The sequence below is a fragment of the Aeribacillus sp. FSL K6-8210 genome (assembly GCF_037963925.1).
Lineage (GTDB): Bacteria > Bacillota > Bacilli > Bacillales > Aeribacillaceae > Aeribacillus > Aeribacillus composti.
In genome coordinates, this window is sequence record NZ_CP150172.1 from 3,277,964 (window position 1) to 3,335,634 (window position 57,671).

55 protein-coding genes and 2 pseudogenes (2 of these 57 running past the window's edge) are annotated in these 57,671 nt (G+C 37.7%); 23 read left to right on the forward strand and 34 right to left on the reverse strand.

Going from position 1 to position 57,671, the window contains the following annotated elements; all coding sequences use genetic code 11:
* The 3 genes from NSQ41_RS15945 to NSQ41_RS15955 form a co-directional block, all read left to right on the forward strand.
* On the forward strand, positions 1 to 20 hold the 3' portion of the coding sequence (locus NSQ41_RS15945; protein WP_311066466.1) for a hypothetical protein. It extends 607 nt beyond the left edge of the window; only the last 20 of its 627 coding nucleotides appear in the window; its start codon lies beyond the left edge, outside the window; it ends in the stop codon at positions 18 to 20.
* Positions 21 to 179: 159 nt separating this feature from the next.
* Positions 180 to 1,351 (forward strand): IS3 family transposase gene (locus NSQ41_RS15950; RefSeq protein ID WP_249026639.1). Its coding sequence is split into 2 segments (ribosomal slippage): positions 180 to 438 and positions 438 to 1,351, totalling 1,173 coding nucleotides; the frame shifts between segments, so codons are not numbered across the junction.
* Between the two features lie 119 nt (positions 1,352 to 1,470).
* Positions 1,471 to 1,959, forward strand: coding sequence for a DUF1648 domain-containing protein (locus NSQ41_RS15955; RefSeq protein ID WP_339210326.1), 489 nt, complete (start codon positions 1,471 to 1,473; stop codon positions 1,957 to 1,959).
* Positions 1,960 to 1,990: 31 nt separating this feature from the next.
* On the opposite strand, the gene NSQ41_RS15960 is transcribed toward NSQ41_RS15955, so the two are convergent.
* From NSQ41_RS15960 to NSQ41_RS16005, 10 genes and pseudogenes are all read right to left on the reverse strand, one after another.
* Entirely contained in the window at positions 1,991 to 2,083 is a 93-nt protein-coding gene (locus NSQ41_RS15960; protein ID WP_339195824.1) for a DinB family protein, read from the reverse strand.
* 12 nt (positions 2,084 to 2,095) lie between these two features.
* Positions 2,096 to 2,281, reverse strand: coding sequence for a hypothetical protein (locus tag NSQ41_RS15965; protein WP_339193296.1), 186 nt, complete (start codon positions 2,279 to 2,281; stop codon positions 2,096 to 2,098).
* Between the two features lie 38 nt (positions 2,282 to 2,319).
* A complete protein-coding gene (locus NSQ41_RS15970) occupies positions 2,320 to 2,775 on the reverse strand; it encodes a DUF3237 domain-containing protein (protein WP_339193297.1) in 456 nt (151 codons plus the stop codon).
* Between the two features lie 108 nt (positions 2,776 to 2,883).
* Complete coding sequence (locus NSQ41_RS15975) at positions 2,884 to 4,239, reverse strand: aromatic acid/H+ symport family MFS transporter (RefSeq protein WP_066247353.1); 1,356 nt, start codon at positions 4,237 to 4,239, stop codon at positions 2,884 to 2,886.
* Between the two features lie 459 nt (positions 4,240 to 4,698).
* Entirely contained in the window at positions 4,699 to 6,414 is a 1,716-nt protein-coding gene (locus NSQ41_RS15980; protein WP_066247356.1) for a M56 family metallopeptidase, read from the reverse strand.
* Positions 6,415 to 6,949: 535 nt separating this feature from the next.
* A complete protein-coding gene (locus NSQ41_RS15985; protein WP_044895977.1) occupies positions 6,950 to 7,276 on the reverse strand; it encodes a YnfA family protein in 327 nt (108 codons plus the stop codon).
* A 14-nt stretch (positions 7,277 to 7,290) separates the two neighbouring features.
* Positions 7,291 to 8,121 carry a DUF1835 domain-containing protein gene (locus NSQ41_RS15990; protein WP_327848668.1) on the reverse strand — a complete coding sequence of 277 codons (831 nt, stop codon included), beginning with the start codon at positions 8,119 to 8,121 and terminating at the stop codon, positions 7,291 to 7,293.
* Between the two features lie 29 nt (positions 8,122 to 8,150).
* A pseudogene (locus NSQ41_RS15995) lies at positions 8,151 to 8,668 on the reverse strand (general stress protein).
* Between the two features lie 991 nt (positions 8,669 to 9,659).
* Positions 9,660 to 9,965, reverse strand: a complete 306-nt coding sequence (locus NSQ41_RS16000; protein WP_327856734.1) for a hypothetical protein — start codon at positions 9,963 to 9,965, stop codon at positions 9,660 to 9,662.
* A complete protein-coding gene (locus tag NSQ41_RS16005) occupies positions 9,869 to 10,543 on the reverse strand; it encodes a YegS/Rv2252/BmrU family lipid kinase (protein WP_327856733.1) in 675 nt (224 codons plus the stop codon). Before NSQ41_RS16005 ends, NSQ41_RS16000 begins: the two co-directional genes overlap by 97 nt.
* A 677-nt stretch (positions 10,544 to 11,220) precedes the next feature.
* Between NSQ41_RS16005 and NSQ41_RS16010 the strand changes: the two genes are divergently transcribed.
* A complete protein-coding gene (locus tag NSQ41_RS16010; RefSeq protein WP_339210329.1) occupies positions 11,221 to 11,661 on the forward strand; it encodes a hypothetical protein in 441 nt (146 codons plus the stop codon).
* 868 nt (positions 11,662 to 12,529) lie between these two features.
* A pseudogene (locus NSQ41_RS16015) lies at positions 12,530 to 13,364 on the forward strand (class II aldolase/adducin family protein); the annotation flags it as partial.
* A gap of 242 nt (positions 13,365 to 13,606) precedes the next feature.
* Here NSQ41_RS16015 and NSQ41_RS16020 read toward each other — a convergent pair.
* On the reverse strand, positions 13,607 to 14,659 hold the full coding sequence (locus NSQ41_RS16020) for a 2,3-butanediol dehydrogenase (RefSeq protein WP_094244530.1): 1,053 nt from the start codon (positions 14,657 to 14,659) through the stop codon (positions 13,607 to 13,609).
* Between the two features lie 775 nt (positions 14,660 to 15,434).
* Positions 15,435 to 16,808, reverse strand: coding sequence for an IS1380-like element ISGsp2 family transposase (locus NSQ41_RS16025; protein WP_044899598.1), 1,374 nt, complete (start codon positions 16,806 to 16,808; stop codon positions 15,435 to 15,437).
* A gap of 750 nt (positions 16,809 to 17,558) precedes the next feature.
* Between NSQ41_RS16025 and NSQ41_RS16030 the strand changes: the two genes are divergently transcribed.
* On the forward strand, positions 17,559 to 19,136 hold the full coding sequence (locus NSQ41_RS16030; RefSeq protein WP_339210330.1) for an NADPH-dependent assimilatory sulfite reductase hemoprotein subunit: 1,578 nt from the start codon (positions 17,559 to 17,561) through the stop codon (positions 19,134 to 19,136).
* A 53-nt stretch (positions 19,137 to 19,189) separates the two neighbouring features.
* Here NSQ41_RS16030 and NSQ41_RS16035 read toward each other — a convergent pair whose 3' ends face one another.
* The 3 genes from NSQ41_RS16035 to NSQ41_RS16045 all read right to left on the reverse strand — a co-directional run bounded on the left by NSQ41_RS16035 (position 19,190) and on the right by NSQ41_RS16045 (position 23,371).
* Positions 19,190 to 20,104 (reverse strand): catechol 2,3-dioxygenase, encoded by a 915-nt coding sequence (locus NSQ41_RS16035; protein ID WP_063388369.1) that lies wholly within the window; start codon positions 20,102 to 20,104, stop codon positions 19,190 to 19,192.
* A gap of 692 nt (positions 20,105 to 20,796) precedes the next feature.
* Complete coding sequence (locus tag NSQ41_RS16040) at positions 20,797 to 21,912, reverse strand: IS4 family transposase (protein WP_339210331.1); 1,116 nt, start codon at positions 21,910 to 21,912, stop codon at positions 20,797 to 20,799.
* A gap of 256 nt (positions 21,913 to 22,168) precedes the next feature.
* Positions 22,169 to 23,371, reverse strand: coding sequence for a transposase (locus NSQ41_RS16045; protein ID WP_339192838.1), 1,203 nt, complete (start codon positions 23,369 to 23,371; stop codon positions 22,169 to 22,171).
* A 114-nt stretch (positions 23,372 to 23,485) separates the two neighbouring features.
* Between NSQ41_RS16045 and NSQ41_RS16050 the strand changes: the two genes are divergently transcribed.
* The 4 genes from NSQ41_RS16050 to NSQ41_RS16065 all read left to right on the forward strand — a co-directional run bounded on the left by NSQ41_RS16050 (position 23,486) and on the right by NSQ41_RS16065 (position 25,977).
* Entirely contained in the window at positions 23,486 to 24,298 is an 813-nt protein-coding gene (locus NSQ41_RS16050; RefSeq protein ID WP_339210333.1) for a S8 family serine peptidase, read from the forward strand.
* Complete coding sequence (locus NSQ41_RS16055) at positions 24,249 to 24,509, forward strand: hypothetical protein (RefSeq protein ID WP_063388371.1); 261 nt, start codon at positions 24,249 to 24,251, stop codon at positions 24,507 to 24,509. The genes NSQ41_RS16050 and NSQ41_RS16055 overlap by 50 nt, the downstream gene beginning before the upstream one ends.
* 110 nt (positions 24,510 to 24,619) lie before the next feature.
* Complete coding sequence (locus NSQ41_RS16060) at positions 24,620 to 25,090, forward strand: YrvL family regulatory protein (protein ID WP_339210334.1); 471 nt, start codon at positions 24,620 to 24,622, stop codon at positions 25,088 to 25,090.
* A gap of 332 nt (positions 25,091 to 25,422) precedes the next feature.
* Positions 25,423 to 25,977 (forward strand): hypothetical protein, encoded by a 555-nt coding sequence (locus tag NSQ41_RS16065; protein ID WP_339210336.1) that lies wholly within the window; start codon positions 25,423 to 25,425, stop codon positions 25,975 to 25,977.
* A gap of 160 nt (positions 25,978 to 26,137) precedes the next feature.
* Here the strand turns inward: NSQ41_RS16065 and NSQ41_RS16070 are convergent, their stop codons facing one another.
* Genes NSQ41_RS16070 through NSQ41_RS16085 form a run of 4 tightly spaced genes read right to left on the reverse strand, consistent with a single transcriptional unit; the run spans position 26,138 to position 30,267 of the window.
* Positions 26,138 to 27,493 (reverse strand): LLM class flavin-dependent oxidoreductase, encoded by a 1,356-nt coding sequence (locus NSQ41_RS16070; RefSeq protein WP_339210338.1) that lies wholly within the window; start codon positions 27,491 to 27,493, stop codon positions 26,138 to 26,140.
* Between the two features lie 24 nt (positions 27,494 to 27,517).
* Positions 27,518 to 28,339: an ABC transporter permease gene (locus NSQ41_RS16075; RefSeq protein WP_339210339.1), complete on the reverse strand. Its 822-nt coding sequence runs from the start codon at positions 28,337 to 28,339 to the stop codon at positions 27,518 to 27,520.
* A gap of 26 nt (positions 28,340 to 28,365) precedes the next feature.
* A complete protein-coding gene (locus NSQ41_RS16080; protein ID WP_063388411.1) occupies positions 28,366 to 29,193 on the reverse strand; it encodes an ABC transporter ATP-binding protein in 828 nt (275 codons plus the stop codon).
* Positions 29,194 to 29,232: 39 nt separating this feature from the next.
* Positions 29,233 to 30,267: an ABC transporter substrate-binding protein gene (locus NSQ41_RS16085; protein ID WP_130158721.1), complete on the reverse strand. Its 1,035-nt coding sequence runs from the start codon at positions 30,265 to 30,267 to the stop codon at positions 29,233 to 29,235.
* A 627-nt stretch (positions 30,268 to 30,894) separates the two neighbouring features.
* Here NSQ41_RS16085 and NSQ41_RS16090 point away from each other — a divergent pair.
* Positions 30,895 to 31,797 carry a TauD/TfdA family dioxygenase gene (locus NSQ41_RS16090; protein ID WP_199757346.1) on the forward strand — a complete coding sequence of 301 codons (903 nt, stop codon included), beginning with the start codon at positions 30,895 to 30,897 and terminating at the stop codon, positions 31,795 to 31,797.
* 399 nt (positions 31,798 to 32,196) lie between these two features.
* Here NSQ41_RS16090 and NSQ41_RS16095 read toward each other — a convergent pair whose 3' ends face one another.
* A complete protein-coding gene (locus NSQ41_RS16095) occupies positions 32,197 to 32,517 on the reverse strand; it encodes a MazG-like family protein (protein WP_063388408.1) in 321 nt (106 codons plus the stop codon).
* Between the two features lie 225 nt (positions 32,518 to 32,742).
* Between NSQ41_RS16095 and NSQ41_RS16100 the strand changes: the two genes are divergently transcribed.
* Both NSQ41_RS16100 and NSQ41_RS16105 read left to right on the forward strand, forming a co-directional pair.
* Positions 32,743 to 33,327, forward strand: coding sequence for a TetR/AcrR family transcriptional regulator (locus tag NSQ41_RS16100; RefSeq protein ID WP_144598172.1), 585 nt, complete (start codon positions 32,743 to 32,745; stop codon positions 33,325 to 33,327).
* Entirely contained in the window at positions 33,324 to 33,734 is a 411-nt protein-coding gene (locus NSQ41_RS16105; protein ID WP_144598173.1) for a DUF5367 family protein, read from the forward strand. Before NSQ41_RS16100 ends, NSQ41_RS16105 begins: the two co-directional genes overlap by 4 nt.
* A gap of 849 nt (positions 33,735 to 34,583) precedes the next feature.
* On the opposite strand, the gene NSQ41_RS16110 is transcribed toward NSQ41_RS16105, so the two are convergent.
* The 13 genes from NSQ41_RS16110 to NSQ41_RS16170 form a co-directional block, all read right to left on the reverse strand.
* Positions 34,584 to 35,489 (reverse strand): SDR family NAD(P)-dependent oxidoreductase, encoded by a 906-nt coding sequence (locus NSQ41_RS16110; RefSeq protein WP_339210341.1) that lies wholly within the window; start codon positions 35,487 to 35,489, stop codon positions 34,584 to 34,586.
* Between the two features lie 35 nt (positions 35,490 to 35,524).
* Complete coding sequence (locus tag NSQ41_RS16115) at positions 35,525 to 35,965, reverse strand: MarR family winged helix-turn-helix transcriptional regulator (RefSeq protein ID WP_094244519.1); 441 nt, start codon at positions 35,963 to 35,965, stop codon at positions 35,525 to 35,527.
* A 226-nt stretch (positions 35,966 to 36,191) separates the two neighbouring features.
* Complete coding sequence (locus NSQ41_RS16120) at positions 36,192 to 36,656, reverse strand: GNAT family N-acetyltransferase (RefSeq protein ID WP_339210343.1); 465 nt, start codon at positions 36,654 to 36,656, stop codon at positions 36,192 to 36,194.
* Between the two features lie 665 nt (positions 36,657 to 37,321).
* On the reverse strand, positions 37,322 to 38,035 hold the full coding sequence (locus NSQ41_RS16125) for a FadR/GntR family transcriptional regulator (protein ID WP_339210346.1): 714 nt from the start codon (positions 38,033 to 38,035) through the stop codon (positions 37,322 to 37,324).
* Entirely contained in the window at positions 38,028 to 39,089 is a 1,062-nt protein-coding gene (locus tag NSQ41_RS16130) for an Ldh family oxidoreductase (protein WP_130157224.1), read from the reverse strand. Before NSQ41_RS16130 ends, NSQ41_RS16125 begins: the two co-directional genes overlap by 8 nt.
* Before the next feature lie 14 nt (positions 39,090 to 39,103).
* Positions 39,104 to 40,060 carry a hydroxyacid dehydrogenase gene (locus NSQ41_RS16135; protein ID WP_063388400.1) on the reverse strand — a complete coding sequence of 319 codons (957 nt, stop codon included), beginning with the start codon at positions 40,058 to 40,060 and terminating at the stop codon, positions 39,104 to 39,106.
* A gap of 13 nt (positions 40,061 to 40,073) precedes the next feature.
* Entirely contained in the window at positions 40,074 to 41,228 is a 1,155-nt protein-coding gene (locus tag NSQ41_RS16140) for a UxaA family hydrolase (protein ID WP_066248079.1), read from the reverse strand.
* A complete protein-coding gene (locus NSQ41_RS16145) occupies positions 41,218 to 41,511 on the reverse strand; it encodes a UxaA family hydrolase (RefSeq protein WP_242513790.1) in 294 nt (97 codons plus the stop codon). The genes NSQ41_RS16140 and NSQ41_RS16145 overlap by 11 nt, the downstream gene beginning before the upstream one ends.
* 373 nt (positions 41,512 to 41,884) lie before the next feature.
* Positions 41,885 to 42,979, reverse strand: a complete 1,095-nt coding sequence (locus tag NSQ41_RS16150; protein WP_327848808.1) for a hypothetical protein — start codon at positions 42,977 to 42,979, stop codon at positions 41,885 to 41,887.
* Between the two features lie 20 nt (positions 42,980 to 42,999).
* Complete coding sequence (locus tag NSQ41_RS16155; protein WP_144598179.1) at positions 43,000 to 43,962, reverse strand: ATP-grasp domain-containing protein; 963 nt, start codon at positions 43,960 to 43,962, stop codon at positions 43,000 to 43,002.
* 90 nt (positions 43,963 to 44,052) lie between these two features.
* The gene (locus NSQ41_RS16160) at positions 44,053 to 44,256 is read right to left on the reverse strand and encodes a hypothetical protein (RefSeq protein WP_063388395.1); all 204 of its coding nucleotides are present in this window, start codon (positions 44,254 to 44,256) and stop codon (positions 44,053 to 44,055) included.
* 338 nt (positions 44,257 to 44,594) lie between these two features.
* The gene (locus NSQ41_RS16165; RefSeq protein WP_339211646.1) at positions 44,595 to 44,804 is read right to left on the reverse strand and encodes a LuxR C-terminal-related transcriptional regulator; all 210 of its coding nucleotides are present in this window, start codon (positions 44,802 to 44,804) and stop codon (positions 44,595 to 44,597) included.
* Entirely contained in the window at positions 44,786 to 45,199 is a 414-nt protein-coding gene (locus NSQ41_RS16170) for a response regulator transcription factor (protein WP_339210348.1), read from the reverse strand. The genes NSQ41_RS16165 and NSQ41_RS16170 overlap by 19 nt, the downstream gene beginning before the upstream one ends.
* An 876-nt stretch (positions 45,200 to 46,075) precedes the next feature.
* On the opposite strand from NSQ41_RS16170, the gene NSQ41_RS16175 reads away from it, so the two are divergent.
* From NSQ41_RS16175 to NSQ41_RS16200, 6 genes are all read left to right on the forward strand, one after another.
* On the forward strand, positions 46,076 to 46,756 hold the full coding sequence (locus NSQ41_RS16175) for a YIP1 family protein (RefSeq protein ID WP_339210351.1): 681 nt from the start codon (positions 46,076 to 46,078) through the stop codon (positions 46,754 to 46,756).
* Positions 46,757 to 46,876: 120 nt separating this feature from the next.
* Complete coding sequence (locus NSQ41_RS16180; protein WP_339210353.1) at positions 46,877 to 48,154, forward strand: IS110 family transposase; 1,278 nt, start codon at positions 46,877 to 46,879, stop codon at positions 48,152 to 48,154.
* 390 nt (positions 48,155 to 48,544) lie between these two features.
* A complete protein-coding gene (locus NSQ41_RS16185; RefSeq protein ID WP_063388392.1) occupies positions 48,545 to 48,730 on the forward strand; it encodes a hypothetical protein in 186 nt (61 codons plus the stop codon).
* A gap of 83 nt (positions 48,731 to 48,813) precedes the next feature.
* Positions 48,814 to 49,329 carry a stage II sporulation protein M gene (locus tag NSQ41_RS16190; protein ID WP_066248075.1) on the forward strand — a complete coding sequence of 172 codons (516 nt, stop codon included), beginning with the start codon at positions 48,814 to 48,816 and terminating at the stop codon, positions 49,327 to 49,329.
* Between the two features lie 15 nt (positions 49,330 to 49,344).
* Positions 49,345 to 51,081, forward strand: a complete 1,737-nt coding sequence (locus NSQ41_RS16195; RefSeq protein WP_339210355.1) for a hypothetical protein — start codon at positions 49,345 to 49,347, stop codon at positions 51,079 to 51,081.
* A 13-nt stretch (positions 51,082 to 51,094) separates the two neighbouring features.
* On the forward strand, positions 51,095 to 51,826 hold the full coding sequence (locus NSQ41_RS16200; RefSeq protein ID WP_339210357.1) for an ABC transporter ATP-binding protein: 732 nt from the start codon (positions 51,095 to 51,097) through the stop codon (positions 51,824 to 51,826).
* 588 nt (positions 51,827 to 52,414) lie between these two features.
* Here the strand turns inward: NSQ41_RS16200 and NSQ41_RS16205 are convergent.
* Entirely contained in the window at positions 52,415 to 53,569 is a 1,155-nt protein-coding gene (locus tag NSQ41_RS16205; RefSeq protein WP_066248068.1) for an MFS transporter, read from the reverse strand.
* Between the two features lie 1,067 nt (positions 53,570 to 54,636).
* Here NSQ41_RS16205 and NSQ41_RS16210 point away from each other — a divergent pair.
* The 4 genes in view from NSQ41_RS16210 to NSQ41_RS16225 are tightly spaced (at most 18 nt apart) and all read left to right on the forward strand, a layout consistent with a single transcriptional unit that may run on beyond the window.
* A complete protein-coding gene (locus tag NSQ41_RS16210) occupies positions 54,637 to 56,277 on the forward strand; it encodes an AAA family ATPase (protein ID WP_066248067.1) in 1,641 nt (546 codons plus the stop codon).
* A gap of 18 nt (positions 56,278 to 56,295) precedes the next feature.
* Positions 56,296 to 56,742 (forward strand): hypothetical protein, encoded by a 447-nt coding sequence (locus NSQ41_RS16215; RefSeq protein WP_066248066.1) that lies wholly within the window; start codon positions 56,296 to 56,298, stop codon positions 56,740 to 56,742.
* An 8-nt stretch (positions 56,743 to 56,750) separates the two neighbouring features.
* Entirely contained in the window at positions 56,751 to 56,963 is a 213-nt protein-coding gene (locus tag NSQ41_RS16220; protein ID WP_066248063.1) for a DUF2997 domain-containing protein, read from the forward strand.
* Between the two features lie 3 nt (positions 56,964 to 56,966).
* Positions 56,967 to 57,671, forward strand: the 5' portion of a protein-coding gene (locus tag NSQ41_RS16225; RefSeq protein WP_158640202.1) for a helix-hairpin-helix domain-containing protein. 9 nt of this gene lie beyond the right edge of the window; 705 of the gene's 714 nt are visible here — the first part of the coding sequence; it begins with the start codon at positions 56,967 to 56,969; its stop codon lies beyond the right edge, outside the window.

Here is a 57,671-nt window from a genome sequence, read left to right on the forward strand (position 1 = left end):
CTTGGGATGTAAATGAGTAATAGAATCCTGCAGCTGCGATTAAATGAAACACAACAAACGGTGAATACGTATGAAAACATCGATAATGGAAAAACGGAGTTTGGTGTTAGTCTAAATTATGGACACACAGAATTGAGAAGTTTATAGTTAATATAATAATTCAAGGGAGTGTGGCCATAATGGCAAAGCGATTTGATAAAGAATTTAAAGAAGGAGCAGTAAAATTAGTTTTAGAAGGTGGAAAACAAATTACAGCAACGGCTAGACAACTAGATATTTCACCAAAAACCTTACATAGATGGGTGAGTGATTATAAAAAGGATCCAGTAAATAGTTTTGTTGGGAGTGGCAACTTAAAACCTGAGGATGCAGCTATGCGTGAATTAAATAAGCGTATAAAGGATTTGGAGGAAGAGAACGCAATCTTAAAAAAGGCTATGGGCATCTTCGCCAAAAACCAGAAGTAATATATGACTTCATTGAAAAACACCAACACGAGTTTCGTGTAGCGAAGATGTGCCAAGTATTAGGTGTTGCAAAAAGTGGATATTATGCTTGGAAAAAGCGTGAAAAGAGTCAACAAAAGAAACGAAAAGAAAAGCTAACAGCTAAGATTAAACGTGCACATTTAGAATCAAGAGGCCTATATGGTAGTCCTAAAATTACAAAGGTACTTAACGAACAAGGAACGAAGGTCTCACAAAAGACGGTCAGCCGTATTATGTGTGAGAACAATATTCGCTCAAAAACTATGAAAAAGTATAAAGCAACAACCAATTCGAAGCATAACTTGCCAGTTTATCCGAACTTATTAAATCAACAGTTTGAAGTAGACAAACCAGGTAAAGTGTGGGTTGGGGATATTACGTATATTTGGACTCGTGAAGGATGGCTGTATTTAGCTACGATAATGGACTTGTTTTCAAGGCGGATTATTGGTTGGTATATGAGTAAAAGAATGAACAAAGAGTTAGTAATAACAGCATTAGAACGAGCAATAAGAACTCAACCACCTAAGGAAGGGTTGGTCCATCATTCAGATCGCGGTAGCCAGTATGCATCTAAAGATTATCAAAAGTTATTACGTGAACATCATATCAAGACAAGTATGAGCAGAAAAGGAAATTGTTACGATAACGCTTGCATGGAATCGTTTCATAGCGTAATCAAGAAAGAACTTGTTTTTCTTCAAGACTATCAAACTCGTAAGCAAGCGGAACAAAGCATATTTGAATATATTGTGAGTTTTTATAATGATCAACGGATTCATTCTTCTAATAATTATATGTCTCCTATTGCGTATGAAAAACTCTATTACAGTAGGAATCAAGATATTACAACCTCTAGATAAGATTGCGAGTGAAACTCTCAATCTTATCTAGAGGCCACCAAGCGAAAGCGCGGTAGAGTTCAAAGTGAAAATCTTAATTTTTTGTGTCCATATTATTGACATAATACCAGGTTTTCTCTGTGGAGAAAAAAAAGAAAATTGAAAATGTTCTTTTGACACTTTCAATTATTGGGCTTTCAGCAATGTTCATTTACGTCATTTTCATTTGGGAGCATTTGCCGGATACTATACCACGGCATTTCAATTTCAAAGGCGAACCGGATGGATTCGGCGGAAAAGGCTTCATTCTTGTTCTGCCTTTTACAGGACTAGGAATATTTGTCTTGACAACATTATTGTCCCGCATTCCCGACGCATTTTATTATCAGTACAATGCTACAAAAGAACAAAAAAAGCTTCTTTATAATCAAGGAAGGATTTTCATCCGTTTATTGCAAGCAGAAATAGTTTATTTCTTTTTATTCGGGGTCTGGCGAACCGCTCAAGTCGCACTCGGAAAAGCAGATGGACTTGGAGTCTACCCGCTTTATATTTTCTTAATTGTCATACTAGGGACATCGGTTTATTTTGCCTTCCGCACAAACAAAGTTCTGAAAGAAACCAGATGACATCAGTTCGATGATCATCTGGTTCATTTCATCAACCGCGCATCACATAACGTAGAAGGGCCGTATTCCCCATTTCCCGCACATAGACGAACAGCTGTCCTTTATGGTGGATTTCATGATCCATCGCAGTTTGCAATCATTGCGATCCAGACATTTTCGCTCCAAAAATTTTGGAAAGATCGACTTGGCGATCTAGATCCTCATTCGTCACGGATTCTAGCAGGCTTTTTGTTCTTTCAGTATACATTTCTGCTAGTTTTTTTAAGTCTTTTTCCATCTCTTTCAATTTTTCGCCAAATACATCCAGATTTCCGGTTTTCACTGTTTTTGCAAATCGATAAAAGGCCGATAACATATGAATTAAAGAATTTGATAAAATGCTACTTGTACTTCGGACGGTTTTCTAATTCCTTCTCCTACAAATATCATCTTGTTAAGGAAATCATACTTTTTATTACCTACTTCAAAAACGGGAGATGTTTTAAAATAATACGAGTCTTGTGGAACTTCCTCGCCGCAAATCAACTTATTCATAATTTCTTTCGGTCCGTGCCTATATCCTTTATTAACTACATAAATAGGCACTCCGTCGTCTGTTTCAATTGTATAATGGGCTAACAATTCCGTCAGCCCATCTTTTCGTATTAATTGGTAATCGGCTCCTCCGGAAAGTACTCTTCCCTTTATGTTAGGGCCTTCAAATCTTCCACCAATAATCGGAATAACCCTCCTTATCCCTAATCCAACATCACCAATAATAATCGGCTCTTCTACCTTTATGCTGGCAGTTAACAGATGCTCTATTTTTATTGGCATTTTTCTTTCCCCTTCCAAAGTTGAGCGACTTTATTTTTTACAAATCGCTTTACCGCTAAGAATAATTTCAAATCCCGAAGAAAATATCTCCTCGGGATTTTACAAAAATTATTTTTCGACGGCTACATCTTCATTGATTATCTCAGATTGTTTTTTCTCTTTGTAATAGACTGAATGCTGCTCTTGAATGAACAATACTGCTAAACCGCCAAGCACTGCTGCACTGGCAATAGCTGCAAAATTATATTGCGGCTGTAAATTTAATGAAAGTAAAATCCCGACAAATGTAGGGGCAACTATTCCGCCTAAACGGCCAAATGCCATTGTACTTCCTACAGCTGTTGAACGCATATTAGTAGGATAATATTGAGAAACGAATGCGTTCGCCATATTTTGAACCCCGACGGATGCTGCACCAATAACAGAAATCAGGGCAAAAGCGATGAATGTACTGTTGGCAAAACCGATTAAAGATAGTGCAATGGCTCCACAGAAAAACAATGGAACAAGCACTTTTTTAAAGCCTAGCCGGTCAACTATAGGGCCGAAAACAACTGTTCCGACAATCGCTCCAATTTGCATGACAGCAGTAAATGCAAGGCTTGAGCTTAAATCATAGCCAACTTCCATCATAAGGCGCGGCAGCCATGTATTCATGGAATAAATTAATACAAATGCGCTAAAGCAGGAAATCCAGAACATAACGGTGCTGAATGCACGTTTTTCCTCAAACAAACTGACAATAGGCGATCCCGCTTCTTTCACTTTTTCCTTTTTTTCAAATTCCCCATCGCTGCTAATTCCCGGCTCAATTTTGGCAAGAATTTTTTTAGCTTCTTCTTCCTTTCCTTTTTCCAAAAGAAAGTCGATGGATTCTGGAACACTTTTCAACAAGAAAGGAATGAACAATAAGGGAATTCCGCCTACCCAATATACTGACTCCCATCCAACTGTAGGAAGGAGCTGCCTGCTTGTAAGCGCTGCCAGAATAGCTCCTGCAGAATAACCGCAAAAAATGAATGAAACAATTGCTGTGCGAACCCGTCGCGGTGAATATTCAGTTGCTATTGCAACGACATTAGGCATAACTCCGCCCAGACCAACACCTGCAATGACACGAAAGATCGTAAATAAGACAGGATTTGCTGCAAAACCTGCGAGCAGCGTGAAAAAGCTAAACAAGAACGTAGTCAACAAAATAATATTTTTTCGCCCTATTTTATCCGATAGCAATCCAAACAAAACAGCACCGATTGCTGTTCCGACAACTGTATAGCTGCCAATAGCCCCGGCAGTGACATCCGAAATTCCCCATTCCTTAATAAGCAGCGGGACAGAAGCACCGTAAATGACAACATCAAATCCGTCAAACATAATAACGATAAATAACCAGAAAATCAGCCAAATATGGAATGAATGAATGCGGCTGTTGTCAATTACGTTCATTGGGTTAATCCGTTTCATATTATTATAGACCTCCTCATCAAAAATTTTTTGTATTTCACATTTTAAGTAAGCGTTTGCAATTTATCTGAAACACCTCTCTTTTACTTAATATTTTGAATTATCTTTAAGTTGATTGTAGCATCTCATTATCATAATTGTTATCTACTTATTGTAGAAAAAAACACATTCATTTTCCTAAATTATGTGGTCAAATCTGCAGAAAAAAAGATTGACAAATACTCTTCTATTTCTCACTCTGACTGCTAGCGACCAAATTGGTTTTCGTCTTTCATTACGATTTTCCCGGCATTTGGAAAAGGTAAAGACAAAAAGATTATGATCAACGGATACCCATAAAATACAAAAAGCCGGCACTCAAAATGCCGACTCAATATGAAAATTCGTCACATTTTCTCGTATGGGGGTTATGTTTCTATCGTTTAATTTTTAATAAGCATTTCAAACGATAAAAATGATTCACATGCTTTCCATTTTATTCTTTTTATCAGGAAGCGATTCGTAAAAACGCTCTTTCCACCACTTTCGTATTTTTTTCATGTTCCATTCCGTTCCAGTTTCCTTTAAAGATTGAATACGCCAATACATTGGCGGGTGGATCATAAATTGAAATTCTAGAAATCTGAAAAACCATGAATCCCGCTCGATCGAGGAATTTTTTTCTTCATTACTTAAATTGTAGCGTTGTGCTTTGTATGTCAACTCATCTTGTTTTACAGCTAAAGCAGTTAAACCGTCTGCCATTTGATCATTTCCGTTGTCAAGCCATATAGCCCCTAAATGATCTGCCCGCACTTCCATCCATTGCAAAAGAAGAGACTGGATAAGAGGAAAGAAGAAAATAAGAGCAAAAACAATGTAAAAAAGAAGAGACTCATTTCTTAATAGAAAAGAATGGTATAACCAGTAAATGAACAAAGCAATTACTAAAAGCGCAAGTATACGTATAATTTGACCGATCATGACATCCCGTTTTTTTACATGCACAGCTTCATGAGCAAAAACCGCTTCGATTGCTTCCAACGGAAGCTTTAACGTTTCCGACGTTAATACGATCATTGATCGACCGATGTTTGCCCCAGCTGCAAAACCGTTTAATTCATTCGCCTCTGCTTGAAAAACTTTCACATCAGAAATTCCAGCCCGACTTAGCACTTTGTCTGCAACAGCTAAAACATTTGGATCATCTATCTCTTTCACGTCTAATGCAATTTTTAATAATCGATCAGAAATGTAAAGATTAAATATCCAAAAAACAATGACCGCAATCGTGATCGCCCAAATAGGAACCTTTAGCAGTGATAAGATAACAGTCAATGTCGTGTAGGCGCCGACTCCTTTGACGGAAATGGCAAAGTACATTTTGCCGAGAAGTCTCTTTATATTTTTTTTATGATAAAATGGAAGCACTTCAACTTGTGCAATTTCCGACGGTAGTTCCTTTTCTTCCCGGCTTTCAATGGTCGCAAGCCAAGAAGTGTTTTTAGCATTAAAATAGACAGTTTCGCCTGAAAATACTAGCTTTAATGTATTTCCCATACTTGTCGTGAAATCTTCATTTGTTGAAAACATCGTAAATAATGGGAATAATTTAAGTACATCAACATTTGACTCGAGCTTTGCTTCCGAAAGTTCTGAAAGCGGATATCGTTTCGCTTTGATGTTCGATAATATGTAAATACAATTTGTTTCTTTACTGAAATACACTTCAAGGTTTCGATAAAGAACAGCTTTTTTTAACAATTGACAAATCATTACAGCATTCGTATATAACAAAATGAGAGACCAAACAGAATCGTATGAATTGAAAACAAAATATAAGACAGATAGACCAATGAATGTCATCGCAAATGCCGCATCAACCCAAACCCGACTCGAATGTTTATTGAGTTCAATCTTTTCAATTTCCACTCTGTTTGCTTCATTTTTTATTTTATCGTAACCCGATTCATGGGAAAACGTGATTAAACACATAAGAAAAGAGTATCCAAAGCTAGACATCGCTCTAATTGTAAAACCTAATTCATATGCTATAAATAAATAGACTGCAAGAACAGATAACAGTACGATTTCTATCACCAATAACGGAAAAAAGGATATCCGCTTTTTCAACCAAACATGCAAAAAACCAGCTAACACTCCTCCAAGCATAATCAATACCAACGCCCAGATCATGAGCACACCCCGTTTTTTTTATATTCCTTACATATGTATTAACGTTTTTTTCCTATAAAAGTTTCTAAAAAATTGAATTCCTCGCTTCACCAATTCAACAGCAGGGGCTTCCTAAGATCGCGAGCAATCTTTTTATATACTAAAAAAAATGCAATCGCTTGACATTAAGGAGATTTTCGTCCATTTTTTAAAGACTCGTTGGATTGGCCGGGAATGAGAGCGATCTGTTATTCAAATAAAACAAAAAAATCATTTTGATTGCACCTTCCTGCCACGCTTGTTGCCATTATTCAGAGCCTGTAATATCTCTGAAGTGTAACGGCAAGCTGAAGCCTTTATTAAAAAATCGCACATTATCGGCATCACCGGAAAAAAGTCATTCAGCATAACGCTAAAACTGTCAATTAATTAGGATGCCATACTCCCTATACGGAATTTGTCTTGCTCATGCTCGATATGTTCCGAGAAAGCTTACTCACTCGCACATTATTTAATTGCAGCTATTCTATTAAAAATCCCTATCAGAATGGACAGTCTAATGTCTTGGACCCCAAAGCATGATGGAAACTCCAATTAAACAAATGCCTGCTCCGATCCAATCGTAAATATCAGGAGTTTTTTTATCGACCCACCATCCCCACAAAACAGAAAGAATAATAAACACGCCGCCATAAGCGGCATATACTCTACCGAATGTAGGAAAGTTTTGCAAAGTAGGGATCAGCCCATATAGAACCAAGATCATACTACCAATAACTCCGTACAAGTAGTGTTTTCCTTCACGTATCCATAGCCAGACTAAGTACCCTCCGCCAATTTCAGCTAAACCAGCAAGAATAAATAAAATAATGGCGTAAATCATATTTCACCACTTTCCTATCGCAATTTAACACTATAGAAGGCCATAGCTTCCAGACTGCCTTCCATTTCAAAAGCTCTCTTTTCAATCAGCTTTCTTAGCCGATATTCCAAGAATTCATCTCCTACATATTGGTCTAGATGCCCCAGTACTTCACCGATTAGTCTAACTGATTTTATAAAATCCTTCGTCTTCATTTCGTTATGCAGCTTTTTCGCTCTGTTTATTATGAAAAGATCATAATAATCTTCCGAAACGCTGTGTATCGTTCCGTTTTGCCAAATTCGCAATACTTCGCGAGTATTTGCAAGAACGAGCCATTCCTTTTCAAAATTCTCTCTTTCATGCTGGGAAAGAGGCGGTTCATTTTTACTTTGTTCATATATGAATCGGAGCTTTTCAGGAGGAATTTCACCTGTATCCAAAACAGTATATTTTTCTTTTCGTTTCTTAAAAAGCTCGCCATATACCTTTGTCGTGTTGATGAGGAAGATGTCATTATTTTTATTCTTCAATAGATATAAAACAAATCGCAATCCGGTCTGTTCATGAGCGTTGTCAGAAATCCATATCATAATAGGTGATCCTTCTGGAATTGCTGTTATTTCATTGACTGTTTTTTGAAAGTTTTGTTCATACTCATGAAACTCATTGTATGCATCCGTCAAATTATTTTTTATCCAATTATATCTCGCTTCTTTTCCAATGTCTTCATGCAGTCTCCAGATCGGACCTACCGAGAATGTTTCCCAAAAAGAAATGACGCGCTCTTTTTTCTCCACATCTAAATCCCTTAAGACCATTTTTAAACTCCCCGAAGGTGAAGCGCCAAGCAGAATATGTATCATTTATAATCTTCCTTCCGCTATCTTATACTTTATCCTAATCTTTCAAAGTCTTTACGTAAACACGATTTTTCAGCTTTTTCGACTTTAAGAGGTACTTCATATCAGAAAAATTGTCATATGAAAGCTGAATATGAAAATAGTTTATATACTCAAGTATGGCAAAAACATAAATAAATCCCGCTATGTACAATCCTGTTGCAGGTACCGACGGATACCATCTGACTAGATCGACAAAAAACATGAAAGGCGAAATGATGATAAACAGTGTATTCCATTTCTTTATATTTTTTAATCGCTGGACGATATAAGCAGGAGTTATGACAGTATTTTCTTTTTTTAATCGCTTCCATTTTGCAAACCAATACACACTACCCTGAAATAAGAGAAACTCTAACAGAAAAAACGAAATCCAAAAAGAGTACAGCGAATATAAATGCAAATGGGCAAAGACTTTATTCCAAATGAAACTAATGATGAAAAAAATTACTGCTGCCATTGCCTCCCCAGTATATAAATAGAAAAATCTCTTCTCCAATTTTCCCCTCAAGTGCATCACCTAGTTCCTTCGTCTCGGATGGCTGATTAATCGTTAAGGATGTAAATACGGTATTGCACCATTTTCATACGTCTCAGCTCTTGTTTTGTTTCACTAGATACTGTATTGCTTGATATTTACGGAGAAACTTTATGTGTTTTTCGCACCGAACAATCCTAATTTTCCATTGCCAACATCTAGGACACAACTTGAATCGCAGTGTTTAAAAATTGACTAAGGTACTTTATTTTCTAATAAAAAATGGGTTAAAACTCTGAATTGATTCATTGCCCTTTTCCATGAAAATGTTTTACCATTTTTTTACTTCACCTATTTTTTGATTGAACGATCAAGAGCCTTCTCTTCAAACTATTTATTGGCAAATAATTTAAATTGCAACAATTTTACAATGAGAAGTGAGCAAAACATTATTTTGGATCCACGAACATATTCTCGTTCTAAATAAAGTTAGATTAAAAAAGAGACACAGATTAATATAGTAATAGACTAAAATCCATAAAAAATGCGTTATGAGTAAGCTGTAATCATCAAACAGTTCGTTAGCGAAATCAAATGTACAAACGCTCATGAACTCTGAGAAAAAATACAAACTTGTACGAAAAATATCAGAAACTCGCCACATCTTCCAAAGATTTTAATTTCCTGACTGTTTTTTTTTGGCCTAAAACTAATATATCTGCAACGTTGAAAAGATTAAAATTTATTATATTTACAAACATTCAGTAAATAACTTTTGCATTTAAAGTCCAATAACGATTTTATAATTCCCCAATTTTCAAATTGATAATAAAGCTATCTTAAGAAAATCTTTTTATTGAGAGACATTTACATCCCTTATAAGTTAACAAGAAAAGACTTGGAATGCATGTGTATTAAATTGTTTTTCCATTTTATACTAATTATGATGAATGACTTCCTAAACAGAAATACCTAATTCGTGTTCTCACTAAGATCATTAATCTTTACAATGACCGGCCACTATTTAAATGATAAGCAACCCACCTCTTTGAATCGTCACACTCATCGGAGTTTTAGTGAGAATCTCGCCATCTCCTTGCACAATAACAGGTAATTCGGAGATAACTTCCACTTGTTTTCCTGTTATCATGGTTACACCAGGATGTAGTATATGTTTGCCTTTAAACGCCTTTGGAAAAGTGCGCAACAGCTCCCATTTATTCATGCCGTGTACTATACAAATGTCAAATAGTCCATCATTATAACAAGCATTTGGACATATTTTAATACCTCCGCATAGTTTGAGATATTGGCAATTGCAATTAACCATACATTACAAAAAACTAGTTTCTCCCCATCAACCATTAATTGAATGCTGACAGGACGATATTTTAATAAAACATGCAAGAAGCTAAGTCCATATGAAAGATTACCTAATCTAATAAAATTCAGCCAATTTTTATATTTCGAGCCATTGTTTATCTCGGCGACTTTACCGTCAAAACCGATCCCCATTACAGTAATGAAGTATTCGTTGCCAATTCTTCCAATATCAATTTTTCTTTGTTTTCCCATTAAAATACGTTTTAAAGCCTTTTTATAGTCCTTTGGTATATCAAGAGCCCTTGCAAAATCGTTTCCCGATCCTGCAGGAATAACACCCAAAGGTATATTCGAATTGATTAACCCGTTAGCAACATCATGGATTGTACCATCTCCTCCTACGGCTACAACAGCATAACATTTTTCAGAAGACAACTCCTTAGCAATTTCTGCTGCATGTTTTGGACGATTGGTAAAGCGCACTTGATAATTTATCTGTTTTTCTTGCAGCAACTTTTCAGTCTTTTTCCAAACTTTTAATCCTTTTCCGTTTCCTGAGATTTTATTGACGATAAAATAATACATACTAAAGATCTTTCCTTTATTAAAGATATGAAAGTTTTATATATTATGCCAAAACCGTTTTATTTGGCATGGTTTTATCATCTCCACATTTACTTCGTTTAGAGGTGGGTGTTTCTCGATGAAGCTTCTTGTACAGAAGAAGGTTGTCGGAAGTTTTCTAGATGGATTAGAAAGCAACAACTGCTTGTTTGCCGATTAAGCGGTTCAACCACTTTCCTGCTTGGTTACCAATCCGTTGATACATTCATCTCGTTTGCACATTCAAATGAAAGATGTTCCCATGCACTGTCTTGCCAAGTTTTTTGTAAATTCTCTATCTATTTTATTACAATTTTCTCCTATTTGCAGGAATCTATTCACACAACTCCATTTATGCTGTCAATGTGAAAAATCCCCAATGATCGTCGGCTATCACTTGAAATACAAGGAATTGATCTTTGTTTTTTCCTAAGTTTACTGGCAATCCTTTAAAAAATTTTTTGATGAGTAACAAAAGACAAAAGAAAAAACTTCTTTACTATCTTTGCAGAAAAAATGAATGAGACATAGATTGAAGGAGTTGTATTATGTTGCAAAAGGGATGATTGCTTGACATATCCAATCAAATGTTATTTTTTGTAGCAAAGAAAAATTAGGTGAATACAATATAATCGAATTTCAGGAAAGGAGAAATCAACATGCAATATGATTATAACTCGAACTATACTTATAACCTAGATCATCAAGTTCCATATGCGAATCCTCAGGAGCCGTATGAAGAAAATATGCATGATCGGGATCATTATGATCACCATGTGAGCAAGCATGATTTTTGCAAAAGACATAAGCATTATTACGTCTTGCTGGAAATGGACGATGGAAAAATGTATGATGGCATTATTGATAAAGCCGATAATGATCATGCCTATTTATTAGTACCTATTGGCGACCAACGAGAAGAAGATAACGAAGAAGAAAGACAATTTGGCTTTGGTGGGTTCGGAGGTCCTTTTGGTGGATTTGGAGGCCCTTTTGGTGGATTTGGAGGGTTTGGGCATTCCCCATTTCGTTTTCGGAGATTTAGGAGATTCCGATTCCCGTTTTCAAGGATTCGCCGTTTTTCATTTCCGTTTTCTTAATTAATACATTTATGTGGTCGGCAGCTTCGTTATAGAGTTGCCCGTTTTTTGCTTGAAAATTTGTTCCTCTTATATTGAAGCGATAATATTGTCCACCCCTTAATTTAATTTCCTGCTACCACATATAATTTCCATTGATCCATCCGTTAAGTTTTGCGGCTTGTTCCAAAGCAACAATTTTTATTCTGATCTGCCGCCTTTTGTTTGGATTTACGCTTAACAGGATTAAGCGGTGGAAATAGAGTACGGATTTGCTTCAAGTACTGATCGGAGAGTGGTTTTTGCACTAATATTGGCTTGGCATTCTATTTTTATTTAGTACAAAAAAATTTTGATGTTATCGTTATCATCAATATTTGCTAACTAAATGTCGTTTACGTCCTTTACGGTACCGTCAAGAATTTTGTGTGTAATGCAAGATAGATAGGACAGTCTCCTGTTTGGAAAGGAAGAATCCCTTTTCCCCTTATTTTAATATAATATGGTTAATTGTAGCGATTTTCAAACATATTCGCTGAGTTTCGATGGTAGCTTCTATGCCGTTCCTCCTGTTAGATTTCGAGGAAATTTTTGATTTTTTCCTGCTAAATCAGTTCTAGCTATGGGAGACTAACCTTTTTTGATTGCTGCAACACCATCATAAGTTTCATAACAGCCTCAGCAAATGCAGTATAAATGGAACTTTCAAGTTTATCTAAATACATCATTGGCCCAACAACAACTTTTTTTACTGGCTTTCGAATCCACTTTTTCGCATCTAGACAAATAATCGCAACCGGAAGAACAGGCGCTCCTGTTTTTAACCCGAAAAAGCTACCCCTTTTTTTCGGATTGACACTTTCCCGTTTTTACATCTTTTACCTTCAGGAAATCAGCCTATCCGTATTTAATCAGGTCTTTAGCAAATCATTTATGTATATCTTAGATAACGATAATGAAACAACAGATATTTATTTTCTTACACCTAAACAAGGTATTTATAAATTGGAGTATAGAAAAGGAGAAGAAGAAACATTTTTTAAACAAATTTTTGAAAGATTGGAACCGCTCGCAGCTTCGCAGTTAGTCATTGACAATAATTTTTATGATGATCTTCCGGAAGAGATGTGGAACGGAGATGAGATTACGAGATCATTAAGCGAATACGGAAAAAAGCTTGATCGCATGAATTTACTTCCCGCTCCATTTCCATCGGAAGAATATCTTACACCTCGTGGTCTTCGCCATTTAAAAAAACTTTACGGATTAGGAGGACTAAGCTATGGAAACCTCAGTGCCAGACGGGACAGTGAAAGCTTTTGGATGAGTGCAAGCGGAATTAACAAAGCAGATATGAAAACAGTCGGTGAAGATTTTCTCTTAATAAGTGGATATGATCCTGATAAAAATGCCATGAAAGTAAGCGTTCCCCCGAATATAACACCAAAAAGGGCATCTGTCGACGCTATTGAGCACTGGATGATTTATAAAGAACACCCGGAGGTAGGAGCGATTGTACATGTTCATGCTTGGATGGACGGCATAAAGGCTACAGAGATTAACTATCCTTGTGGAACAATTGAACTTGCAAAAACAGTGGCTGAACTTGTCCGAATTTCAAAAGAGCCTTCTAAAGCTATTATTGGTCTTAAAAACCATGGACTAAAGATGACATCTTTGAACGTATCGAAGGCAAAATTATCCCCCAAGTACCGATGTCTTAACGTATTTACATGTTTTTGAACCAACGGAATTTTTATGGAATGATTAAGGCTCCCGAAAAAAATTTGGATAGAGAGAGGGGATTTAACCTTACTTATTTGGTTTGTATGTATTTTTAAGCATCGGCAAATCCCCTGCAACTTTCTCCCTGCTCGCCAAACGGTGCACCGCGTTTTTCACATTGCATCCATCTATTGAAGCATCAGCTTGTCCGCACCGTTTTCTCCCTACTCTGCTTAAATGTTTATTCTGGTTTTACCAAAATTTTCACTTGGTCTTTTTCTTTTATCAGCGTTTCAAATCCTTCTGCTACAATATCATCTAGCTTAATTCGTTTCGTAACGAGTTTTTCTGCTTGGAAGTAGCCTCGTTTCATTAATTCCATTACAGCAGGGAAGATATCGCGGTATGCAATAATTCCTTTTACATTTCTTTCTTTTAATACGATATTATTTGGCTGAATGCCCGCTTCTTTTTCCCATATGCTAACGATGACTGTTTCTCCTTCAAATGCAGTGCTGTCAATAGCTTGTTGTAAAACAGCCGGTATTCCCGTTACTTCAAACGCAACGTCGACTCCGCCATCGGTTAATTCATGAAGCTTTTGAACCGGATCTTCCTCTATTGGATTGATGACAGATGTAGCACCGAGTTCTTTCGCTTTTTGCAAACGTTCTTTGGAAACTTCTACTGCATAAATTTCTGCAGCGCCAGCTGCTTTTAATGCTTCAATCACAAGAAGACCTATAGGACCTGTTCCAAACACAGCGGCTTTATCGCCAGGTTTGATTTTGCTTAATCTAACAGCATGCAAGGCTACAGCCGCAGGCTCCACCAATGCTCCTTGTTCATAAGAAAGACCTTCAGGCATTTTATGCACCATATGCTCATCAACGACAGTATACTCAGAGAATCCGCCGCCGCCACCGGATAAACCGTGGAATCCTAAAGATTCGCAAAGATTGTACTTACCTTTTTTACAAGCTGGGCATTCTCCACAGCGAAGAATAGGTTCTACAACGACAGGATCCCCAACCTTTACTTTCGTAACGCCTTCTCCAACTTCAACTACTTGACCAGAAAATTCGTGGCCCATGATAATTGGCGCCACATCTTTACTGACAGGATGAGGCTCTTGAACAGGAACAAAAATTGGACCTGCCGCATATTCGTGTAAATCGCTTCCGCAAATTCCTGCCCATTCTACTTTAATTTTTACTTTTCCTTTCCCTGCTTTCGGTTCTTCTACTTCCTCTACTCGAATGTCTCTAGCGTTGTGCCATCTTGCTGCTTTCATTTCATTTCCCCTCCCAATTTTATAATCGCTTTCATTGTATCATTTTTTAGTCCTATTTTTATCATATCGAAAAAATTCGAAATTATTTTATAAAAGAAATTGCTTATTTTGTGATTGGCTCTTTTTCAAACTATGATATGTACAAGCTTCATGGAACAGGAGCATATTTGTCATGCGGCAATTACCATGATCATGAGGTCAGCTTAAGCCTTAAATGTCAAAAATATCTTATTATAAAAATCAGCCCTCTTCTTTCAAATGTTCTATTTGCCAAATGCCTCTTTACCTGAATTTAGTGACTATTTGATCAATCATATAGTTTTCTGCCAGCTGTCTGCAGCATGCACACACTGTTATGAGGGCAAGCACATTTTTCACAGGTTTTAGGGTTTGCAAATTCCCTTCCTTACCGGATCATGCCGGTTGAAAAAGGAAATTCTCATTTCCCTGACCATATATACAAAAGTCCTAAGTTTTTTCGCATCCCACCTCCTGATAGAACTAAAGTTCTATGAATCTATTTTCATTTTATTACAATATAGGAAGGTATTTCAAGAATATCATGATCCTGAATCCGTGATGAATTGAAATCGACTTTGATTTTGTTGTAATTTTGATGGATTGATAATCCATAAAACCCCTTTTATGCTTATGACCTATGTCATCTCTATTTCCGAAAATGGAACAAATCTCTTTTTTAGGTATACGAACCAAAAAAAATAGACAAAAAAGCACAGGGAGTGACGTTGGACATCAGTGCCCGAACATTCGTTCGTTATCTTGCCTCTCTCCATTTCTGATAGACGTTCAGTAGGGGCTCGCTATAGCCACTCCTTCGCGTCAGTTTCATCCAGATCTGTCGTGATCGACGGACGAGTCGCCCTGCCATCGTGATCACCGTCTGAATAATCGTCTTGATGCGGCGGCGTTTCACTTTGTGGTGCAACGGATGTCTCGGATCGCTTAATAGATCTTGTCCAATCAGACGAAGAAGATTGTAAACGAAGGCTCCCATGACCAACACGAGCGCATTCGTTTTCATCTTCCCAGATGGAAGCCGCTCTAAATCTAAGTCGCTCTTCAGTTCGCTATGAAACTGTTCGCATGTCGCATGGTCATGATACAACGCGAGCACATCGCTCATTCGAACATGCTCGTATCCTTTGAGCCGCACCCAATAGCTTTCCACTTCATAATCAGGAACGAGCATCAGCTGTCCATTGCGTTCCATCGTCCGTTCCGTCACTTGGGTGACTTGAACGTACGTATACGTGTTTCCATCGATCGCTGCCTTCTGTGGAAGGCATAGCTCATAGGTTTGTACTCCTTCGCTTTGTCCATCATCGACACGTTTGCCCTTTTGCGAAGCGATCTGGAACCAAAGCGCTTTCGATTCTCGGCGTAAGTTTCGCTTGATGACAAAGTCCACGTCTTCCTTTAGGCATACGTGCACATTCGCTTCTGCATCGTTTCCTGCATCCATGCGAACAAGCAGACGAGATGAAGTCAGTTGACGAGCTCGACGGATAGCGGTGACTAAAAACGAGGGCATGTTGTCTTGCACATGTTGTTTCCCTGGACGCAACTCGGCATGAACGAGATACCCTTCCTTCCCTGCATACGCAAACAACGGTGTAAAACCGTCAAATCCTTTATACGTTCGACTGACTCCTTCTTTTTTCGTATCGGAGTTGTCAAATGGGGAACCATCTATATCAAGGGGAAGCCATGTCGTCTTTCCTTTGGTCCAACAAGGGGACAAAGTGGCATGTCGTTGAATCAACAGACGTATGGACTCCTCCCAAAGAATCGTTTCGGTCATCGGAAGACAAGCGAGCTGATCGAGTCGTTGTCGCAAGGTTGGAGAGGAAGGCACGTGCTGAATCCCCATCGATGCCGAAAAGATATCGTCCTGACGATACGCTTCGATATGATCGAAATCCGTTTTTCCTGTGGCAAGCAAGCCAATCATCGAGCGAATGACATCGCTATGGGAAATGTGCACTTCTCGACGAACCGTTGGAAGCCGAAGTGCGTTTACCCGTTTATCCAGTTTCGTTCGATGGAGTAAGTAGCCAACGAGAGCAAGCCCAGCACTTGGGGTAATCGCTTCATCTGTCAATACAAACCGAATCGGGAAATCTTTCATCACATCACCTACTTGATGAAGAATCGTCAACGTCGTTTTCCCTTATCGTATCAACGGTTTGCGACCATTGTAAAGATGTTTTGTCACGGATTCAGGATGATAAAAAAAACTGATTCCCCCCTTCATTACATTTAAAGGTGCGGGGTGAATCGGCAGAAATGAAATGCTAGTTTAAGAATGCACAAAAGTGATTGGACAAGATTTTAACATGCGCGACCTTGATTAATATTGTACATATCAAAATCACTTAAAGAGAAAAAAACATGTACACTCTTAAACAGTCAACAATGTACATGTTTATGGTTCTTACTCAATCTTGGTGATGGGAAGGAGGTTAATGGAGAAAATGAGTGTACAAATAAGTATTTTTATCTCTGTGTTATCAATGACCTCGATTTTTCACCAAAAGAACGTAAGAACCATGTTTATCCTGACTTTTACAGCAAAAAAAGAAATTCCATTCGTTTACTTTTTTGCGTGTTAATTAAATCTGTATCCTCTAGAACGATTTTTTCCCTGATCCTGCAAACGCAGATTTCACAAATCCTGAATCTGATCCGCACACATTTCCGTATGGAGACGCCTCCTTTCTTGATGACTGCTCCTAACAGCTCACTATATAGATCGGCTGAAAAATATAACAAGTTTTGTAGTGGATGGGTCAAATTGACGTCCTTTTGGATGGTGTGTTTTCGTCTTTTTCTTTATATCATAGTAAACAAATCAGAATTCAGGGAGGAGTGATTGTATTTGTCTACTCAAAACAAAAAAGAATCAAAAATCGAAGTGATTAAGCGACAAAGCCGCTATTTACGGGGGACAATCAAGGAAGCTCTTCAAGATGGCAAACCGATGTTTTCGGAAGAAAATGTACAGGTATTGAAGTTTCACGGTGTTTACCAGCAGGACGACCGGGATTTGCGGCACAAGCTTTTGAAAGAAGGCAAAGAGAAGCATTACTCGATGATGGTGCGTGCCCGAATACCAGGCGGGGTGTTGAATCCGGATCAATATTTGGTGTTCGATCGCTTAGCCGATGAATATTCGGAATACGGGACGCTGCGCATTACGACGCGTCAAACCATCCAGCTTCACGGCATACTGAAAGGGAACTTGAAGGCTACCATAAAAAGGCTGAACGAATCACTAATCACAACACTTGGCGCCTGCGGCGATTCGGGGCGGAACATCATCTGTTGCGCAAAGCCGGGCGATGAGCCGTTCCGCGCCGAGATGCGGGAAGATCTGCTTGCACTGACTGATCGGCTGAGTCCTAAGACAAATGCGTATCACGAAATCTGGCTTGACGGCGAACCGGTTCAGCTTTCTGATGGAGAGACTGAGGAGCCGCTGTACGGTGATGTATACCTCCCGCGCAAGTTCAAGGTTGCGATGGTACCGGAAGGAGATAACTGCATCGATGTGTACGACAATGACATCGGACTTGTGGCACATATCGAGAACGGACACGTTGCTGGCTATACTGTGCTGGTAGGCGGCGGTATGGGACGAACGGCGGTCGTTCAGGCAACTTATCCGAGGCTGGCGAGTCCGCTTTGCTATGTGCCCAGGAAGGATGTCGTAGACACAATCCTTGATACTTGCGTAGCCATTGTGACCATCGAACGGGACTTCGGAGATCGCTCAAACCGCCGTTTTGCCCGCATGAAATATTTAATCGACCGGCGAGGACTGGATTGGTTCCGGCAAGAGGTTGAGACAAGGCTTGGGCGTACTTTAGAGCCACCAAGAAAGCTGGAATGGTACAACGGGCACGACCATCTCGGCTGGCACCGTGAGCGTGACGGGATAAGCTACCTTGGCCTGTTTGTTCCATATGGTCGTATTAAAGATACTGAAACCATGAAATTGAAATCGCCACTTCAAAACATTGTGCGCGAATTTCGTCCGACCGTTCGCCTCACCACGCAGCAAAATGTGATCCTGAGCGGCATTCCAGACGAATTTCGACCGGCGATTGAAGAGCGATTGCGCTCTGCGGGAGTGCCGCTTCCACATGAGCTATCAACAGTCCGAAAAAATACAATGGCATGTGTAGCCCTGCCGACCTGCGGACTTGCGCTGGCCGAGTCGGAGCGGGCTCTGCCCGATCTGTTGCCACAGTTTGAGCAGCTGTTTCATGAGCTTGGCCTCTCGGACGAGACCATCACCGTCCGCATGACTGGGTGCTCAAACGGCTGTGCGCGCCCGTACAACGCCAACATCGCTTTTATCGGCAATGGCACATTTAAGGCATGGGCTGCTGCGTCCGATGTTTCTTTTATTAACGCCTCTTTTTGTTCTACTGTAAGACTTCCAAACAATTGAATTTGAATAATCGGCATGTTTTTATCCTCGCTTATGATCAGTTTTGCTTTTTCTTACGTCAATGCCTTGGCGAATGACTCCGTCAACTCTCTTCTGTGATAAAAAATTCCTTGACCGATTTTGTCTTCAGTCCATGTTATAGTTGGAAAATCAGGATAAGTAATGTAACCGCTCGCAAAAGCTTCATTGCGATTGCCTGAAGGATCAAAGAAATAAGTTGTTTGTCCTCGCGTAATGCCATGGCGTGTCGGTGTAACATCGAATTGGACATTATTTTTTGATAAAATATCTGCTGCCTTTAGCACATCATACCAATTGTCAACATAGAACGCGACATGGTGCATCTTCTTGTCCGGTCCTTTAATAAAGGCAACATCATGCGGTTTTCCATTTCTAGCATAAATAAAGCTCCCCACCATTTGTTCTCCATCTACTGTTGTAATTTTTTCACTAACGAACATATCCAGGACTTCAGTGAAAAATCTCGTTACAGTGTCTATATCATCTCCTGTTAATGCTAGGTGATCGAGACGATGCGGCGCAATTCCCCGCAGTCCATCCGGCCATGGGTGAGGATTCCAATCTCCTGTTTTCGTACCGACACGCTCGATTTTATGATACAATTCAACTTGGTGGCCTGTTGGAAGTTCAAAACGAATTGCTTCTCCTTCCGCAATTCTTGTTCCTTTTGAAACCCGTTTTAATGTACACCCGAATTGTTCAATCTTCTTTTCGTACTTGGCTAAATCTTCTTCGTTTTCTACTTTAAAAGCAATGTGATCAAGGCCAGGAGAGTCAGCCTCCTGAAGAATAAGGCTATGATGATCGAATTCATCCCACGCCTTTAAATAAACTCTCCCTTCACTTCTTCTCATCTCTTCAAGACCAATTACATTTGTGTAATACTTGACTGATTCTTCAAGATCCATGACTCTTATTTCAGCCTTGCCAACCCGCATAATAGCCATTTCAACCACTCCTTATATTTGATTTAATTTATGGAATAATTTTAACAATTTTTATTTTCTGATTATACAAATAATTGTGCTGTTTTACCTTTAAATTCTTTGCCATTTTCGCAATAATGTACTAAATTTTCATGAGGAGCTTCGAGAAATACTGAAAAACATATACTTATATGGTAAAAACGAAATCATTGATGATATGTTTGATAAATCCCTGCTGCTTTCAGTTCCTAATCGAAATTAATAAAAACGAAAAATATAATCGAAGTTTAAATTTGTAAAATATATGAAAATATTAGAATTTTTTATAATAGTGTGATTTAGTGTGATATACTACTGAATGTTTGGAAATTTTGAATTTGTATAAAGTGGGGTAGAAAAATAATTTAAGTAAAAAGTATTTGTTTGTTCTTCTAAGTATTCCTTTAATATTAGTCTCATTTCCGGTTTATGGTTCTGCCGAATCAAACAATACTGTAGAAAAAATAATTCTCTAGAAAACTACACATATTTGAGCATTTTGCAAAATTAGATTTTTTGGATAAAAGTCATTAGCATTGCATAAATATAGTTAGAATTTTCTGTTAATTATTTTTTGTGAATTTGTGCCAAAAAGACAAAACCTAAAGAAAGGTGGCACTGCCCATTTGGTAAATATATACAGTTAAACCAGAGCGACAACGACAAAAGGGAGATTATGGACTGGCTCGCCCATCAAATTTTCGCAACCAAACATAAGCTGGTTTCCACAGAGCTCTCTTTAACCAACGAGTAATTCGAAGTAGGGATTTCTTACTTTTCATCTCCAATTGAATGAGAACATGTAAGCAATACGTGATAAGGGCTAAGAAAATTTGATTTTGAATAGCTGTTTCACTCATTCCATAAAAGTGCTTAATTTCTACGTGTTGCTTGAGCCATTTGAAAAAGAGTTCAATAGCCCAGCGAGATCGGTAAATATCACTTATCTCTTCTGGTTTTAAATCAAATCGGTTGGTGATTAAACGAAGTAAGTTCCCTTTTGTGTCCATAACTTCTAGTAGACGATAGACATTTTCAGTACGATTTTGTGTGGTACCAATGTAGACCATTTTATCGGATAGAACGTGACAATCATCAGGAAGTGAAAATGTATAGACTTCACGAATGACTGCGTTTTTCTTCAGTCTTGAAACGAAGAAATAGCCATCATCTGTCATCCGATCAAAACGTTCATAGTCCACATAACCGCGGTCAAACACATACATGGCTTCTTGATCATCCACTAGGACTTCGAGTTGATTTCGGTCATGTTCTTTTGCTGTCGTAATCACTGCTTTTTCAGGATAGACGGTGTCTTTATCCATGAAAACGAGCCGTAAGTGTAGCTTTACACCAGCTTTTGTTTTACGGAATTTTGCCCATTTATAATGGGTCAAATTCAACGGGAGTGTACTTGAATCAATGATTTTCAGTGGCATATTCTTTCCGTTTTGATAATGGTGCCGTTGAATTTTCCAAACAAGATCCAAGAACAAATTTGCAAGAATTAGTGGGTTGATCTGATTGTTTTTTCGGGATAGCTGAGAGGCACTTATCGATTCAAATCCGAGTGCTTTTTGAAGATCTTCGTCTACAAGTGCATCACTCATTTCCTCTAAGCTCTTAAATTCGAGCAGCTGGGCTACCAATAAAAGTTTAATATAGGCTTCTGTTGTCAGCTTTTTTGTGTAATAGTCCTGTTTCAATTCTTTGACTTGTTCGCTAAGTTTTTGAATATTTATGGGTGAAACCCATTTACCAAATGATGAAATTAGTGTATTCTTGTCCATAATAGTTATCCTTTACGATTGGATTTGGACAGGAACCACCTGTACTTCCATTGTAAAGGATTTTTTTGTTTCGAAATCAATAAAAAATTGAACATTCTTAGTATTTTGAATCATCAGATTTAATTACTGCAATGCTAGTGGATAAAAGTATAAAAAATAAAGCACTCGACAAATAGCTACCAGCATGTTATTTTACAAAATATTACAATAATCTTGTTTTCGGGCATACCTACAGAATTTTTCACATTGAATTTTTTTAAGCGGCTTTCTTCCCTTTATTTTCCTTTGCCATCGCTAGCGCTGAAACAAGTAATACAATAGCGTTCAGGTAAATATGGGTCTTTACTTTTTCAATTCCCCATACATGTAGGGAGTTCGCCGTAAGGTAGCTTTTCATTCTTGAATTACAGCGTTCTACACTTGTCCTCTCGTTGTAAAGCTCTTTCCAACGTTTTGTATCACGGTGCGGATTGGAATATCGGCGCACATCCTTTTTGATGTCGACTTTTACCACCATTCCATAGTTGGAAGATGAACAGGCTGCCATTCCTAATGGGCAATCCACTTTGCCGGTTGCGTGAGGACATCTGAACTTGAGCTGGTCCTTATCAGCTCCCCAATAAGTCATTTCATAACCCATGGAACAACGCGGAGTTCCATTGGAAGAAATCCCTTCAGGAGGCTCTTTTTCGTTGCGCAAATTGAGCGGGATAATGGCTTGCGCTCCAATGTTTTTGGCTGATTCATAGTTTTTTAGTTGGTCATATCCGCCATCCATGATCAGAAATTCAATTTTGGATTTGGTACGCTCTGCCACTTGCTCTATTAATTCTGGTGCGACTTCTCCATCGTTCACATGGGCAGGGGTTACTTTTATGGCTATTGGCAGTTCGCTTGCGGTATCGACTGAAAGATGCATCTTATAGCCAAACCAGGTAATTTTATTGCCGAAGGAATCATATTTTGCGCCCCAATTGGCATTACCCGTTTGTTCACTACGCTTTTTGGGCTGTTTCTTTTCATAGGCATCAATGGCGGCACTGTCGATGGCCTGGTGGCTGCCGTCAATTATTCCTTCCTCCTGAGCTAACTGTACCAAGTCAAGGAAGATCTTTTCAGCCAGCTTTTTTTTGGTAAGTGCCGCAAAAACCCGGCTGAGAGTGGAGATAGACGGTGCGGGGCGATCAATCGATAAACCGCATTGATAACGGAAACGAAGGTCTTTATCCAATCGATGATGAAGGGCGGTAAAGGTGTCGATGCCTTCGAGTGGGGCAGCGATGAGAGCCCTTAGAATCCCTTCTCTGGAATGACCGTCAGCCCCTCGGGGTGAAGAACTTCTCAACTGTTTAGCATAAGGGCGTAAATCAAGCGAGCTAAAAAAGATAGGTAATTTCTCTTTTGACTCTAATTTTTGCAGTTCTTCAAAGGAAAATAGGCTTTCTTGTAGAATATACAAAGTGACTTCCTCCTTTTGAATTTTTGTGGTTTCGTCACTTCAAAAATTCTACATTTTAGGGGTGAAGTCCTTTTTTATGTCTTTGAAATCCTTATGGCTCTTGGGTCAAAAAATATGCAAAATGCTCATTTATTAAAAAGTCCTAAACAGGCTAAAGAAGTTTTAGAAATAATGAAAAACCAATACCCGTCTTTGAATGTAACAGCAATCGAAGATATTGGATTAATATATGTAGAGAATTCTAAAAATATAGATGTAAATAAAATTGAAAATAAAATAATAGAATATATAGATGTACAAGGGGAATTACCAGATCTCATTTCCCCTTACGAAGATGCCGTTACACCAAATAGAATTCTAAACGAAGTGAAGCAATTAACACTCGATGAGTTTAAAGAATCTAATCAATTTGACACTAATATCGAGTTTCCATCACTAAATTCTGAAACATTTACGCCTTTTAATTGGTATTTAAAAGATGTGACAAGTGATTATAAGAATTTATCTATTGATACAGGGGAACATTCCACAATTGCTTTAATAGATAGTGGAGTAGATATAGAACACCCATTGATAAAAGAAAATATTGATTTAACATTAGCAAAAAATTATGTCACAAATGACATGGATATTACTGATGAATTAGGTCACGGCACAACTATTGCTGGAATAATGTCAAGTATTGCTCCAGAGACAACAATTGTTCCTTACAAAGTTATTGGAAATGAGGTAGGGAAATCAGTATGGGTGATAGAAGCTATTATTGATGCAGCTAATAATGATAATGATGTGATCAACTTAAGCGTCGGTACTTATTTTATTAAGTCTGAAAAAGAAGATAAGTTACTGATTAAGGCATATAAAAAAGCTGTAAAATATGCAGAAAGTAAAGGGGCTTGGAATTCCTCAAGGATACACACTAACTGAAGGAACAAGTTATGCAGTAGCACAAGTCAGTGCTACTGCAGCTCTTATTATTTCAGAGTATACAGAACGAACAGGTAATAAGCCTTCTGTTAATAAAGTGCTTAAATATCTAGAGAAGGGAAGTTCTGATATCGGTAAGCCTGGTAGAGACAATTATTTTGGAGAAGGAAAAGTGAATGCATATAGTTCCTTAATGATGATAAATAAATAAAAATTAGAAAAGAGACTTTCTCAGGTTCTTTATATATATATAAATCATTTTTTACTAATAATTGGTAATGATAATTACCCGTTCTAATTTAAAATATTGAGAAAAATAATTTGAAGGAGGCAGTTCATATCAATAAATTTAAAACTGTTGGTATCTCTATTTCTATCGTACTGATAATATTACTCTTTATTGCTTTTTTTGAATACATCATTTTAAGAATAATAGGTTTCCAATATAATTCATTATTGGATTTAGTATTGTTCTTTATTTTGTATTTATTCCTTGAAATACCTCTTGCTTTTATTACAGATGCAATACCAAAAGCTTTAAAATCTGTTGGCATACTTCAAACGAGTAAAGGATGGCTACCATTTATTTTGAATACAGCTCTTACCTTTTTATTGATTGAAGTAATAGATAATTTTATGGCAAATATTGAAATCGAATGGCAAGGTTCACTCATATTTGCGATGGTTACTGGATTTATTGGTTGGAAATTAAGAAAAGATGAGGATGAACCACCAGATATTGATAGTGAGGAATTTAAAGAAATAGATAATAAATTTAAACCCAAAAAATAAATCATTAAACATATGTGAATGCTTTATACAAATCTAGGTAACATAAAGCCAACTATGGGAAGTAATGAAAACCGCCAACCCCTTGATACGCAAGGAATTGGCGGTTTTCTGTTTTGACTCGTTTATGCAGGATTTTATACATCCTTGATGGATCAAGGGTTTTCCCCTTTTATGAAGCTCTAAATCTTGCGTAAAAAAGGCGGATTTTATGCAGTCCTTCTCTCCCTTTTCCTCCTTACAGAACAGGTAAATGAATTATATCTGTCGAATGCTTCTAAAACGGATAGGAGAACGCTCTATATCCCGTCCCATCCCACTAGGAGGTTGAACGAATGAAATCGCAAGAACGAGCTTACAGTACCAAAGAAGTGAGCCATACCTTAGAAATTGGTGATAGTACATTACGAAAATGGTACCTAGCTTTGGAAAAGAACGGTTATACCTTCATCAAAAATGACCGAGCACAGCGATTATTTATTGAAAGCGACCTAGTCAAACTAAGACACTTCCAAACCCTTGTTCAACAACACAACATGCAGTTAGAGAACGCCGCGATCGTTGTCGTTGACCGGTTTGGGAAAGGGGCGTTCGAAGAAGTAACGGGCCACGTTCCAGCTGAAAAACCAAACGAAAATCGTTCGTTCCCTCATTCGGATGATCACATTTCTAAATTATTGAAACACATCGAGCAGCAAGAAACATTCAATCAAGAATTATCCTTCCAAGCTAGAAATATTTCCATAGCCTCTCACTCCTCGTATACTAAGTTTCAGAAAGTTTTTTTTATCGAATTTCCAGTCCATGCAACAAAAATAGAGTATGAACTTTTCAATTTAAAACATTTATTAATTTCTAAATTATATAAAAAAGATAATTTATATAAATGAATCTTAGTCTAATTCCAATAAAGAAGCGGCCAGCTCTTACTTCTAAAATAAAAAGGATGCCCTAAAGTTTTACTTTTTGGGACACCCCTAACTAATTGACTCGACCATTAAACTGTCATTTTCGCATGACTATTTTTTTAGATGCAATATTTCCCTTCATCTACAGTGTCTCTCCTATTTTAGCAATTAAAGTATTTTCAGGACGTTTTAGCCCTAAATGTTCTCGTAAAGTATTGCCCTCATATTCCGTGCGGAACAATCCCCGTTTTTGCAGTTCAGGTATCACTAAGTCAACGAAGTCTTCAAGTCCTCCGGGCAAATATGGCGGCATAATATTGAAGCCATCAGCTGCCCCATTTTCAAACCATTCTTGCAGTTGATCGGCAATTTGTTCAGGTGTTCCCTTAATTTCTCTATGCCCTCGTGCTCCTGCTATCCGTTGATATAGCTTACGAATCGTTAATCCTTCACGCTCAGCAAGGTCTTTTAACAGCTTAAAACGGCTTTTCCCTCCATTTATTTGTTCCAAATGAGGCAAATCAGGCAAGGGACCGTCGACAGGATACCCTGATAAATCAACACTTAACATTCCAGATAAAAGAGCAACTCCTGCTTCTTCAGGAATAAGTTCTTCCAGCAGCTTCTTATTCTTCTCAGCTACTTCTTCAGTACTTCCGATAACAGGAAAAACACCTGGCATAATCTTCAATTCATCTGGTGAACGCCCATATTTTTTCATTCTTCCTTTCACATCAGCATAAAAAGCTTGAGCCTCTTCAAGCGTCTGCCACGCTGTAAAAATAACCTCCGCGGTACGTGCGGCCAGCTCTTTTCCAGCTTCAGACGAACCTGCTTGGATCACAACCGGATGGCCTTGAACAGGACGGGAAACGTTTAAAGGTCCTTCTACAGAAAACCACTTTCCTTTATGATGAATGGCCTGTATTTTTGAGCCGTCCACAAATTGAGCCGATTCCTTATTAATCACTAAAGCGTCATCTTCCCAACTATCCCATAGCTTTTTCACTATATCTACAAATTCTTCAGCACGATCATAACGCTGTTCATGCGGAAGATGTTGCTCTAAGCTAAAGTTATGAGCTTCTGCTTCCGTATTGGATGTGACGACATTCCATGCTGCCCGGCCTTTGCTCAAATGATCAAGCGAGGCAAATCTTCGCGCTACATTAAAGGGTTCATTAAATGTGGTCGACACGGTAGCTGCAAGCCCAATGCGTTCGGTCACAGATGAAAGGGCTGATAACAGAGTAAATGGTTCAAAAAGTGTATTCACTGTCTGCTCAAATGCCTTGTGATTGCCTGTTCTTACTGCATACGTGTCCGCCAGAAAGATCATATCGAACTTTCCTCGTTCAGCCGTTTGCGCAAGCCTTTTGATAAAATCAAAGTTCATGACATTATGAGCTTCTGCATCAGGATGCCGCCAAGCTGCGACATGATGCCCCGGGATCATGAAAAATGCACCTAATTTCATTTCGCGCTTATTTGCCATCATTTTAATTTTCCCCTCTTTCCTTTATTATTGATTTGTCTTCCAAGCAGAGAACCGTTTTTCCAAAGATACTAAAATATAATTTAATACAAAGCCAAGTATGGCAATGGTAATAATACCGGCATACATTTCGGGAATTTGAAAATTCATTTGAGTATAATTAATTAAGTATCCTAATCCTTCTTTAGCCCCTACCATTTCAGCAGCAATTAATACGAGAATGGAAGCTGTTCCCGCCATACGTATTCCGGTAAAAATAGTCGGAATAGATGCAGGCAAAATAACTTGATAAAACAATTTATATGGCGGTAATCCCATTGATCTTGCCGATTTAATAAGTAACGGATCGACATTTCGAACGGCACTAATAGTATTTAGCAGAACAGGAAATGTACAAGCGAATAAGACAATCGCTACTTTCGATGTTTCACCAATGCCAAACACTAATATAAATACAGGCAATAACGCTAATGCAGCTGTGTTTCGGAATAATTCCAGCACCGGGTTTAACAAATCGCTAACGATCGGGTACCAGCCAATCAATAATCCGAGAGGAATAGCAATAAGCAGCGCAATTCCAAATCCAATAAATGAACGTACAATACTCGCTTGAAAGTGAGCCAATAATTCACCTGAGACAACTAATCCCCACCAGCCTCCAACTACTTTTGAAAAAGGCGGAAAGAACGTCGGATCGGTCACTCCAATGCGAGGCGCCACTTCCCAAAATAAAAGCAGCAGAATAATAACGGCTGTTTGCTTCACAAGTTTTTGAATCCAGTGAAAAGAAAAACGGATATGTTTTCTCGTTTCATATGTAGTTTGAATGGATTTGCTAACACTAGCCAATGTCATCACTCCTTTTATTAAATTTCCTAAGCTGAATGCTCTTTTTTATGATCATTTTGCGATTTACTGACCTCATCCCGCAGTAAATCCCAAATTTGATGGCGAGTCTTTACAAATTCCGGCGTGGAACGCGCATCGTCTTCCTTTGCTTGGGAATGAGCTGAGTTTGTAATAATTTGTTTTATCGTCCCCGGACGTGAAGTCATTACAGCGATACGCTGTCCTAAGTACACGGCTTCATCAATTCCATGAGTAATGAACACGATCGTCTTCTTTGTTTTTTCCCAGATACGAAGCAATTCGTTTTGCAATGTTTCGCGTGTTTGAGCATCCAAGGCCGCAAACGGTTCATCCATTAATAAAACGTCAGGGTCAAAAGCCAAACTTCTAGCAATAGCTACACGCTGCTTCATCCCGCCTGATAGTTCGTGGGGATAACGTTCTTCAAAGCCGGACAAGCCGACTAGCTCCAAAAAATGACGGGCGATTTCCGAACGTTCCTTTTTTGGCACACCTTTCGCTTTTAAACCAAACTCAATATTTCCCTTAGCTGTTTTCCAAGGAAACAAGGCGTACTGTTGAAAGACAATTGCTCGATCTAAACCGGGGCCGTCGATTTGCTTCCCATCTATTAAAATTTTCCCAGATGTTGGTTGAGACAATCCGCCGAGAAGATCAAGCAAAGTTGATTTTCCGCATCCTGACGGCCCGACTAACGTTAGAAATTCTCCATTTTTAACGGAAAAATGAACGTTCCTCAATGCGGTAAACTCTTTAAAGCTTCCTTTTCCCTTTTCAACATCCCGAATTTTAAAAATTTTTGTGACATGGTCAAATTGAATTTTATCTGTCACCTGTTGAACACCTCCTAAACATTTTTGCTCAAGCTTCCTTTAGTAAGGGTTGAATTCATTTGTGTATAAGTCATCCAGCCCAATTTCGCCTTTTTTCAACTCACCGCTTTTTATTAGCCAATCGATCCACACTTGAAAATCTTTCTCCTGTATATAACCTCCTTTCGAGCCGATTCCTGTACTTTTCCAAAATTTAACTGTTTCACCATCTTCTTTTCGTTTTCTTTTTTCAATAATTGCTTCATAACGTGCAATGACTTCTTCTCTAGGGGTTGAACGCGCCCATTCAATTGCTTTCGCTGTTGCTTCAACGAATTTTCTCACAGTATTCGGATTTTCTTTAATGAATTTCTCAGTAAAAACATAACTGCCCGCATTAAAAGCACCAAACAAATCATAATCACTAAAGAGCTTCCGAATCCCGCCCCTTTCTAATGCCCGGTCCCGCAGCATTCCGCCTAACACAGCTACATCAATTTGTTTACTACGCAATGCTTGTTCTGCATTGACTGGCGGAATCACCACTATCGTTACTTTTTTAATTTCTTCCTCTGTTAATCCATTTTGACGCAAGTATTCTTTTAACACGAATTCATGGTGTGCACCGAGAGTATTCATCCCGACTTTTTTGCCAATTAAATCTCGCGCCTCTTTAATCGGACTATCCTCTAATGTATAAAACCCACTGAACGTATCTTCATCGCTGCCGTAATAACTGATCACGGCTTTAATCGGGGCGCCGCTGGCTTTTAATTTAATAATTGCTCCATTAAATGCACCGCCAAAATGAATTTCCCCTGTTGCAGCTGTTTGGATATCCTGTGGTCCACTCGTTGTATTTCCAACCCATTCAAGTTTGATTGGATCTAAATAACCTAAATCTTCCGCCAATTCCGGGAAAGTGACTTGTCCAGGAGATCCTTGATAGCGCAGTGTCAGCGTCTCATATTTGCCATCACCTCCGGCTTTGCCTTCTTTTTCAGCAACTGTTTTGTTCTGGCAGCCAGCAGATAAAACAACTGTCCCTACTAACAATAAAATTCCTATCACTCTGCAATTCTTCAACAACTTCATCTTACTCCTCCCTTTTGATTTCAATTGAATAGGAAGAGGTGACTAACCCCCGACCTCTCACACAACCGTACGTACCGTTCGGTATACGGCAGTTCAATTAAGTCCATGCCAACCCGCATAAAAAAGGTCTTTACATTTTCTGTAAAGACCTCCAGTGTACTGGTCGGCATATTCATCTATTAAAAAAATACCGGAGACATTTTGCAGCAATGTCTCCGGTTGACCGGTGGGAACAATCAATTAACCGATATTTCCTATTGAATTAGTATACATTAGTTATCCTTAATGTTACTGAGCAAATGAAAAATAGTCAAGCTAAAATTTACTGTAAAATATTAATTTTTTATAAATAAAAAATTTTTAAAATTTAATATTGACATTTTTTTCTTGTGAATCTAATATTTTTACTAAACCGATATGAATTCATCGGATTTACAACTGGAATAAAAAGCTGACCAGCCATCTGGAAGCCGGAGCTCATCTGCTCTGGCTTTCTTGCTTATTATCGGTTTATTAAAATGGCTCACTCAACGAGCAAGGAGGTGGGGCTTCTATTAAGTGCCGATGAAATTTTGAGAAAGATGAATATTCCGTAGAATCATAAACTTTCTTGAGGAGGCGATCTCTATGACTGATGTCAAACAAGTACAAAATGAATCAGAGATTATTGTCAAACCAGTTGCCGGACGAATTGGCGCTGAAATATCAGGCATCAAACTTTCCGATAAACTAGATGCTGAAACAATTCAATTTATTCGCGAAGCGATCTTAAAGTACAAGGTAGTTTTCTTCCGAAATCAGCATCATCTAGATGATGCGGGGCAGGAAGCCTTTGCACAGCTGCTTGGCAATCCTGTTGTTCATCCAACTGTTCCAGCAAAAGACGGCTCCAATTATATTTTTGAGCTAGACTCTGATCGTGGCGACCGGGCCAATTCATGGCATACAGATGTTACATTTGTAGATGCATTTCCGAAATTCTCCATTTTACGGGGGGTTGTGATCCCTGAAGCAGGAGGGGATACTGTTTGGGCGAACACAGCTGCTGCCTATGAAACTCTGCCAACAGAACTGCGGAATCTTGCTGATCAATTGTGGGCAATCCATACAAATGCCTATGATTATGCAGCACTGCGATATAATATATCTCCTGAAGCAAAAAAGCACTATGACGAAGTATTCACTTCCACTTTATATGAAACCGAGCACCCCGTTGTCCATATACATCCTGAAACCGGTGAACGCAATCTTTTACTTGGTCATTTTGTCAAAAAATTTGTCGGACTTTCCACCTTCGATTCAGCCCAATTGTTCACTGTCCTGCAGCAGCATATTATACAATTAGAAAATACAGTTCGCTGGAAATGGAGTGCAGGAGATGTTGTGATTTGGGATAACCGTGCAACCCAGCATTATGCAATAAATGACTATGGCGACGAACAAAGAGTTGTGAGAAGAATTACAATTGCAGGAGATGTTCCTGTTAGTATAGACGGCCGCCGCAGCATTACACGAAAAATAGAAAAATAGTCCCATCAGGATTTTTCTAACCAATAATTTATAAAAGCCTTTCAGTTAAACTTCAAAAATTTTTATAACCAAATAAAAACGGCATCTCCCTTATGTAATATCAAGCTATATAAGTTCGGAACCGTTTTACGCAGAATCGTCATCCTCTGATGCGAACACTGCCTTTTATCTAATAACCTTGGAATCGTTTTTATCGCTAATGACTTTTGAAAATTGGGCATCCCCCCTATTGCCCGGAAAAGAAAGTTTATTTGCAATTGGTCGACCATAAAAAGAAATGGATTTCACAATCTATTCAACAATCGTTTGCGGCATCAAAGAATACGGAAGAATCCGTTCACCACGTGGAACAGCGATGCCGCAATTTTACCTTATTACGGAATTTTTAAGACATAAAACTTAAACAGTAGAATAACGATCTAACAGCTTCTTTTTATGTGAATGAAATACTTCTTCCAAAGGAATATTGTATTTGTTTGCAATAACTATGATGTTTCCTAACACATCTCCCAGCTCTTCGATTAATGCCTGTTTATTTTCCTCAACTGAACCTGTTGATTCGTCTGGTCTGTCTCTGCCAATTTCAAGCGCTCTTATAGCTCGGGCAACTTCCCCTGTTTCTTCGGCTAAAAATCCAATGCGGACAAAAATATCTAATTCAGCCCAGCCCCTGCTGTCATAATACTCCTTCACCCATTGTTGAAACTCATTGATATCCATTTTGTTCACCTGCCCTTTCTCTCTTAAAAAGAGTCACATGAAAACTCTTTTCTTGTCAATATTCAAATTAGAGAATTCAAATGACTTTTGAAAAGATAGTAATTATGACCATTTTATATTGTGGTACTGTCAAGAATTTTGTATAATCTAAAATGAATCAGTGAATAAACGGTAAATTTTTTTGAGTTAAGTTAGTTATATGAATAACTAATAAGGAGTGATCATATGGCAAAGCCGAATGTTATTAGTAAAAATGAATTAATTCGTTCCGCGAAGAAGTGTTTAGTCAAAAACGGAATTGAAAAGTTCACATTGAGGGCAGTCGCCGAAACGGCAGGGGTTACGCAGGGGACTGTTTATTATCATTTTCGAACAAAAGAACAATTATTATTGGATATTGTAAAAGATATTTGCGACAGTTCTTGGGACGAATTATCGAAAAGTGACGGCAACATCATTAAACAAGCGATTGAGACAGCGAAAAGCCGTTGTTCTCATGATTCTTTTTTTCATAAATTGTTCTTAACACTCGTCGTTTCAGGTTTTCATAATGATAAAATCAGGGAACAGCTTGAGGGGATTATTTTACAAGAAAATAAAGCTCTAGCGGAAAATTTATTAAAAATATGGCCTTTATCACCAATTAAAGGAATTTCGCTTGACACATGGGCGATCATTTTAAACGCTGTTGTAGACGGAATCGCCTTACAGGCTCTATTGTCAAAAAATTTTCCGGTAGAGAAAACATACGCAGAACTTGAGAAATTATTTATAGCATTGAGCGGCTTACAAGAGGTGGAGAACAAATGAAGGGATATTTGCACACAGCATGCTGGAGCGTTTTTGTTTGGTTTTTTGCCACAATGTTTTTTGTTATGTTTGGGGACAGCGTTCTTTTCAGACCGGGTACAGCGGAGTTTGCTGTCAGCCTCTCTTTGCTAATAGCTGGAACAGGGGTGTTATTGGCAGGAGCCACGTATTTATATGTATTGTTTGACAAAGCCGAAAATGCACCGCTGAAATTTGGATTCATCGGCACGATCGTTGGTTTAATTTTAGATACTTTTTCTTTATCCAACCACCAGCTGATTTTTCCTAAGCTTGATGAGCCGCAGGTTATCGCTTTTGCAGCATGGATGTCTTTTGCCTACGCATTGTATTTATTAATACCTGCCATAATAAATGAATTAATGAAAAAGAAGCTCAAAACCGAATGAATTAAAATGCAATCACAAAAAACGGGGGTGCTAATAAGTCGTTTTTACGGCTTATTGACGCCCCCATTAATGTTTAGAAACGTTGATATATCGTGGTTATCAATGACGATTTGACTTTCTAAGACAGCCCCTTTAGGGCATTGTATGACTGTTCGAATTTAAAGGGATTTCACCTTATCAAAACGTGAGTCTTTTCTTTTCCTTATTTAAGTAATCCATGCTGCCGCCTGCCTAATAACCGAATCAAAATTTAGAAGAAAGCAAGATAGATGTTGAGGACGTCTTTCTCATTAAAAAGAATTTCAAAATGTCCTTTTACGCTATTTATAAGCTGCCGTCTACCTGATAAAGCTCCGAAGAACCTTTTATTTTAACTTATACGTTTGGATCATCAATTTTATCATTGAAGCTAGACAAACTGTCCCAAATAAAACAACATATAAGAAGGCCGATTACTAAAATCATTCGTATTTAGAACAGCAAAAATTAAAGCTGTAAAAGTGAGAGCCAGCAAAAAATACAAACTATATTTACCCAATAATTTTGAAGTGAATCCTATTCCAACAACTAACAATAAGAATATGCCAATCTGGCAAAAAAAATTCCAAGCTCCTCACTTCTCGCATAAAGTTTAGAATCCCAGCTGATGGCACTTTTCTAATCTTTAAATTGTTTTTCTTTTACAGGAAAACCAAGTGCACGGATTAAGATATTTTTTGTACTTGGCAGCGACTTCCCGACCTGCGATTGCCAGCCCGGCCCACCAAACGATTTCGCCAATTGCAATCAGCGCCGGAACATCCGCCGCTTTTTGAGTAAGAGTGAGCGGAAGCAATGGGACAACGGCGGCTAGTCCATACAAAATAAACGAGGCAATAATAAGAATGACAGCAATCTTGCGGAGATAGCCTCTTTTATGCCTATTCGGCTTTTGCTGTCCGCAATCCTCTGTCCTGTAAAAAAATTGTTGAAGCATTTTTCCATATTTTTCATCATGATAGCATCAGCCAGCTTCGGCGATATGGAGTTAAGCTTGGCAAAAAGGATCGTGGACATCCCTCCCATAATTCGTACTGTCTTCTTTTTTTCAATTGTTTTAAGCAAATCCTCTGCCACTTTTTCAACAGGCATAATGGAAACACCCATTTTCCTCCAAAGCGGATGAAATGGTCTTTCAGCTTCAGTATCTGCAGGACTTGGCGAAAAAAAGGCAACCCTTGCTTGACTGCCTTCCAACTCCAATTCACGGTTTACAGCTTCAATAAATGTGAACAGCCCTGCACGTGATGCAGCATCGACACTATAATAAGGAAAAGCCAAGCGGCCATCTGCAAATCCCCCGATATGCACAATCGTGCTGCCTGTTTGTTCTCTCATATGCGGCAGGAATGCCTTCGTTATAAGAATCGCTCCTAAAAGATTGATATCAAGCGTGTTCTTCGCTTCTTCATAACTATGCTCAGCTAAAGACTTTCTCACGTCATAACCCGAAGCATTGACGACAATATCAATATGGGCCGACCACCTTTTTACAATATTTTTCAGTTCTTCAATCGATTGTAAATCAGTAATGTCAAAAACGGCTGTTGTTATATCTCCAGTTATTTGCTCTGCTGTCTTTTTAACCTTTTCTTCATTCCTTCCAACTAAAAGAAGCCTTGCACCTTTATCGGCAAAAGCTTTTGCAAAGCTTGAACCTAATCCCCCTGAAGCGCCTATGACAATAACGGATTTACCCTCAAAACTCCTTTTCATGAACAGCTCCTCCATGTAAAAATGTATATGATGCATTAGCGATCTGTTTTTTGCAAATAACGAACGATTTCTGCCAATAAAGTTTCCAGAAATTCATATTTATGATCGCTTCCTAAACACTCTTTTATTTGCAAGTCAATTTTCTTGTAGAGTTTTTCATCACCTTCGACAATGTTCTTTCCTTTTTCTGTAACACTTACATAATAAACTCGTTTGTCCTCCTGCGATTGTATTTTTTCTATAAGGCCCATTTTTGACAGCTTTCTAATCATCGCTGAAACAGCCGGCTTCGTCAGGTTCAAAGCTTTTGCCACCTGAGAAAAATTGGGTTTCCCCATATAGTAAATAGTCGTTAAATAATAGTAGTCATTGCTGCTGAAATTTTTAATCTCCGCCTCCGTCAAATGCATATGTAAATTTTTAATCGATTCCCTCCACAAATAATTTGCAATAAACGCAATGCTGTCTTTAACCATAAAATCCCCCAATAAATAGTTAAATATATTTAATTAAATATATTTAACTATTTACCGTTATTTTTTGTCAATCACAAAAAAAATTTCCCCAAACATAAGCGTGGGGAATAGCACTTGACAAAATCTGAATTCTTTCTCGTTTTAAAACATTATCTCATTCGGTTTCATATGCGCACAGTGATTGCATGATTCTTTGGTGGAGACCGAAAATTGGCTGGATAAAATTTTAGCTAGGAAAAAACTGTCTAAAACAAATTTTTTTCATCACAATTCGATTGTTATTCACAGCATAACCATTTTTTCTGTAGAAGCTTTCTGCAAGTCCTCCAGTGGATGTTAAGAGGTAAATGCTTTTAACTTGTTTCTTTTGTAAATCTTTCTCTAAATATTGGAGAAGCTTAGAGCCATAGCCTTTACCTTGAATTTCATGATTGATGCATAATTCCGCTAAATAAAAAGTTATTCCTTGATATGTTTTCTTGCTGTTCCCTGCTATAAAACCAATGGGAGTTCCATCGATTTCCCAAAAAAATCCTGTGAATTTCGGAGTATGCAGCAAATCTGTAAGCCTTTCTTTAGCCGTTTCATATGTCCAGCTTTCATTCCAAGGGTCACGATTAAAAACTTTCATATATAGTTCAATACATTGTTCCAAATGTTTTGCCGTCATTGGTGCAATTGTTTCTGCCACAAAAAATTCCCCCTACAGTAAATAGTTGGGGAGTGCATCCTGACTCCCGTCTTTTCGAAAACACTCCCCATTAAACTATTCGATTTGGTGTTGCCAACACAGAAAACTTCCTCTGTTGTTTTTGCTTACCATTTCTATCTATTTTAAATCTTAAAATCATTTTAATAGAAAATGGCCTTCATGTCATTTGCGGATTCTGGTCTTTTCGGCTAATTTTGTTTATACTTCCGTTTCATTTTGTACATCTTTCGTAAAATCTTCAGAATTTAAATAGCCTGGTTCTAGGATAAGTTCCTCATCATCATAAAAAAATCCAGCGAACGGATACCGCTGACGGACTGGCTGCACAGCCTATGCTTATAATTAAGAAGCTTAATAAATGAAGGTGAGGTGAATTTTTCCTGCTGGCAGCTCTGCCTTTTTCCTTTCAAAAAACAGCCAATTCCAAATAGCACAAGAAGAATCTCAATGAATCTCGGAAAAAATGGCGCCTGACAATATATTTTTGCTATAAAAATCAGCGAAACGGCAAGCGTCGGCGCTAAGGCACATCAGTTCATATATAAGGGTGATAGAGTTTTGCTTTTCATTTAACGATAAGAGGCCGAACAATACAGCGGTGAACCCGTCGATTTTTTCTCGGAAATAAACTTAAATGTCATATGTTAGCCGTTATCCCTCTTGGCGTTTTCTAAAGTCTGCTCGACACTTTGCAAATGCTTCTCCATACTTTTCCTTGACCTAATTATGTCGCGTTTTTTGATCATTTCGACAATTTCTAAGTGCTCCAGCCACGAATGGTGCATCCGATCAGGTATTTTAGATGTCTCCACCCTGATATTGTTAAAAAGGCTAGTGAGACTGTTCATTATCCGATAAGCAATTGCGTTCTTGGAAAGCTCCGCAATTCTAATATGAAATTTGTGATCTCGTTCAGACAATATCTTTTCATTCACTTTATTTTCGCTGATTAATTGTACAGTCTCTCTCACAAACTGATACAAAACGTCAATTTCCGAATCGGATGCCCGTTCAACAGTCCATACTACCGCTTGCGTTTCAATGAGCATTCTTATTTCAAATAAATCTGCAAATTGGTCGCTTTTGACAAAGTAATGATTGGCTAATTGAGCTAAATTATTCGTTCCATCCGCTACAAAAACGCCATTCCCCTGTTTAATTTCAATAAATCCGAGCGTAGAGAGAACTTTGTAAGCTTCCCTTATTGTATTTCGACTCACATTTAATTTAAGAGAAAGCTCTCTTTCTGACGGCAGCTTTTCCCCGGGTTTCAGCTTATTTTCTTGAATAAGTGATTTCAATTCTTCAACAATCTTATTCGGAACAGTGGAACGATCAAAACGAATATTTTCAAACATAATGATCACCTGTGGTAGGAAATTCCAAATGCAACTGATTAGCCAGCTGCACTAAATCCTTTTCCACTTCCTGAGATAAATGAATACCACAATGTAATTTATGAATATAAGATTGTTCTCTTCGTTCCCCAGGGTACAAAATTGTATGGACTTCTTCTTTTTTAGGAACAGCTTTCATTTCCAAAAGCATTTTTTGCAGAAGAGAGGTAAATTGATCGACAGGCATAAATTTTTCTATATCGATTAAAATAAAAAAATGCCCTACATTTGCTATTTGGCCGTTATCGTCATATATATTTTCGACATGTGGGCCGTAAGCAGCACCTGTTAATAGCCCTGTTAATATTTCCACTGCCAAAGCCCAGCCATACCCCTTTACTCCTCCCGAAGGAAGAACGGCTCCGTTTAATGCTTCTGCAGGATCTTCCGTATCATTGCCTCTTTGATCGATTGCCCAGCCTTTTGGAATGGCTTTTCCTTCCTTTGCCGCTTCTATAATTTTGCCTCTTGCAACGACGCTTGCAGACATATCAATAATAACATCCGGTCCGTTTTTGACTGGAAAGCCAAATGCTATCGGATTCGTTCCAAAGAAAGCTTTTTTGCCTCCCCAAGGCGGAATCCCAGGCGGAGAATTTGTCATCACAATTGCTGCAAGATTTTCATCGCAAGCTGCCTTGCAATAATATGATGCACATCCAAAATGATTGCTTTTTCGAATGGCGATGGCAGCAACTCCCGTTTCTCTTGCTGTTTTGATTCCCTCTTTAATGCCATAATATGATGCAATCTGGCCCAATCCGTTATCTCCATCGACAGTTAAAATGGATAACCCTTTTTTTTGTATTTTTATGGACGGGGTCGGATTAATCCGCCCCTCTTTTAAACGTTTTGAATAGATCGGCAATCTGCTGATTCCGTGGCTTGTGATACCTTCAAGATCTGCCCTTATTAATGAATCTGCTACAACTTCAGCATTCTCTTTTTTAACGTTTTGCTTCACCAAAACATCTTCAACAAATTTTTTTAGAGCTTTCGCATCATAAACAGTCAAACTTCACTCACCCTTTAAAAATCAGATGAAACTAAAAATAGTGATTCTTTTCCCTCAAGTACTTTCATAATTTCATCTGAAATAATGTTAGTGATTCGTTCTTGGGACTCTTCTGTTAATCCAGCAATATGCGGAGTTACAGTAATCTTGCTGCTGTTTAATAGAAAATAGTCTTTTTCGACCGGCTCATTCTCAAGTACATCTAAGTAAGCACCAGCTATTTGCCCGGATTCCACCGCCTTGAATAAGGCGGATTCATCAACAATTCCCCCGCGAGAAGTGTTGATAATAATTGCATTTTTTTTCATTAAGTTAAATTCTTTCGTACTAAGTAAATTTCTTGTTTCATTCGTTAGCGGAACATGAATGCTTACAAAGTCGGACTCTTTTAAGACCTCTGCTAATTCAACCTTTGTAATCCCCGTTTCAGAAAAAGGATAATCGAATTCTCTTATATAAGGATCATAGCCGATCACTTTCATTCCAAATGCAATGGCTCTTTTAGCAAGCCTGTGGCCAATCTCTCCCGTTCCGATTAATCCCAATGTTTTCCCGTATATCTCATTTCCCGTAAATAATTTCCTATTCCAATTTCCTTTTTTAACGTCTTCTCCGGCTTGTATGATAGGCCTCGATGCCGTTAAAATAACGGCCATAACATATTCTGCTACTGAAACCGAATTGGCATTTTTGGCGGAGACGATTTTTACATTACGTTGTTTTGCTGCAAGTAAATTTATATTATCAAGCCCGACTCCTAATCTGCCGATTACCTTTAATTTTTTCCCTGCATCCAGTATTTCCTGATCAACAATTGTCTGGTTTCGAACGACTAATGCGTCTGCATCTATTATTTTGTTTATTAATTCCTGTTTATTTCTCCATAAATCCGGATTGTATTCGACCTCCGCTATTTTCCTCATCCTGTTAATCCCGGATTCAGGCATATATTCAGAGATTAGTATTTTCATTACTTTCCTCCGCTCATGCACTGCGATAAAGTTTCGTCAAAACAAATTCTCTATGCCCTAATGTTTCCGCTGCAGTTAAACGTCCGTTTATTGTTCGGATCAAAATATCAAGCAGCAAATCGCCAGCCTGCTGGAGATTATATTCCCGTTTCAATAATCCTGTAACGTCTACATCGATATGCTCTGACATAGTAGAAACTGTAATTGGATTTGCCGAAAGCTTAATAACGGGTACTATTGGATGACCAATTATATTGCCTTGACCGGTAGGAAAGAAATGTACGACCGCCCCTCCAGCTGCCATTAAAGTAATGCATTCAGCTGCTGCAGAGGAGGTATCCATAAAATTCAATCCCGCTTTTACTGGAGCCTCCGCAGGTCCTAAAGCATCAACCACCGGTTTTGTGCCTGTTTTTTCGATATTGCCGAGCGCCTTTTCCTCAATTGTTGTGAGGCCGCCTCTTATATTTCCTTCTGTCGGCTGGCTGCCAAGCAGATCAACACCTTTTGATGCGATTTCTTCAACATAGTTTTGATAAAGGCTTAAAAATTTTTGTTTTACTTCTGGAGTGGCACAACGCTCTGCAATTAAATGCTCGCCGCCAGTTAATTCGGAGGTTTCACCGAACAAAACAGTTCCGCCTTCGTCGATTAAACGATCAACTACATTTCCTACCGTAGGGCATGATCCTAACCCGGTTGTCGTATCCGACTCTCCGCATTTAATACTCACTAAAATTTCTGATAATTCCACAGGCTCTCTGCGAATTTCAGAAGCATCCTGCAGAAATTTTTGTGCTGTTCGAGCTGCTTTTTCAATCGTAGACAAATCGCCATAACGTTCAATTGAAAATCCAGCTACCGGCTTGCCTGTTTTTTGTACCTCCTCAACAATTCGATTTGTCCAGTTAGGCTCAATACCAATCACAACAACAGCTGCTACATTTGGATTAGAACAGTTGCCGATAATCGTTTTAAAAAACAAGTCTAAATCCGGCCCATATTGTAATCGCCCGTATGCATGCGGGATCGCTAAAGTACCAGGAACAATTTTAGCAACCGCTTCTGCTGCCGCATTAGAAATGTCATCGACAGGCATGATCACTACATGATTCCGAATACCAACTCTTCCGTTCTCTCTGCGATAACCCCAAATTTTATTCTCCATATTTCCACCTCGCCGTTTTTAAATTATGAGTATGAACATAGCTCCCTTTATAGATTTTTTTTGTAGTTACACCAATCGGTACGCGATATTCAATTACTTTGCTGTTTTCATCCAAATCCACTAAAGCAATCTTATGACCAAGAGGAATAAAATCTCTAGACTTTACTGAAACAACTGAATCGTCTTCCAAGATGACCCCTTGGATTTGCTCGCCTGCTTCAATGTCTTCTATTGCGACTCCCACAGAATCGCCGACATTATGTACTAAAAACTTGTGTGACACTATGAACCACCCCTCCATTTCCTTTTTTACAACGCATTTGGTTCAGACATTCAATGGTCCAACCAATTTCTTTAAATTAAATAAAAACAGGCCTTGCACGCCTGAAAATATATTATTTCCAAGCATTGCAAGGCCCTTCAGTTGTCTGATCGAACCTAAATTATTCCTATTGATTTACTGCGGTTTAAAGATTACCATGGATTGAATTTTTTGTCAATATTTTTTCAAAAAAAATCAATTAAATTATGTTCAAGATTGGCTCCGTTCCGGGAATAATCATTCAAAAATTCCACTCTTGCAATCTTTTCAACAACTCGAGAGCCGTTTATGGCGAATCATTAAGTTATGATTTTCATAAAATGGCGAAAAATCGTTACCGTTCCAGAGCCCGTTCCGCCTTGTCCAGCCGCCTTATATGCTTGATTCCGAGGGAAGTAATGAAAATCAGCTGATAGAAAAGGTTCAGGAATAACAACAACGGCGCAGGCTGTAAAAAGAATAAAAGAACGTCTTCAAACGGCCTTGTGAATATGATAGCTGACCACCAAAAAATGAAATACGTATATAAAATCCAAATAAAGATATGAAAGGCAATCCGCACAAAAGCATAGAAGGAAAGCCAATTAATTTTCAATTTCTTTAGTTGATCTATTGCATTTTTCCACAAATTCGGCTCATTCAATAGATCAACGATCATCCAGTAGCCGTCTCCAGGAAGCAGCGGGAAAATCGCAAACAGCATTCTAAACATATGAACAATAAGAAAGGACCAAATCCATGGTGAAAGCTGTGCAAAGCATAAGCCGATCACTGATGTTAATCCGCATACAATCAAATCTGCCGTAAAGCCCGCGATGTTGATCCGCATGCGCTGCCATTTTGATAGCTTCCAAGCTTCATTGCAAACAATGCTAAATAACGGGACAGGCCCGGACCATTGAACAGAAATGGAAATGTTCCCTGTACGCGGCATTGTTAATAAGTGCCCAAGCTCATGGATGAGGACTGAAAATGTTAAAACTCCGGCGATGATCCATTGACCTTTTAGATCGGTGACGAGAAAAAATGGAGTGTTGATCATGAACAAAACGGTGCTGATGATCGAAATCAAAACAGCACCTGCGGTAATCCAGTTAAACCATTTACGCTCCAGCCAAGGATTGTAATAGGTTATGAGCGGCTTTTGATCCGGCTCAAAATCAGATTGTTTTTCTTCAATAAGGGAAAAGGCTGCATCCTTATCGATGCCTAACTTTTCAAGAAATAGTAAAATTTCCTTCTCCGATACTTCCATTTTATCTGCAATAGAAGATATAGGCTCTTTGTTTGCCAACTGCTCCAACAATTTTTTTGAATAGTTATCTATTTGCAATAAAAGTCCATCCGGTCGTTCAATCCAGTACCGATCTTCTTTTATCTTTCCTATTTTGTATACTAACGGTTTTTGAAATGACTGTGAGTAATTCACAAATACTCCCTCTCCAAACGTCAGTTTCTCACTTTCAGTTTATTTTCCTCTTTAAGAATGGCTTGTTGGATCAAGTATGAAGCCAGCTGGGAAACAATTGAAACAGGGGCAACCCGATCGAATCCTTCGAACATTGGGCTTGGATTACATTCAATGCATATAACAGAACCGTCTGGACGTAGTTTTAAATCAATTCCGCTGAAAATAAGCCCTAATGTTTCGCATGCCTCTATACATAACTGAGCGATCTCTGGCGTTATCTCAAAGGGTTTGACTTGATGGGCGCCTTCACGATAATCAATTCCTTCTCCCTCAATGATAAATGATGCGATGACTTTTCCGTCCAGGACAAATACACGTACATCCTGGCCTTGTATGTATTCTTGGAATTGCACCGGTGCTGTGCTCAATGCTTCTAATCTTTCAGGTTTTTTATCTTCCTCTGTCAATAGACGGCACAATGCTCCTCCAGCAACGGGTTTATAGATGACATCGCAGTTATGGCTGAATTCCAAAACTTTTTCCGGATTGCTGGTTACTAACGTTTTAGGAACGGGAATACCTGCTCTTCTTAGACACTCAAGGTGATAAGGCTTTGCAAAATGAATGAGCAGTGTATCAACAGGATTGACGATGAGTCTGCCGAAGTAAGAGGAAGATTTTAACCAAGACAGCCAAGCAGCATATCTCTCCCGCTCCGCCGCATATGCCAAAAATCCATTCTCCTTGATTTGTTCCTTTATTTGAGAAGTATCGAATGCAGGAGTAGGAACAAATAATGCTCTCAAAAAGTAAACGTTCGTTTCCGATAAATCACGGTTTTCATAATGGCTGTCTTCACCGCCAAAGCTTAAGGGGTAGGGGACATCCGGCGAATTATCTAAAATGAATGCTTGGGCGCCTTGTCGAACCAATTCCTTTTGTAAATAAAGACAATGCCTTTCAAATTGTGAACCGATAATACCAACAGATACTTCCGCCATTTCGCACCTCCGATGAAATAAATGAGAATTTTCCGAATTTTAGCGCCCCAGAAAACATTCTCTGGGGCGCTTGTCCAACTTTTGCAAAACCTATTTTATAAAACCGCCTTCTTCGCCAAGTGCATATGTGGTAACAATTGGCCCGCCTTCTTCCCCGATAGCTTGAGTTGTATATCCTCCTTCTTCGCCTAAAGCTAACGTTGTGGCATATCCCGGATCCACAATAGGGCTCACAAATAACGGAGAGCTAGATTGCCTTACTTCCAATTCTTCAATAAACAATTTCTTTTTCATTTTTGATTCCTCCTATTCAAAATATTAAAAAATTTTCTGTTTAAAAATAACATATTTACCTTTATCTTCCTATAGATAAAATGTCCTATTCTGAATAGTGCTTAAGAATGAAATTGAGAGAACAAATAGGTCTTTTTGCTAAATCCTCCACCTAGAAAAGTCAAGTTTATACATTTCGGCTTTAAAAAATAAGAGAATCACTATGTTTGATAGACACTCTCACACACGGTACAGCGGTTTTGTTGTTTAAAGCGCAATTGAGTTCAGACACAATATCTATGTCTTGAATACCTACATGCTGGAATGTAGGCTTCCGATTTGGACAAAATATATCGATTTTAAATAGTTTTTAATAGTCCTAGTTTTATTCCTTTTACCACTGCACCAACTCTTGAGTACACATTCAGCTTTTTAATAATTGATGAAACATGGTGTTCGACCGTTCTTCTGCTTACCATCAAAATATCACTGATCTCTGCGTTCGTTTTATCTTCAGAAATCAGCTTTAAAATTTCTAACTCAGTTTTGGTTAAATAGTGATCTGATATTCTATTTTTTTTCTAGGAATGATATTGTTGCCCAAAAAACTTTGTCTGATCGCATTTGCAAGTTCTGTAGCAGAGTTTTCCTTCGTAATGAACGCATAAGCACCGGCATGATAAGATGCGTCAATATATTCATCATCGTTATAAGCTGATAATATGACAATCTTCAGATTCGGATAGCTTTCGATTAATTTCTTTGTCAACTCAATTCCATTGTAGCCTTTCATTCTTATGTCCATTACCACAACATCCGGATGATTTTTTGATATTGCTGCATTGATGCCGGCAGGGTCGCAAATGGTATTTACAACTTCAAGATCTGATTCGTGTTCTAATAATTGTTTGATTCCTAACAAGACTAGTAAGTGATCATCTACCAGTAGTACTTTAATTTTCATTTCAATCATCCTAATCTCGGCAAAGTTATCAGGAAGTTACAATGCCCAGTTCTGACTGCATTTAAGCGTAGCCATCTTCTTCGAAGATTTTAGATCGTCACTCACCCTAATTGATTTTTTCGGAAAACTCAATATAAACACCCTTTTATTTTTAAAGCATTTTATAAGTCTAAAAAATATTGAAGAGAACAGATGTGAGAATAATTCACAAAATTTCCATTAAAAGAATTTCAATTAGAACAGAATGTATTTAGACTAGCTTCACTAAAATCAGATGTACATTGGCACCAGCATAAACAATTAGCGATTATAGACTAAAAGCGTATACACATCTCGAAAAAAATAATCTTCGTTTCCAAATCATTTTCCTCTAAAGGCGCAACAGTTTAAAGATGCCTTTTTTAAAGCTTAGAGCTAAACAAGTGTTTTTCCAAAAACTCATTTACTTTTCCGTTAACTGTCCGTCTGTTTTTCATATATACACAAGTGAGAGAACACATCCAAATCCAATCTTTTCTTTTGCGAATGCAAAGTTCAGTGAATCCTATCGATTCTCGCTTTTTATCCCTCCTTCAACTAGTATTTATAGTAAAAATTTTACAATAAATGACAGTTTTTTTCATTGTTTTTTCTAAAAATAGGTATTTTCCACATCATTTTTTGTGGAAAATACCGATGTTTTTTTAGAAGATTTGTAATATATTTTGAATTAAGAAGAAGAAATTGTAAATTCTACCAAAAATATATCAATTCTTCTCTTCTCTCTAAAACTTTAAACAACAAGCCGGAGCATTGTGATCATATGAAATATTGACATTGTTTTTTAGCAAATAAATATCTAAAACTCATTAAATTATGTAAGCAGGTGATTTGATAATGCGTCTTGAAGAGCAAGAGCAATTGGTAAGAAACCCTAGTCATGTTTTTATCAAAAGGATATTTTATCCATTTAAAATCATTTATTCGCCGCAAAAAACTTTATTGAACATACATAATGAAAAAAAACTAGGAATACTAGCTACTTTGACATTAGTTATATTGTTTGCCGCAATAAGTATTGTTATAAGTCAAAATTTATTGGAATCCGAATATATAGCAGATCTTTTAGGAAACAATCCATCACAATCGTTTAAAAATGCTCTTACTATTTTTGCTGCAATTATGCAAGTCTTCTTATTTTTCGTTAATATTCTTTTACTTGCAGCCTTAATAAAAATAGTTCTCTCCATCGTAAAATTGAAAGTAAAATTCAGGGAATTATTGAGATTTGTCATCATCGCTCAATCCCCTGTTGTTTTGGGGCTCGGTATAAAATACATGTTATCTGATCCGTCTCAATATCATATTCCTGTCACCAGCTTGGCCTACCTATTTTCAGGATTAAACATGAATCAATTTGTGCAAATATTTTTATCGAAAATTGAATTATTTAATTTGTGGTCATTATTTCTAATTTGTTTAAGCTTAACAATTGTTACAAAGCAGTCTTTAACAAAGATAGTTTCCATATTATTTCCAGTAACAATTATATTTAACACACTAATTGAACTTATTTGAAAGGAGCATTCCTGTTAGAAGTTTTTTCGGGGACTTGAATAAAAAAAGCCCTCTTGGTATGATTCGGGGGTGTCAATCGGATGAATTGACCCCTAATTTGGATACCAAGGAGGACTATACATGAATTCTATCTCAAACAAGAAGATTAATCAAGTCACCGATCAAACGCTCGTCGTTGGCATGGATATCGCGAAAAAGAAGCATTATGCCTGCTTTGTGGATGAGCGAGGGAGGGTGCTAAAAAAATCGTTTCCCGTTCCGCAATCCAGAGAAGGGTTGGAATGGTTGTACCAGTGCATCGTGAAAGCGATGGAGGAATTTGAAAAAACGGAAGTGATCGTTGGCATCGAGCCAACGGGACATTATTGGCTCAATCTCGCTTACTTTCTTGACGAGAAGGGCATTCCTCTCGTCATGACAAACCCGATGCACGTGAAGCGCTCCAAAGAGCTGGACGACAATCTTCCAACCAAGCATGATGCGAAAGACGCGCTCGTCATTGCCCGGTTAGTGAAAGACGGCCGATTCAGCTATCCGCGTATTCTGAAAGGGATGGAGGCCGAACTGCGCACAGGGGCGACGTTTCGATCCAAACTCGTGGAAGAGCAGGGGGCGGTTCGAAATCAGATGATTCGCTGGCTCGATCGGTATTTTCCGGAATTTACGCAAGTCTTTCCGTCGTTTGGGAAAATGGCGCTCGCTGTGCTGGAACAGACGCCGTTTCCGTCGGATTTAGCAGGGAAAGAGATCGAAGAGGTTCTCACCCTTTACCGGCAAAGCGAGGGATTACAATCGCCACAAAAGCCGAAAGCGAAGAAGCTGATGGAACTGGCCCAACACTCCATTGGCGTAACGGAAGGACAACAGATGGCCCGTATCGAAATCGCCACACTTGTCCGCCGGTACCGCCAATTGGAGGAGGAAATCGAGGCACTGACCCAGCAACTAACGGAACTTGTGCAAACATCCGTGGAATACGAATGGCTCAAAACGGTTCCGGGCTTAGGGGATGCGACTATCGTGGAACTGTTATCGGAAATCGGGAGTTTTTCCCACTATCAGGATCCGCGCCAATTATTGAAACTTGCGGGCCTGACACTGCGGGAGCATTCCTCCGGCCAACACAAAGGGCAAAAACGGATCTCGAAGCGTGGAAGAAGGCGGTTGCGCGCCCTCCTCTTCCGCGTGATGATGCCGATGATCCGCCACAACGAAGCGTTTCGACAGTTACATGAATATTACACGACACGGCCCGATAATCCGTTGCGCAAGAAGCAATCCATTGTGGTGTTATGCGGGAAATTACTGAAGGTACTGCACGCTGTGTGTACGAAGCACCAGGCGTTCGATGCGAAGCGAATGATGCAGGACATCTTTGGTCTCGAAACGGCGGCTTGATGCCTGCATGCCTTGTGATTCCCTAGACAACAAGGATGACACGGAGAAGCTGGCACGATATCATCCATTCGACCTTGAGTCCCTAAAGGAGCTTAGCCGGCCTCTGCCTGATGACTAGACCGAACGAAGGAATGTAGGCACAAGGATGCCCAGAGACATGGGAGGGTTCGTCATCATCAGCGATGCAGAGATCCAAGGTGCATCACATACATTTACCACCATTACAACCAAATTAAACCAGTAGTGGCAGCGAAGCGCACCCATCCAATGTCATATATATACAGATTTGAGAAACAAAGTTAGAAAACGTGTCGAAAAAAATTTTTTTGACACCCCTGAAATGGCTACAACCATTGATATATCAACATTTATAGAGGGAGGTGAATTATAATGTTGGAACTTGATCTTTTAGTTGCTTATGGCATTAATGAAACTACTGCAAATACTATTGCCGCATTTTTGGACGCCGGTTTAGGAATAGCTTCATTCTTGACATTGATAACCGGAGCAGGTCTCACATTAAAAGCCTTGCAGATAGCTCTAAGAGCCGGAGGCAAAAAAGCTGTAGTAGCATAATGTTTTTAGGATAGGATAGAGAGCCGTTAGTCTTTCTCTATCCTACCTTCTATTTAATTTAAGAAAAAGTTAGCGAGTGAGTGATGTTGAACTATTTTTCCCGTCTACGAAACACTTTTATCCTTTCTGCCATTGTATTTGGCATAGGTTTAATTATTGGGGTCATGATAATTTTTTCGACTTCGCCTCAAATGGAGGAGGCAGCTGAGCTCCAAAGAACTTATAAAGCTGGCTGGTACTCAGTGTATTCTATTTTTTTAAATAATATACTTGTTTGTCTAGTTTTAATGCTGGGTTTATTTACATTTGGGATTCCTACGTTTATTTATTTACTCTTTAATGGCATATCTATCGGAGCAGGTCTAACTCATCTTATTTTATCTGATCAACCTTTATTAAATATATTTTTAAAGGTTATACCTCATGGAATATTTGAAATCCCCTTTTTTTTATTAGCAGGAGCTATCGGCTTTTTAGGATTTACATTTTATTTTAATAGAAAATATGGGTTGAAATTTTTATTAAAACATGTCGTAATGGTAATTATAGGAATCCTTCTAGCTTCCATTGTAGAGGGATTGATTACATTAAATTTATGAAAGTCGGGAGTCAAAATGAGAGCAGCATGGATTAAATGGAAGATTTATATAAGATGGAAAAATCAATGGAGTAAATTTTTAAATAGAAGAGGGTATTCAGGATATATATTTGCGATCATAGCTTTTTTTCTTGATGTCATAGAGGCTATTTTTTATTTTTTTTCTGCATATGCTGTATTAAAACTGGTAATTATGAATGAATTTTTACATACAGCAACGACAGGTGCGCCATTTTTGGACTTTTTATTGCAAAAAATTTCCCAAATTAACAACAATGTTTATATTCTCTGGCAGTTTTATTTTGTATATGTAATAGTTTTCTCTGTTATTGCTGGCATAAAAGCTTCCAAGTGGAATTTAAGCTCAATGGACAAGGAGTGGCTGCTGTCACATTTTAAATTGAGTTTAAGTAAAGCCAACTCTATGGTTATTTTCGAAACAATCTGCTGGAACATAAGAAGTTTCATCATACATATTTTAACATTGCTTTTTAGCTTATCATACGCAATCGGTTTAAACATATCTATGGTAATTGGATTAACACTGCTCAGCTTTTCTTTATATTTGTTTGTCAGCATTGCTGTCTCTTTTTCGCACACATTTTATGTATACAAGTTTATAATAGAAAAACCTTTCGTAAACAAAGTAGCCAAAATTGTCATATCAAGAATGATCATATTTTCTATAGGCTATTTTTTCGCTGCAAAGTTTACAGGATGGCTTATTGATATTCCCTTTATTAAAGAAAATCCCACATCCGAGTCATTTGAAAAATGGTCTAACAAAGGTTGGGAAATTCTGTTTGACAGTGTAACGACGATCAAAATCAATTTAAGCTTTTTTGATATTTTCACTGCTAATTCTCTATATACATATATTGGCACGATATTGATGTGTATGTTTACTATGGTATTTTACTTGTTATTTATCATTCTTTTTAAAGAAAACCCCAACAGGCGATCAGCGGAGTATTTTGATCGGCTGCCTTCCCCGTTATTAAAAGTGCCGTTTTTAAAGAAAAAAGCTTTTACGATTCTTTTATTTATTAGATCGAGCTTTTTTCAAAAGAGGCTTCCGTATATGTTTGGCGATTTCGTTTATTGGTTTTCTGTTGGCATATTTAGCGGATTGCTCGCCAATTTAGATGATGAGTACAAAGTGCAGCAATTAGTATTTTCATTTTTTATTTTGTACCATATTTATTTTTTGGCGGAACGTCATTATCAGCATTTCATAGGGGGAATGGCCTTAGAAAGTGATGGCACCAATGTCTTAATTTATTTAAATGCTGGAAAAAATCTTTGGTATGTATTTAAACAAAAGTTTTTTGTTTACATCATCACGTTAATTCCTTTAATCATAATAGGTGATTTCATTGTTTATATACTCACTCCCATTTCATTAACTACTATTATATGGTTGCTCTCAATGCAAATTTTAGCTTTAAATGCTTTTGGCGCTTTAAATTATATTTCCAGCGCCTTCTATCCTCATTTTGAATTTCGAAACGCTGAAGAATTGAATGAATTTGGCGATAAAAAAATGGTCGATTCTATCTTAGATGCAATGTCTTTATTTATCATACTTCCTAGTATGACAATCCCCATGGTTTTATTTATCATGGGTTATTTAACAAAATCACAATATTTGTTCATCAATCCTATTTTTCTTGCTATTTATCTATTCGGAATGCTCTTTATATCACTTTTATTAGTAAAAAGAAAGCTAAATAAAAAACAATTTATTTATTAGGAGTGAAAATCCAGTGGGAGCAGCATCTTCTGATTATTTATTGAAAGTCCATAATCTGACCAAAATTGAAAATGGGAAAAAAATATTAGATCAAGCAACGTTTGAAATTGCTGAAAATAAAATTGTCGGATTTCTCGGACCAAATGGAGCGGGGAAAACCACAACCTTTAGAATTTTATCTGAATTGACCGGCTACGATGATGGAGAAATTTACGTCAATGGTGTAAAACTGTCAGATCTGGATCGAAAAGAAATCATGTTACTTCCTGATGCCCCATTATTATTTTCCGTGCTGACCGGAAAAGAATATTTAAAATTCATGAGCGAGTTATTAAATTTTGATATAGACAGTCCGGAAATTAAAGAAATGCTCCAGTTATTGGGATTATTAAATTCCTTAAATAAGCAAATTTTCAATTATTCGCTTGGGATGAAAAAGAAACTCAATCTTATTCCATTATTAATGAAAAAACCGAAGCTGCTTTTGCTAGATGAGTATTTATCAGGAATTGACCCTGTCAGTATGAAAGATATTAAAAACATCTTAATTCAATACGCACAAAATGGATGCAGTATTTTTATGTCTACACACCAACTAGAGGTTTGTGAAAGATATTGTGATTCAATTATTTTAATTTCCAATGGGAAAATATTAATAAATAATATATCTATTTCCGAGATCAAAGAGACAGCTAGCAGTCTTGAGGAATATTATTTAAATGTATTTTCAACTGAGGAAGGATGAGGAATGTGTTCAAATATATTGGGGATATACTTCTCTTTATACTTTTTGCATTTGCCTTTTATTACGCAATTAAGGGATGGAAAGAAAACCGAAGCGAAAGTATATGGTATCTCATATTTAGTTTATTTATTTTGGGAGGAATCATCGTTAGATTTATATTTTAAATCGCTACCATTGCAAATAAATCCGATGATTCCACCACACTAACAATGTTCAAAAATGATAAAGTAACCCTTGGAAAAGGTGGTTCCTATTCGAAAAGTTACACTTAATCGAACAATAAAATGAAGTTCTTATCAAGTTAAGAAAACCATGGGGAAAAATCTTTCATGCACCACCGATCAAACGAAAAACTTTACGTTGAGTGGTTTGAATTAGCTAACTGTCTTCCTAGCAAAAAAAGCATACATAGTGGCTCAAAATCAAATCGCAGTATGTTCCCGTCTGCTTCACCTTAATTCATTAAGGAGACGATACAAGTCAAGTTTCAATGACTTTCGGGACAATCCCATTGTGGAAAAAGAATCCTTATTTTAGTCATAAATATTCACTATGATTCGGCAAGGAAATAATACTGTTTTGTTCATATCATAATTCAGAAACTTTCAATCTCCCTGGGGTTCTTCCTGCGAGAAATAAATTACTTAATAGTGCCAAAATGATTGTTCCAATTGTTAAAAAAACGACACCATGCCATCCGTAATTTTCCCATAAAAGGCCGGGAATCCAACCGCCAAGGCTTCCTCCTAAATAGAAAAACACCAAATATAAAGACGTAGCAGCTCCCCGTGAATCGGCGGCCATATCTGTCACATAAGCTGTTGTTGCTGATTGAGAAGCAAAATTTCCGAGCGTCAACAATGATGATCCCACAACAAGCGCAGGAATCGTTGGCCAAAGCGTTATGAAAATACCGATTCCGCCAAGAATATGCCCCATACTCATTGTCCAACGCCGGCCAATCTTATCAGATATCATGCCGGCTATAGGAGCGGAGAAAATGCCGAACGCATATGTAGCATAAAGCAACGAAATTTGTGTATTGCTTAACTGAAAAGGAGGTTGAGCAACATAAAAAGGAATATATGTGAAAAAGCTAATAAATGCGAAGAATTGCGAAAAACCTATAGTGAATGTACCTATCAGAGCAGGATTTTTAAAATGTATGCCAAAACTTTGTTTCTTCCTTTCTCTTTGATAGTTAGGTTTAGGGAGATATTTCCAAACTAAAAAAGCAACGACCATGGAATACACCGCGATTATTGAAAAAACAGTCCTCCAGGAAAATGTGTCGGCTATCGGTCCAGAAATAACCCGTCCCAGCAATCCGCCCGCCACATTAGCACTTACATATACTCCCATCACTCTTCCACGTTGATTTAGAGGAAATTCTTCAGATACATATGCCATCATCACAGCCAAGATGCCAGGTATGATGAGACCATACATACATCTCCAAAATAAAATTGATGAAAATGATTCACTAATGTAAATCATCATACTCGGAAAAATTAATAATATACTTGCAAAAAGAATAACTTTTTTTCGATCCCATTGGTCCAATAATTGAGCAAATACAAAAGATGACACGGCTAATGAAATAATGGTAATCGAAATAGCTGAGCTTGCCGTTGCTATCGATATATTAAATTCTTGAGTCCACAACGGGAGTAGAGGCTGTGGTGCATAAAGAACAATGAACGCATTTGCTGTAGCTACAAAAATAATGAATAAACGTAACATATAGTGACTACTCCTCCGCTATCTTTTATTGTTGAAGTCATCTTTTTAAATGTTTACTGAGAGCATCGGCCGGTTCATATTCAATAATGCAGCCTATACAATGAATGACATCCTTATATGGAAAACAAATTACCGAGGATGAGAAGAGTTCTTTTCGTTTAACAAAAAAGTAACTCTTTTAAATAATTCGAGATACGAAAGAAATATCCTTCATTTTTTTATCCTCACGCCTCTTTCAATCTATAATCGTTCCAAATATATAGAAAAAAGAACAGCCAACCATATGAATGCGGCTGCACTTTCGAATCCTATTTAATAGAATCTACTTTTTTCGAAAATACAAATTCAGAGTCGCCAACGCCACTTATTCTATAAATCGTATCATTTTCCTCAAGAACAATATTGTCTCAGCCAATTCACTTGAAATAACTGTTACTATCAGAGCCTGTATCAACCAATATCCGATTGTATTTGATAATTGAATTTTGAGCCACTCCGATCTAACTTTGCAACTGGTAAATCTGCATAAATCTTGATGTCAAAAAAGCTTCCTTGTCTTATAATAGGCATAGGGGGTCAACCTTAAGTCGATAGATTGTTTGGCCGCTTACTTATTTCGACATTTTCGGGAGTACTTCTTATTTAGTGCTTAGAAATCTTTGAGTCTGGATGAATAATATTTATAAAATTCATTCAATTTATTATTTTTAGTATTGTTCAAAATTAATGTAATATTAATGATGAAGAGAAAGGTAAAATTACAATACTAAACTCATACACTTGCTTAAATGCCTTGAACAAGAAACTAATTACAAAGCTTTGATTTATTTAGACTGCTAGCTTTTATCAGTATGGGAAACTTATTTGATATACCCAAAAACGGTTAATTCCAGTAAAAATATCCAAAGTTAAGGTAAAAGAAAGTCATTCCAAAATTATCTAGGTAAGCTACCTTTTATCACGGATTCAGGTATCTATAGGATATATGGGTAAAGATATATTTTAAACATTACAACTGCTTATAAAATTCTTAATAACCCAAAAATCTAAAGGAAGAAGGGAAAGCATTGAATTACTTATTAAAGCAAAAAAGATTTGTAGCTAATTTGTTTAAAGCTAGATTCCCATTTATATATATTCCAACTTGGGAAGAGCAAAGAGCACTAGCACTTATTAATGACATTGCCTATGATCAACAGTTGATTAAAACAACAAGAAAATTATTTACTTGGAAGATTACGGAAGGGATTGTAGGAGAGGGTATACGTAAAGACGATACGAAGGTTCCTGTAAAAGCATTAGAATTTATTGAAAAGTATGATGAGCCCGCTATTTTTGTACTGCAAGACTTCCATGTTTATTTTGGTGATCAAGGAAGATTACCAGATCTTCTTGTGATAAGAAAACTACGTGACATTGTAATGAGTTTAAAACAAAGTGTTAATCCAAAGAATATTGTATTTTTATCTCCAATTCTTAAATTACCGCAAGATTTGGAGAAAGATATTACAATTGTTGATTTTCCTTTACCAACCTTTACTGAAATGAAGCAACTGCTTGATGAAATGATTGAAGTAAACCGACAAACAGGAAGAATTGAAATTAACTTAAATGAAGAAGAAAAAGAAAAACTCGTAAAAGCATCATTGGGTTTAACACTTTCGGAAGCCGAAAATGCCTTTGCACGGGCAATGGTTGATGATGGAAAATTATCAATCAAGGATGTTGAAGTGATCCTTCAAGAAAAAGAACAAATCATTAAGAAAACAGGGATACTAGAATTTATATCGAGTAATCTTAATATGGATGAAGTCGGTGGATTAGAAAATTTAAAACGTTGGTTGAAAAAAAGAGATAAATCTTGGTTAGAGTCTGCGCAACAATATGGTTTACCAGCTCCAAAGGGTGTGCTCATTACAGGTGTTCCAGGTTGTGGTAAAAGTTTAATAAGTAAAGCGATTAGTGGAATGTGGCAGCTTCCATTACTGCGATTAGATATTGGAAAAGTGTTTAGCGGCATTGTTGGTAGTAGTGAAGAAAATATGAGAAAAGCGATTCAAACAGCTGAAGCCATTGCTCCTTCCATCTTATGGATTGATGAAATCGAAAAAGGATTTAACGGAACTAGTTCATCTGGAGATAGCGGGACAAGTTCTCGTGTTTTTGGACACTTTTTAACTTGGATGCAAGAAAAAGAAAAATCCGTATTTGTAGTTGCCACTGCAAACAATATATCGGCACTTCCTCCTGAAATGTTGCGAAAAGGTCGATTTGATGAAATTTTCTTTGTTGATTTACCAACACATAGAGAACGTATTGAAATCTTCCGAGTTCATTTAAAGAAAAGATTAAATAACCCAAGCGTAAAAGGTAATTTTGAAATTAGTACTGAAAACCTGGAAAAATTGGCTGACATGACGGAGGGGTTTGTAGGAGCAGAGATTGAACAAGTTGTCATAAATGGATTATTTGAGGCATTTTATGAAGAACGAAGTGTTCAATTTAGTGATTTTGAAAAAGTTTCGAAATTAATTGTACCACTTGCGGTGACACAGGCTGAACAAATTAAAGAGATTCGTGAATGGGCTAGTGTTAGAGCGGTTGCGGCTACGCCTAGAGAAGATCGAGCGGAGTATTGCGAATCAAATAGCTCTAACATGGATATGGATATTAAGTCCACTCGTGGCGGTCGTGCGATTGACTTTTAATAGAAGTAGGTGAATGAATTGAGCATTGAACTTTTGTTAGTTCCAATTGGTATTGCAACAATTAGTTCGATTAAAGCCTTTGCAAATCAAAAAAATGATTCCTTTATCATTCCAACGATTATGAAGAAAGAAGATTTACTTCAAAAATCGATTGAACAGTATGGTTGCAAAGTGACAAAATTGACTGAACAAAATTACCAAACGACAATTGAAGATCTTCAAATTTATTTTCAACTAACTGAACAGGGGTATTTTGAAGCGATATTTAACAATAGTGTTGACACACAAGCTGCCATGGAATTTATTGAAAATTTACAGACAGAATACAAATATCTAATACAACAAGAAACTTATCAACATTTACTTAAACAAGCAGCAGAACATGGCCTACATCTGGAATCGGAAATTATGCAAGAAGACCGAACAATTGTTTTAACTTTTAATGTCAACAATATTTCTAAATAGGTGATGCTATGGGAACCAAAAAAATACAGATCAAATTGACAGAAGACGGTAAAATCTTTGCGGAAACAATTGGCATGAAGGGACAAGAATGCATCAAGTATATTGACCTTTTGGAGAAACTACTCGAATCGGAAACAGTTGATTCAAATTATAAAGAAGAATATTTTCAATTTGAAGAAACTATAACTGAACAAAATAAATTGAAGCTAAAGGAGGAGTGAATGATGCGGAGTATAACCGAGAAGGGGATAGGTTGGGAATTACGTAACTCCATCTGGATGCTATGGGTCTTTTTCCCTTTTGCTTTTTTTAATTATATTTCTTTTTTCTATGCAGCTTTCAGAGTAAGACAAAGAAAATGGTTTTTTGCAGGACTCATATATACTTTACCTTTTATCATATTTTTAATTGCAGAAGAAGGACATTTCTTATTTGATATCGCGTTTGCATTAGCACTTATTAGTTGGGTTTCTTCCATCTTTCATGTTTTTAGAATTAGACCTGAATATTTACTCCGTCTTGAATCACAGCAAAAAGTACAAGAAAAAAATTTAAAGCAATTAAAAGAAGCTATTGCGAAAGAACATATCCTTGAATCGAATGATGAACAGCAAGTGATTTCTCCAAAGGAAGAATTTATAAACCCAATGCAGCCATCAATTGAAAACGAAAGCGTAAGTAAACGAATCGATGTCAATCATGCTTCAGCAGATGAAATTGCAAAGGTACCTGGGGTTGGATTGATTTTTGCGAAAAAAATACTTGCAGAGAGAGAAAGGGTAGGATTCTTTCAAAATTTCGAACACTTTATCCAAGTTCTTGGGATTAAGCCTCATGTAGCTGAAAAAATGAGACCATATTTACAGTTTAATACTGACGATAATAATCAAGGAAATCAAAAGAAAAAAATGGAACGAGGAAGAGTTGTG

Bases quoted from the DNA above. Each gene is read 5' to 3' on its own strand.
- NSQ41_RS15960 (WP_339195824.1), bottom strand. From the start codon at position 2,083: ATGGATCATGAAATCCACCATAAAGGACAGCTGTTCGTCTATGTGCGG.
- NSQ41_RS15970 (WP_339193297.1), bottom strand. From the start codon at position 2,775: ATGCCAATAAAAATAGAGCATCTGTTAACTGCCAGCATAAAGGTAGAA.
- NSQ41_RS15975 (WP_066247353.1), bottom strand. From the start codon at position 4,239: ATGAAACGGATTAACCCAATGAACGTAATTGACAACAGCCGCATTCAT.
- NSQ41_RS15980 (WP_066247356.1), bottom strand. From the start codon at position 6,414: ATGATCTGGGCGTTGGTATTGATTATGCTTGGAGGAGTGTTAGCTGGT.
- NSQ41_RS15985 (WP_044895977.1), bottom strand. From the start codon at position 7,276: ATGATTTACGCCATTATTTTATTTATTCTTGCTGGTTTAGCTGAAATT.
- NSQ41_RS15990 (WP_327848668.1), bottom strand. From the start codon at position 8,121: ATGATACATATTCTGCTTGGCGCTTCACCTTCGGGGAGTTTAAAAATG.
- NSQ41_RS16000 (WP_327856734.1), bottom strand. From the start codon at position 9,965: ATGGTTAATTGCAATTGCCAATATCTCAAACTATGCGGAGGTATTAAA.
- NSQ41_RS16005 (WP_327856733.1), bottom strand. From the start codon at position 10,543: ATGTATTATTTTATCGTCAATAAAATCTCAGGAAACGGAAAAGGATTA.
- NSQ41_RS16010 (WP_339210329.1), top strand. From the start codon at position 11,221: ATGCAATATGATTATAACTCGAACTATACTTATAACCTAGATCATCAA.
- NSQ41_RS16020 (WP_094244530.1), bottom strand. From the start codon at position 14,659: ATGAAAGCAGCAAGATGGCACAACGCTAGAGACATTCGAGTAGAGGAA.
- NSQ41_RS16025 (WP_044899598.1), bottom strand. From the start codon at position 16,808: ATGAAAGATTTCCCGATTCGGTTTGTATTGACAGATGAAGCGATTACC.
- NSQ41_RS16035 (WP_063388369.1), bottom strand. From the start codon at position 20,104: ATGGCTATTATGCGGGTTGGCAAGGCTGAAATAAGAGTCATGGATCTT.
- NSQ41_RS16040 (WP_339210331.1), bottom strand. From the start codon at position 21,912: ATGGACAAGAATACACTAATTTCATCATTTGGTAAATGGGTTTCACCC.
- NSQ41_RS16050 (WP_339210333.1), top strand. From the start codon at position 23,486: ATGCAAAATGCTCATTTATTAAAAAGTCCTAAACAGGCTAAAGAAGTT.
- NSQ41_RS16055 (WP_063388371.1), top strand. From the start codon at position 24,249: ATGCAGAAAGTAAAGGGGCTTGGAATTCCTCAAGGATACACACTAACT.
- NSQ41_RS16065 (WP_339210336.1), top strand. From the start codon at position 25,423: ATGAAATCGCAAGAACGAGCTTACAGTACCAAAGAAGTGAGCCATACC.
- NSQ41_RS16070 (WP_339210338.1), bottom strand. From the start codon at position 27,493: ATGATGGCAAATAAGCGCGAAATGAAATTAGGTGCATTTTTCATGATC.
- NSQ41_RS16085 (WP_130158721.1), bottom strand. From the start codon at position 30,267: ATGAAGTTGTTGAAGAATTGCAGAGTGATAGGAATTTTATTGTTAGTA.
- NSQ41_RS16090 (WP_199757346.1), top strand. From the start codon at position 30,895: ATGACTGATGTCAAACAAGTACAAAATGAATCAGAGATTATTGTCAAA.
- NSQ41_RS16095 (WP_063388408.1), bottom strand. From the start codon at position 32,517: ATGGATATCAATGAGTTTCAACAATGGGTGAAGGAGTATTATGACAGC.
- NSQ41_RS16100 (WP_144598172.1), top strand. From the start codon at position 32,743: ATGGCAAAGCCGAATGTTATTAGTAAAAATGAATTAATTCGTTCCGCG.
- NSQ41_RS16105 (WP_144598173.1), top strand. From the start codon at position 33,324: ATGAAGGGATATTTGCACACAGCATGCTGGAGCGTTTTTGTTTGGTTT.
- NSQ41_RS16110 (WP_339210341.1), bottom strand. From the start codon at position 35,489: ATGAAAAGGAGTTTTGAGGGTAAATCCGTTATTGTCATAGGCGCTTCA.
- NSQ41_RS16115 (WP_094244519.1), bottom strand. From the start codon at position 35,965: ATGGTTAAAGACAGCATTGCGTTTATTGCAAATTATTTGTGGAGGGAA.
- NSQ41_RS16125 (WP_339210346.1), bottom strand. From the start codon at position 38,035: ATGTTTGAAAATATTCGTTTTGATCGTTCCACTGTTCCGAATAAGATT.
- NSQ41_RS16135 (WP_063388400.1), bottom strand. From the start codon at position 40,060: ATGAAAATACTAATCTCTGAATATATGCCTGAATCCGGGATTAACAGG.
- NSQ41_RS16140 (WP_066248079.1), bottom strand. From the start codon at position 41,228: ATGGAGAATAAAATTTGGGGTTATCGCAGAGAGAACGGAAGAGTTGGT.
- NSQ41_RS16155 (WP_144598179.1), bottom strand. From the start codon at position 43,962: ATGGCGGAAGTATCTGTTGGTATTATCGGTTCACAATTTGAAAGGCAT.
- NSQ41_RS16160 (WP_063388395.1), bottom strand. From the start codon at position 44,256: ATGAAAAAGAAATTGTTTATTGAAGAATTGGAAGTAAGGCAATCTAGC.
- NSQ41_RS16170 (WP_339210348.1), bottom strand. From the start codon at position 45,199: ATGAAAATTAAAGTACTACTGGTAGATGATCACTTACTAGTCTTGTTA.
- NSQ41_RS16175 (WP_339210351.1), top strand. From the start codon at position 46,076: ATGCGTCTTGAAGAGCAAGAGCAATTGGTAAGAAACCCTAGTCATGTT.
- NSQ41_RS16180 (WP_339210353.1), top strand. From the start codon at position 46,877: ATGAATTCTATCTCAAACAAGAAGATTAATCAAGTCACCGATCAAACG.
- NSQ41_RS16185 (WP_063388392.1), top strand. From the start codon at position 48,545: ATGTTGGAACTTGATCTTTTAGTTGCTTATGGCATTAATGAAACTACT.
- NSQ41_RS16190 (WP_066248075.1), top strand. From the start codon at position 48,814: ATGTTGAACTATTTTTCCCGTCTACGAAACACTTTTATCCTTTCTGCC.
- NSQ41_RS16195 (WP_339210355.1), top strand. From the start codon at position 49,345: ATGAGAGCAGCATGGATTAAATGGAAGATTTATATAAGATGGAAAAAT.
- NSQ41_RS16205 (WP_066248068.1), bottom strand. From the start codon at position 53,569: ATGTTACGTTTATTCATTATTTTTGTAGCTACAGCAAATGCGTTCATT.
- NSQ41_RS16220 (WP_066248063.1), top strand. From the start codon at position 56,751: ATGGGAACCAAAAAAATACAGATCAAATTGACAGAAGACGGTAAAATC.